Annotated in this window: 62 protein-coding genes (1 of these 62 cut by a window edge); 30 read left to right on the top strand and 32 right to left on the bottom strand. The window is 40.5% G+C overall.

The features are described 5' to 3' along the window. The 4 genes from KW060_RS07200 to KW060_RS07185 form a co-directional block, all read right to left on the bottom strand. Positions 1–205: the start of an NAD+ synthase gene (locus KW060_RS07200; RefSeq protein WP_249034135.1), read on the bottom strand. The gene continues 1,460 nt to the left of window position 1, outside the view; the window shows 205 of its 1,665 coding nt (coding positions 1–205); it begins with the start codon at positions 203–205; its stop codon lies off the left edge, out of view. 18 nt (positions 206–223) lie between these two features. Then, entirely contained in the window at positions 224–1,612 is a 1,389-nt protein-coding gene (locus KW060_RS07195; protein ID WP_249034134.1) for a class II 3-deoxy-7-phosphoheptulonate synthase, read from the bottom strand. A 71-nt stretch (positions 1,613–1,683) separates the two neighbouring features. After that, positions 1,684–3,033 (bottom strand): glutathione-disulfide reductase, encoded by a 1,350-nt coding sequence (gene gor, locus KW060_RS07190; protein ID WP_249034133.1) that lies wholly within the window; start codon positions 3,031–3,033, stop codon positions 1,684–1,686. 88 nt (positions 3,034–3,121) lie between these two features. Further along, entirely contained in the window at positions 3,122–3,511 is a 390-nt protein-coding gene (locus KW060_RS07185; RefSeq protein ID WP_249034132.1) for a DUF7793 family protein, read from the bottom strand. Between the two features lie 137 nt (positions 3,512–3,648). Between KW060_RS07185 and KW060_RS07180 the strand changes: the two genes are divergently transcribed. The 6 genes from KW060_RS07180 (at position 3,649) to KW060_RS07155 (ending at position 9,803) form a co-directional block, all read left to right on the top strand. Continuing rightward, the gene (locus tag KW060_RS07180) at positions 3,649–5,253 is read left to right on the top strand and encodes a flavin monoamine oxidase family protein (RefSeq protein WP_249034131.1); all 1,605 of its coding nucleotides are present in this window, start codon (positions 3,649–3,651) and stop codon (positions 5,251–5,253) included. Positions 5,254–5,457: 204 nt separating this feature from the next. Next, positions 5,458–7,050, top strand: coding sequence for a flavin monoamine oxidase family protein (locus KW060_RS07175; RefSeq protein ID WP_249034130.1), 1,593 nt, complete (start codon positions 5,458–5,460; stop codon positions 7,048–7,050). Positions 7,051–7,060: 10 nt separating this feature from the next. Further along, the gene (locus KW060_RS07170) at positions 7,061–7,327 is read left to right on the top strand and encodes a hypothetical protein (protein ID WP_249034129.1); all 267 of its coding nucleotides are present in this window, start codon (positions 7,061–7,063) and stop codon (positions 7,325–7,327) included. Further along, a complete protein-coding gene (locus KW060_RS07165) occupies positions 7,314–7,985 on the top strand; it encodes an adenine nucleotide alpha hydrolase (RefSeq protein WP_249034128.1) in 672 nt (223 codons plus the stop codon). The genes KW060_RS07170 and KW060_RS07165 overlap by 14 nt, the downstream gene beginning before the upstream one ends. A gap of 84 nt (positions 7,986–8,069) precedes the next feature. After that, positions 8,070–8,630 (top strand): DUF924 family protein, encoded by a 561-nt coding sequence (locus KW060_RS07160; RefSeq protein ID WP_249034127.1) that lies wholly within the window; start codon positions 8,070–8,072, stop codon positions 8,628–8,630. 12 nt (positions 8,631–8,642) lie between these two features. Next, positions 8,643–9,803: a diaminopropionate ammonia-lyase gene (locus tag KW060_RS07155; RefSeq protein WP_249034126.1), complete on the top strand. Its 1,161-nt coding sequence runs from the start codon at positions 8,643–8,645 to the stop codon at positions 9,801–9,803. Positions 9,804–10,079: 276 nt separating this feature from the next. On the opposite strand, the gene KW060_RS07150 is transcribed toward KW060_RS07155, so the two are convergent. The 4 genes from KW060_RS07150 to KW060_RS07135 all read right to left on the bottom strand — a co-directional run bounded on the left by KW060_RS07150 (position 10,080) and on the right by KW060_RS07135 (position 12,970). Continuing rightward, positions 10,080–10,901, bottom strand: coding sequence for a formylglycine-generating enzyme family protein (locus tag KW060_RS07150; protein WP_274757347.1), 822 nt, complete (start codon positions 10,899–10,901; stop codon positions 10,080–10,082). Between the two features lie 121 nt (positions 10,902–11,022). Then, positions 11,023–11,955: a tetratricopeptide repeat protein gene (locus KW060_RS07145; protein WP_249034123.1), complete on the bottom strand. Its 933-nt coding sequence runs from the start codon at positions 11,953–11,955 to the stop codon at positions 11,023–11,025. 26 nt (positions 11,956–11,981) lie between these two features. Continuing rightward, positions 11,982–12,278 carry a hypothetical protein gene (locus KW060_RS07140; protein ID WP_249034122.1) on the bottom strand — a complete coding sequence of 99 codons (297 nt, stop codon included), beginning with the start codon at positions 12,276–12,278 and terminating at the stop codon, positions 11,982–11,984. Further along, entirely contained in the window at positions 12,272–12,970 is a 699-nt protein-coding gene (locus KW060_RS07135) for a hypothetical protein (protein ID WP_249034121.1), read from the bottom strand. Before KW060_RS07135 ends, KW060_RS07140 begins: the two co-directional genes overlap by 7 nt. Positions 12,971–13,175: 205 nt before the next feature. Here KW060_RS07135 and KW060_RS07130 point away from each other — a divergent pair, with 205 nt between their 5' ends. Genes KW060_RS07130 through KW060_RS07115 form a run of 4 tightly spaced genes read left to right on the top strand, consistent with a single transcriptional unit; the run spans position 13,176 to position 16,201 of the window. Beyond that, positions 13,176–14,090, top strand: a complete 915-nt coding sequence (locus KW060_RS07130; RefSeq protein ID WP_249034120.1) for an MBL fold metallo-hydrolase — start codon at positions 13,176–13,178, stop codon at positions 14,088–14,090. Between the two features lies 1 nt (position 14,091). Continuing rightward, complete coding sequence (locus KW060_RS07125; protein ID WP_249034119.1) at positions 14,092–14,550, top strand: arsenate reductase/protein-tyrosine-phosphatase family protein; 459 nt, start codon at positions 14,092–14,094, stop codon at positions 14,548–14,550. Next, positions 14,547–15,497, top strand: a complete 951-nt coding sequence (locus KW060_RS07120; protein WP_249034118.1) for an MBL fold metallo-hydrolase — start codon at positions 14,547–14,549, stop codon at positions 15,495–15,497. The genes KW060_RS07125 and KW060_RS07120 overlap by 4 nt, the downstream gene beginning before the upstream one ends. Positions 15,498–15,505: 8 nt before the next feature. Continuing rightward, on the top strand, positions 15,506–16,201 hold the full coding sequence (locus KW060_RS07115; protein WP_249034117.1) for a DUF2461 domain-containing protein: 696 nt from the start codon (positions 15,506–15,508) through the stop codon (positions 16,199–16,201). A 2-nt stretch (positions 16,202–16,203) separates the two neighbouring features. Here KW060_RS07115 and KW060_RS07110 read toward each other — a convergent pair whose 3' ends face one another. The 4 genes from KW060_RS07110 to KW060_RS07095 all read right to left on the bottom strand — a co-directional run bounded on the left by KW060_RS07110 (position 16,204) and on the right by KW060_RS07095 (position 18,460). Further along, positions 16,204–16,557, bottom strand: coding sequence for a winged helix-turn-helix transcriptional regulator (locus tag KW060_RS07110; protein WP_249034116.1), 354 nt, complete (start codon positions 16,555–16,557; stop codon positions 16,204–16,206). A gap of 18 nt (positions 16,558–16,575) precedes the next feature. Then, positions 16,576–17,049, bottom strand: coding sequence for a hypothetical protein (locus KW060_RS07105; protein WP_249034115.1), 474 nt, complete (start codon positions 17,047–17,049; stop codon positions 16,576–16,578). Between the two features lie 79 nt (positions 17,050–17,128). After that, positions 17,129–17,908 carry an acyl-CoA thioesterase gene (locus tag KW060_RS07100; protein WP_249034114.1) on the bottom strand — a complete coding sequence of 260 codons (780 nt, stop codon included), beginning with the start codon at positions 17,906–17,908 and terminating at the stop codon, positions 17,129–17,131. Beyond that, positions 17,909–18,460, bottom strand: a complete 552-nt coding sequence (locus KW060_RS07095; RefSeq protein WP_249034113.1) for a GNAT family N-acetyltransferase — start codon at positions 18,458–18,460, stop codon at positions 17,909–17,911. Between the two features lie 83 nt (positions 18,461–18,543). Between KW060_RS07095 and KW060_RS07090 the strand changes: the two genes are divergently transcribed. The 3 genes from KW060_RS07090 to KW060_RS15930 all read left to right on the top strand — a co-directional run bounded on the left by KW060_RS07090 (position 18,544) and on the right by KW060_RS15930 (position 23,458). After that, positions 18,544–19,503, top strand: coding sequence for a proline iminopeptidase-family hydrolase (locus KW060_RS07090; RefSeq protein WP_249034112.1), 960 nt, complete (start codon positions 18,544–18,546; stop codon positions 19,501–19,503). Between the two features lie 145 nt (positions 19,504–19,648). Continuing rightward, entirely contained in the window at positions 19,649–22,390 is a 2,742-nt protein-coding gene (locus tag KW060_RS07085; RefSeq protein WP_420833165.1) for a transporter substrate-binding domain-containing protein, read from the top strand. 3 nt (positions 22,391–22,393) lie between these two features. Further along, on the top strand, positions 22,394–23,458 hold the full coding sequence (locus tag KW060_RS15930; RefSeq protein WP_420833164.1) for an ATP-binding protein: 1,065 nt from the start codon (positions 22,394–22,396) through the stop codon (positions 23,456–23,458). On the opposite strand, the gene KW060_RS07075 is transcribed toward KW060_RS15930, so the two are convergent. From KW060_RS07075 to KW060_RS07050, 6 genes are all read right to left on the bottom strand, one after another. Continuing rightward, positions 23,453–23,893, bottom strand: coding sequence for a GNAT family N-acetyltransferase (locus KW060_RS07075; RefSeq protein ID WP_249034111.1), 441 nt, complete (start codon positions 23,891–23,893; stop codon positions 23,453–23,455). The genes KW060_RS15930 and KW060_RS07075 overlap by 6 nt on opposite strands. 1 nt (position 23,894) lies before the next feature. Next, positions 23,895–24,335, bottom strand: a complete 441-nt coding sequence (locus KW060_RS07070; protein WP_249034110.1) for a hypothetical protein — start codon at positions 24,333–24,335, stop codon at positions 23,895–23,897. 56 nt (positions 24,336–24,391) lie between these two features. Next, positions 24,392–26,338: an alpha/beta hydrolase family protein gene (locus KW060_RS07065; RefSeq protein ID WP_249034109.1), complete on the bottom strand. Its 1,947-nt coding sequence runs from the start codon at positions 26,336–26,338 to the stop codon at positions 24,392–24,394. A gap of 56 nt (positions 26,339–26,394) precedes the next feature. Beyond that, on the bottom strand, positions 26,395–27,432 hold the full coding sequence (locus tag KW060_RS07060; protein ID WP_249034108.1) for a bifunctional transcriptional activator/DNA repair enzyme AdaA: 1,038 nt from the start codon (positions 27,430–27,432) through the stop codon (positions 26,395–26,397). A 90-nt stretch (positions 27,433–27,522) separates the two neighbouring features. Beyond that, positions 27,523–29,541 (bottom strand): S9 family peptidase, encoded by a 2,019-nt coding sequence (locus tag KW060_RS07055; protein WP_249034107.1) that lies wholly within the window; start codon positions 29,539–29,541, stop codon positions 27,523–27,525. Positions 29,542–29,802: 261 nt separating this feature from the next. Continuing rightward, positions 29,803–30,453 (bottom strand): glutathione S-transferase family protein, encoded by a 651-nt coding sequence (locus tag KW060_RS07050; protein ID WP_249034106.1) that lies wholly within the window; start codon positions 30,451–30,453, stop codon positions 29,803–29,805. Positions 30,454–30,565: 112 nt separating this feature from the next. Between KW060_RS07050 and KW060_RS07045 the strand changes: the two genes are divergently transcribed. Genes KW060_RS07045 through KW060_RS07035 form a run of 3 tightly spaced genes read left to right on the top strand, consistent with a single transcriptional unit; the run spans position 30,566 to position 32,187 of the window. Beyond that, the gene (locus KW060_RS07045) at positions 30,566–30,973 is read left to right on the top strand and encodes a winged helix-turn-helix transcriptional regulator (RefSeq protein ID WP_249034105.1); all 408 of its coding nucleotides are present in this window, start codon (positions 30,566–30,568) and stop codon (positions 30,971–30,973) included. Then, positions 30,970–31,650: an SDR family NAD(P)-dependent oxidoreductase gene (locus KW060_RS07040; protein WP_249034104.1), complete on the top strand. Its 681-nt coding sequence runs from the start codon at positions 30,970–30,972 to the stop codon at positions 31,648–31,650. Before KW060_RS07045 ends, KW060_RS07040 begins: the two co-directional genes overlap by 4 nt. Before the next feature lie 3 nt (positions 31,651–31,653). Next, the gene (locus tag KW060_RS07035) at positions 31,654–32,187 is read left to right on the top strand and encodes a GNAT family N-acetyltransferase (RefSeq protein WP_249034103.1); all 534 of its coding nucleotides are present in this window, start codon (positions 31,654–31,656) and stop codon (positions 32,185–32,187) included. Positions 32,188–32,191: 4 nt separating this feature from the next. Here KW060_RS07035 and KW060_RS07030 read toward each other — a convergent pair whose 3' ends face one another. Further along, on the bottom strand, positions 32,192–33,670 hold the full coding sequence (locus tag KW060_RS07030; RefSeq protein WP_249034102.1) for a sensor histidine kinase: 1,479 nt from the start codon (positions 33,668–33,670) through the stop codon (positions 32,192–32,194). Positions 33,671–33,954: 284 nt separating this feature from the next. Between KW060_RS07030 and KW060_RS07025 the strand changes: the two genes are divergently transcribed. Next, complete coding sequence (locus KW060_RS07025) at positions 33,955–34,452, top strand: hypothetical protein (RefSeq protein WP_249034101.1); 498 nt, start codon at positions 33,955–33,957, stop codon at positions 34,450–34,452. A gap of 27 nt (positions 34,453–34,479) precedes the next feature. Beyond that, on the top strand, positions 34,480–35,769 hold the full coding sequence (locus tag KW060_RS07020; protein ID WP_249034100.1) for a metallophosphoesterase family protein: 1,290 nt from the start codon (positions 34,480–34,482) through the stop codon (positions 35,767–35,769). A 7-nt stretch (positions 35,770–35,776) separates the two neighbouring features. Here KW060_RS07020 and KW060_RS07015 read toward each other — a convergent pair whose 3' ends face one another. Further along, positions 35,777–37,771: a S9 family peptidase gene (locus KW060_RS07015; protein ID WP_249034099.1), complete on the bottom strand. Its 1,995-nt coding sequence runs from the start codon at positions 37,769–37,771 to the stop codon at positions 35,777–35,779. Between the two features lie 114 nt (positions 37,772–37,885). On the opposite strand from KW060_RS07015, the gene KW060_RS07010 reads away from it, so the two are divergent. Continuing rightward, the gene (locus tag KW060_RS07010; protein ID WP_249034098.1) at positions 37,886–39,001 is read left to right on the top strand and encodes a serine hydrolase domain-containing protein; all 1,116 of its coding nucleotides are present in this window, start codon (positions 37,886–37,888) and stop codon (positions 38,999–39,001) included. Here KW060_RS07010 and KW060_RS07005 read toward each other — a convergent pair whose 3' ends face one another. Genes KW060_RS07005 through KW060_RS06995 form a run of 3 tightly spaced genes read right to left on the bottom strand, consistent with a single transcriptional unit; the run spans position 39,002 to position 41,375 of the window. Then, a complete protein-coding gene (locus KW060_RS07005; protein WP_249034097.1) occupies positions 39,002–40,108 on the bottom strand; it encodes a serine hydrolase domain-containing protein in 1,107 nt (368 codons plus the stop codon). An 18-nt stretch (positions 40,109–40,126) separates the two neighbouring features. After that, positions 40,127–40,606, bottom strand: a complete 480-nt coding sequence (locus tag KW060_RS07000; protein ID WP_249034096.1) for a hypothetical protein — start codon at positions 40,604–40,606, stop codon at positions 40,127–40,129. Positions 40,607–40,640: 34 nt separating this feature from the next. After that, positions 40,641–41,375: an SPOR domain-containing protein gene (locus tag KW060_RS06995; RefSeq protein ID WP_249034095.1), complete on the bottom strand. Its 735-nt coding sequence runs from the start codon at positions 41,373–41,375 to the stop codon at positions 40,641–40,643. A gap of 326 nt (positions 41,376–41,701) precedes the next feature. On the opposite strand from KW060_RS06995, the gene KW060_RS06990 reads away from it, so the two are divergent. Beyond that, entirely contained in the window at positions 41,702–43,705 is a 2,004-nt protein-coding gene (locus KW060_RS06990) for a sensor histidine kinase (RefSeq protein WP_249034094.1), read from the top strand. On the opposite strand, the gene KW060_RS06985 is transcribed toward KW060_RS06990, so the two are convergent. Beyond that, the gene (locus tag KW060_RS06985) at positions 43,702–44,385 is read right to left on the bottom strand and encodes a PhzF family phenazine biosynthesis protein (RefSeq protein WP_249034093.1); all 684 of its coding nucleotides are present in this window, start codon (positions 44,383–44,385) and stop codon (positions 43,702–43,704) included. The genes KW060_RS06990 and KW060_RS06985 overlap by 4 nt on opposite strands. Between KW060_RS06985 and KW060_RS06980 the strand changes: the two genes are divergently transcribed. Beyond that, the gene (locus KW060_RS06980; protein WP_338050562.1) at positions 44,372–44,800 is read left to right on the top strand and encodes a substrate-binding domain-containing protein; all 429 of its coding nucleotides are present in this window, start codon (positions 44,372–44,374) and stop codon (positions 44,798–44,800) included. The two genes, KW060_RS06985 and KW060_RS06980, sit on opposite strands and share 14 nt — an antisense overlap. Here the strand turns inward: KW060_RS06980 and KW060_RS06975 are convergent, their stop codons facing one another. After that, complete coding sequence (locus KW060_RS06975) at positions 44,801–45,034, bottom strand: hypothetical protein (RefSeq protein WP_249034092.1); 234 nt, start codon at positions 45,032–45,034, stop codon at positions 44,801–44,803. Positions 45,035–45,223: 189 nt separating this feature from the next. Between KW060_RS06975 and KW060_RS06970 the strand changes: the two genes are divergently transcribed. The 4 genes from KW060_RS06970 to KW060_RS06955 all read left to right on the top strand — a co-directional run bounded on the left by KW060_RS06970 (position 45,224) and on the right by KW060_RS06955 (position 48,535). Next, positions 45,224–45,544, top strand: coding sequence for a hypothetical protein (locus KW060_RS06970; RefSeq protein ID WP_249034091.1), 321 nt, complete (start codon positions 45,224–45,226; stop codon positions 45,542–45,544). 75 nt (positions 45,545–45,619) lie between these two features. Continuing rightward, positions 45,620–46,114 carry a hypothetical protein gene (locus KW060_RS06965; protein ID WP_249034090.1) on the top strand — a complete coding sequence of 165 codons (495 nt, stop codon included), beginning with the start codon at positions 45,620–45,622 and terminating at the stop codon, positions 46,112–46,114. A gap of 21 nt (positions 46,115–46,135) precedes the next feature. After that, positions 46,136–47,902 (top strand): DUF885 domain-containing protein, encoded by a 1,767-nt coding sequence (locus tag KW060_RS06960; RefSeq protein ID WP_249034089.1) that lies wholly within the window; start codon positions 46,136–46,138, stop codon positions 47,900–47,902. Positions 47,903–47,986: 84 nt separating this feature from the next. Beyond that, positions 47,987–48,535, top strand: a complete 549-nt coding sequence (locus tag KW060_RS06955) for an outer membrane beta-barrel protein (RefSeq protein ID WP_249034088.1) — start codon at positions 47,987–47,989, stop codon at positions 48,533–48,535. A gap of 26 nt (positions 48,536–48,561) precedes the next feature. On the opposite strand, the gene KW060_RS06950 is transcribed toward KW060_RS06955, so the two are convergent. Next, the gene (locus KW060_RS06950; RefSeq protein WP_249034087.1) at positions 48,562–49,431 is read right to left on the bottom strand and encodes an NAD(P)-dependent oxidoreductase; all 870 of its coding nucleotides are present in this window, start codon (positions 49,429–49,431) and stop codon (positions 48,562–48,564) included. A gap of 84 nt (positions 49,432–49,515) precedes the next feature. Between KW060_RS06950 and KW060_RS06945 the strand changes: the two genes are divergently transcribed. Then, the gene (locus tag KW060_RS06945) at positions 49,516–49,878 is read left to right on the top strand and encodes an ArsR/SmtB family transcription factor (protein ID WP_249034086.1); all 363 of its coding nucleotides are present in this window, start codon (positions 49,516–49,518) and stop codon (positions 49,876–49,878) included. Next, entirely contained in the window at positions 49,871–50,365 is a 495-nt protein-coding gene (locus tag KW060_RS06940; protein WP_249034085.1) for an SRPBCC family protein, read from the top strand. The genes KW060_RS06945 and KW060_RS06940 overlap by 8 nt, the downstream gene beginning before the upstream one ends. Here KW060_RS06940 and KW060_RS06935 read toward each other — a convergent pair. After that, positions 50,362–51,543: a pyridoxal phosphate-dependent aminotransferase gene (locus KW060_RS06935; RefSeq protein ID WP_249034084.1), complete on the bottom strand. Its 1,182-nt coding sequence runs from the start codon at positions 51,541–51,543 to the stop codon at positions 50,362–50,364. The two genes, KW060_RS06940 and KW060_RS06935, sit on opposite strands and share 4 nt — an antisense overlap. A 128-nt stretch (positions 51,544–51,671) precedes the next feature. On the opposite strand from KW060_RS06935, the gene KW060_RS06930 reads away from it, so the two are divergent. Together KW060_RS06930 and KW060_RS06925 are read left to right on the top strand one after the other, a co-directional pair. Then, positions 51,672–52,115, top strand: a complete 444-nt coding sequence (locus KW060_RS06930; RefSeq protein WP_249034083.1) for a hypothetical protein — start codon at positions 51,672–51,674, stop codon at positions 52,113–52,115. Beyond that, complete coding sequence (locus KW060_RS06925) at positions 52,108–52,398, top strand: transcriptional regulator (RefSeq protein WP_249034082.1); 291 nt, start codon at positions 52,108–52,110, stop codon at positions 52,396–52,398. Before KW060_RS06930 ends, KW060_RS06925 begins: the two co-directional genes overlap by 8 nt. Here the strand turns inward: KW060_RS06925 and KW060_RS06920 are convergent. The 4 genes from KW060_RS06920 to KW060_RS06905 all read right to left on the bottom strand — a co-directional run bounded on the left by KW060_RS06920 (position 52,395) and on the right by KW060_RS06905 (position 55,374). Continuing rightward, positions 52,395–53,585, bottom strand: coding sequence for a CCA tRNA nucleotidyltransferase (locus KW060_RS06920; protein WP_249034081.1), 1,191 nt, complete (start codon positions 53,583–53,585; stop codon positions 52,395–52,397). The genes KW060_RS06925 and KW060_RS06920 overlap by 4 nt on opposite strands. Further along, a complete protein-coding gene (locus tag KW060_RS06915) occupies positions 53,560–54,174 on the bottom strand; it encodes a CoA pyrophosphatase (protein WP_274757332.1) in 615 nt (204 codons plus the stop codon). The genes KW060_RS06920 and KW060_RS06915 overlap by 26 nt, the downstream gene beginning before the upstream one ends. A 64-nt stretch (positions 54,175–54,238) precedes the next feature. After that, positions 54,239–54,748, bottom strand: coding sequence for a DUF1285 domain-containing protein (locus tag KW060_RS06910; protein ID WP_420833181.1), 510 nt, complete (start codon positions 54,746–54,748; stop codon positions 54,239–54,241). Between the two features lie 140 nt (positions 54,749–54,888). Next, entirely contained in the window at positions 54,889–55,374 is a 486-nt protein-coding gene (locus KW060_RS06905) for a GNAT family N-acetyltransferase (protein ID WP_249034078.1), read from the bottom strand. A gap of 585 nt (positions 55,375–55,959) precedes the next feature. Here KW060_RS06905 and KW060_RS06900 point away from each other — a divergent pair. Continuing rightward, positions 55,960–56,844: a transporter gene (locus KW060_RS06900; protein ID WP_249034077.1), complete on the top strand. Its 885-nt coding sequence runs from the start codon at positions 55,960–55,962 to the stop codon at positions 56,842–56,844. A 5-nt stretch (positions 56,845–56,849) separates the two neighbouring features. Here the strand turns inward: KW060_RS06900 and KW060_RS06895 are convergent, their stop codons facing one another. Continuing rightward, positions 56,850–57,278 carry an RrF2 family transcriptional regulator gene (locus KW060_RS06895; RefSeq protein WP_249034076.1) on the bottom strand — a complete coding sequence of 143 codons (429 nt, stop codon included), beginning with the start codon at positions 57,276–57,278 and terminating at the stop codon, positions 56,850–56,852. Positions 57,279–57,501 lie beyond the last annotated feature (223 nt).

Genomic DNA, 57,501 nt, shown 5'->3' with positions numbered 1-57,501 from the left:
CCGTTTTATCCATCGCGTCGCGCTGGAATGCGGGTTTTAAAACCAAATCTTCCGGAGGATAGCCAATCAGGCAAAGTTCGCTATAAACAATTAAATCAACATCTGGGGTTTCCTCGCGCACCTTTAAGATGCGCGTGGCGTTACCGTCGATATCACCGACTGTTGGATTTATTGTCGCAATTGCGATCTTTAATGCACTGGTCATCTGGCATGGTCGCTCTTCTTAGCTTGCAGCTGCTGCTTTTTTAGCTTCTTTTGCACGCTCGTCACGTTCTTCCTTAAGCCCTTCCGCAATTAGGAAAGCAAGCTCAAGGCTTTGGCTCGCGTTAAGACGCGGGTCACAATGTGTGCGGTAACGATCGGCAAGTTTCTCATCTGTAATTGCCTCTGCACCACCGGTACATTCTGTTACGTCCTGACCTGTCATTTCAAAATGAACACCACCGGCATATGTACCCATGCTGCGGTGAATGCGGAAGAAACGACGAATTTCAGCAAGAACATTTTCAAACGGACGAGTTTTAAAGCCGTTTGACGCAGAAATCGTGTTACCGTGCATTGGATCAGATGACCAAACAACTGTTTTGCCTTCTTCTTCGATGCGTTTAATTACGGCTGGAAGCTTGTCTTCGATGATGTCTGCACCCATGCGGCAGATCAGCGTGATGCGCCCTGCTTCGTCTTCTGGATTGATTTCATCAATGATTTTAACAAGTTCATCAAGGTCGGTTGTTGGACCGACTTTAAGGCCGATTGGGTTCTGAATACCACGTAGGAATTCAACATGTGCTTCGCCAAGGATACGTGTACGGTCACCGATCCATAGCATGTGTCCTGATGTGTCGTACCAATCGCCTGTTGTACTATCAACACGGGTTAGTGCCTCTTCATAACGAAGAAGAAGTGCTTCATGTGATACGTAGAAATCAGTTGAGTTCAATGCTTTGCTGTTCGGGTTAATACCGCAAGCCTGCATAAATGCCATCGCTTCATCGATACGGTCAGCCATATCTTGGTATTTTTCTACGGCTTCACCGCCACCGACGAAATCAAGGTTCCATTGGTGTACTTTTTTCAAGTTCGCGTAACCACCTTGCGCAAAAGCACGAAGAAGGTTCAATGTTGATGATGCTTGCGCATATCCTTTGATCATACGTTCTGGATCAGGAACACGGGCCGCTTCATTAAAATCGATACCGTTAATAATATCACCACGGTAACTTGGAAGACTTTCATCACCCTTTGTTTCTGTGTCAGAACTACGTGGTTTCGCATATTGACCAGCCATGCGGCCCACTTTTACAATCGGGCAAGATGCCGCGAATGTAAGCGCAACAGACATTTGAAGAAGAACACGGAAAGTGTCACGAATCTTATCAGCGTGAAACTCCGCAAAACTTTCGGCACAGTCCCCACCCTGAAGAAGAAACGCATTACCGTTTGCCACTTCACCTAATTGTTTTTTAAGACGACGTGCTTCACCAGCAAATACAAGTGGTGGCAGATCGCGTAGTTCAGCTTCGACAGAAGCAAGCTTAGCTTCGTCTGGATAAGTTGGGACCTGGCGGATTGGCATTGATCTCCAGCTATCAGGTGTCCAGTTTTTAGTCATTTTTCAAATTCCGTTATAAATTTTGTGTAAATTATGCTTTCTATAAGGCTTTTTGCCCTGAAAATAAAGCATTACTTCATTAAAACAAATTCTTCTGCACTTGATGGGTGTACAGCGACGGTATCATCGAACTGTGCCTTGGTCGCGCCACACTTGATAGCAACGGCAATTCCCTGAATAATTTCCGCGCTATCCGGGCCAATCATATGGGCGCCGACGACCTTATCGGTCTTGCCATCCACCAGCATTTTAATCAGTGATCTTTCATCACGACCGGCAAGCGTAAATTTCATGGATTTATATTCGCTGCGGAATACTTTTAAGTCATCACCATATTTTTCTCGTGCGTCTTCCTCTGATAGTCCCACGGTGCCAATTGGCGGTTGAGAGAATATCGCCGTTGGAATATGGTCATAATTAACCGTGGTTGGTGTATCATTAAACTGCGTTGCTGCAAGGGCTGCGCCCTCTTTAATCGCAATTGGTGTTAACTGCATTCCGCCGATCACATCACCTACCGCAAAAATATTATCAACATTTGAACGGTAATATTCATCAACGATAATTTCGCCGTTTGGCTTCATTTTAACGCCTAGCTCTTCAAGGCCAATGTTTTTCGTGTTTGCCTGACGGCCGGTTGCATACATCACGAGATCAGTGGCCATTTCGTTACCATCAGTAAGCTTAAGGATATATTGATCACCATCTTTTTTGATTTCAGTGACATTGGTATTGATACGGACATCAACACCTTTTTTCACCATTTCATCACGCAGTTTGCTACGGACTTCAAGATCAAAACCGCGAAGGATTTCTTCACCACGGTATAAAAGCGACGTTTCAACACCCAAACCATTGAAAATACCGGCAAATTCCACGGCGATATAGCCACCGCCAACAACAGTAATTCGTTTCGGCAGTTCCGGTAGATCAAATGCCTCATTGGATGAAATGGCATGTTCAATTCCCGGAATATCCGGGAATGATGGCCATGCCCCCGTTGCGATTAGAATTTTATCAGCTGTCACTGTGCGTGAACCATTTTCATCGGTTAATTCGACCGTATGCGCATCTAGTAACTTACCACGGGCCTTAATGATTTCAACATCATGGTTATCAAGGTTCTTACCGTATAATCCCTCAAGCCTTGTAATTTCGTCTTCTTTATTGGAAACAAGCTTTTGCCAATCAAGCTTTGGGCGTTCTGCGGACCAGCCGAAACCTTCTGCGTCTTTAAACGCGCTCGAATATTCTGATGCATAAACATATAATTTCTTTGGTACGCAACCACGTATTACGCATGTTCCGCCAACACGGTAATCTTCACAAAGACCAACTTTTGCGCCATATGTGGCCGCCATTCTGCTTGAACGAACACCACCGGAACCGGCCCCAATCACAAAGAAATCATAATCATACATTTCATTAATCCTATTTATAAATTCAATAGAATTTAATTGGGGGCTTAAGGTGATAAAGTCAAGGTGAGAAAATAATTAAATAATACTATTATTCTGTCGTAAATTTTTTAAGCCATTCGTATGCCTCTTCCCGACTATCAAATAATTTGGTGGGATATGGGTTTTTCTGAATTTTCATGAAAAAATTAGCCAGAATTCGTGTGATCTTTTTCTCTGTAATAATCGCAAGGGCAGATGTTGCATCCGCGACCCATGGTGTGCTGCCGATCCTTGATACATCACCATCAATATTATGGGCGACTTCCCCCGTTAACATCACAGGCCACCTGCCCAGATCGCTTATTTCTTTTTGTTTTTGCACGCAATAGACAATATGCGCCGCAGTAATGGGGATGGTTCCGAAATCTGCATGAACAATACCTTGTTCATCCACATTGATTGATGGCATTTCGTCCGGCTGTTCGTATCCTTCAAGCATCCCCAAGCTCCCTCAAGCAGTTACGAATAACGTTATAGTTATTTTAGAGTAAAATCTATCATTTTTTACTGTTCATTTGTACAAAGAAATTATAGTGTGTCAGCCATATTTTATGAATTTTAGTTAAAGGAATAATAATGACCGACAACAGCAGTAACATTTACGGTGATTTAAGCAAAAGAGATTTTCTTCAAACAATTGGTATGCTGGGTGGTTCTGCGGCCATGTTCGCGGCAATGGGCGCGTTTGATAAATCAATTGCATCGGATAAAACCGAACCACCGAAAATGGCAACTGATGGAAATGGCAAAAAGATTGTTGTTCTTGGTGCTGGTCTTGCTGGTATGGTTCTTGGGCTTGAATTAAGCAAAAAAGGATATGATGTAGAAATCCTTGAGGCACGATCATTTGCCGGTGGTCGCTGTCAATCAGCCCGTAAAGGATCGGTTATTCAAGAAATCGGCGGTGAAAAGCAAGTCTGTGATTTCGATAACAATCAATATATCAACCACGGCCCATGGCGTATTGCCCAAGAACATCATTCAACCCTTTATTACTGTAATACGTTGAATGTTGAACTGCAGCCAATGATCAATGAAAGCGCGCAAACATTCATTTATTCCGAAAAGGCTGAAGGGCCACTTAAAGGAAAACGCATCAGACATCGCCATGCTGAGGTCGACCGTCACGGTAATATTTATGAATTGCTGGCGAAATGTGCGTCTGATGGATCACTTGATGATAAAATGACAGCGGAAGACCGCGATAATTTAATTGAACATTTAAAAACAACCGGACTTTTAGACCGCAGAGATTTAAATTACATCACAGGTCGCGCACGCGGGTTTGAAGATTATCCCGGCGCAGGTATGCATTTCGGCACATTTTCTGAACCATATAATTTTTCTGATCTTTTAAAAGTGCGCGTTGGCGCCCGTTGGGACACGGCCGACCATCCAGCCGTTATGTTCCAAGCTGTCGGCGGCATGGATCGTATTGCCCATGCAATGTTCGACGCCCTTCCGAAAGGTATGGTGAAATTTAATAAAGAAGTCACCAAAATCGAACAAACCGATGACGGCGCACAAGTTTCATATTTTGATACCAACACAGGCAAAGAAGAAACAGCAAGCGGCGATTACTGTATCACGACAATTCCATTTGGCGTACTTAACCAGATTGAAAATGATTTTGCAGCAGAAACAATTGACGCGATTAAAAGCCCGCGCAGCGCCCCTGCTTATAAAATTGGCTTACAATTTGATCGTCGTTTCTGGGAAAAAGATGAAATGATTTATGGTGGCGTGACACAGACCGATATTCCGGGTAACCGTGTCATTTCTTACCCATCCAGTGATTTGCATAGCTCACTTGGTGGCGTGCTTCTTGGTGATTATGAATTTGGTGCACCTGCCGTGGCAAATAGTAACCTTTCGATTGCAGAACGCATTGAACTTGCTGTGGCAAGTGGTGAAAAGGTTCATCCGGGTTTATACCGCAAACATTTCAATGGCAAAGCAATGTCCATTGCATGGCATAGAGAGAAATACTCGCTTGGTGGTTGGGTTGGTTGGTCCGCCCGTGCACGCCGTAATAAGCTTCCGATCCTGTTAAAAGGTGAGCGTCGCGTGCTATTTTCCGGTAACGGCATCACACCAATTCTTGATGGTTGGATGGCTGGTGCAATCGAAGGCGCATGGCTGACGATGGAAGATATCGACAAGCGTATTGCCCAAAGTTAATTCCATAAAAAAATCATGCGCCTGAGATACAGCCTTGAGCATGGTTCATGGGATGCGAAGCATACCGGAACCAATTTATAAAAAGCAGGCGCGTGGCTGACCATGGAAGACATCGATAAAAGAATGGCGCAAAGCTAAACACTAGGCTTGCATATTTTTTTATAGCCCCTAATATACGTTTTCTTTAAAATATAGGGGCACAAAATGACTGAAAATAATAACAGTTTTACAAAACGGGACTTTCTTACACGAATTGGTATGATGGCGGGAACATCAGCCATGATGTCAACTATGGCCGCATGGGACCGCGCCATGGCATCAACCATGACAGAGCCACCAAAAATGACAACCGACGGGAACGGTAAAAAAGTACTCGTTCTTGGTGCTGGTATTTCCGGTCTGGTCTGCGCGCTTGAGCTAACTAAAAAAGGATATGACGTTCAAATCCTAGAGGCAAAAGACCACGTTGGCGGCAGATGTATGTCAGCACGCAAAGGTACAGTGATCGAAGATGTTGGCGGTGAAAGACAGGTTTGTGATTTTGACAACAATCAATATTTGAACGTTGGCCCATGGCGTATTGCGCCAGAACATCATTCAACAATTTACTATTGTAAAAAACTTGGTATCGAGCTTGAGCCATTCGTGAACAAGGCATTTTCAGCATATTACTACCAAAGTAAAGGCGAAGGCCCACTTGTAGGCAAATCACTACGCCAAAATGATGTTGATACTGACCGTACTGGATATGTGGCCGAACTGCTTGCGAAATGTGTGAATGACGGTTTCCTTGATGAACGCGTTACTAAAGAAGATCAAGAACGCATACTTGAATATCTTAAGGCGACAGGATTAATTGACCGCCGTGAACTTAATTACCGTGCTAACTTGGCGCGTGGTTATGAAAATTCACCGTCCGTTGGTACCGATTTGGGTAAGCTTGCTGATCCTTATGAATTATCAGATCTGCTTAAATTTAAAATGGGCACACGTCATATCGACCGTGACCATCCGGCGATGATGTTCCAACCGAAAGGTGGCATGGATCAAATTCCATTTGCCATGGCCGATGCATTGCCAAAAGGCATTATCAGACTTAATTCAGAAATTACAGAAATCAAGCAATCTGATAGCAGCGTTTCTGTGACATATAAAGATACGAAATCAGGACGAGAAGAAACGGTAACAGCAGATTACGCAATTTCATGTTTAATGTTCCCGACGCTCAACAAAATCAAAACCGATTTCCGTGAAGATGTTGTTGCGGGCTTACGTGCGCCAACATCCGCACCAATTGTTAAAAACGGTCTTCAGTTCTCTCAACGATTTTGGGAAAATGAAGAACAAATTTACGGTGGTATCACCGCCAACGATTTTGAAGAAAGTGGCGAAATTAGTTACCCGTCCGATGAACTGTTCAGTAATTCAACAGGTGTGCTTCTGACATCATACGCGCGGCGTGGCGGCGCGATTAAATTGGGCAATAAATCCATTAAAGACCGCTTTGAAACCAGTCTTGAAATTGGTGAAAAAATTCACCCAGGTTATTTCCGTAAATATTATAACGGCAAAGGCGTTTCAATGGCATGGCATAAACAGAAATATGCCCTCGCCGCTTGGGTCGTGTGGTCAAAACGTAATATCACAAGAAGATTCCCTGCACTAATAGAAGGCGAAAAACGTGTTCTATTCAGTGGTAATGGCATGGTGCCTATGCACCGCGGTTGGATCTTCGCGGCGATTGAATCAGCATGGCATTCAATTGATGATCTTGATAAACGAGTAAGCAAAGGATAAAATCCAAAACATGTCATTAAGAAATATTGATAATAAAGTATTCAGTTACAAATTTTTACGTACCATCATGATGGGCTTTGGCGCGTTTATGATTGCGGCGGGCCCGGCTTATTCCTATTTCGTGTATACACAGGTTGGTGTTGATGGATTACCTGATGCTTTATTTGAATTTATTACTGGCATTCTTGCATTTCCGGCTGGATTTTTCATTTGCGTTACGGGTAAAAAATTAAGAAATCCAATTATGAATACTGATCAGGATAATGACAGCAAATAAACCAAAGGCCGTCGTATCCTGGAGCAGCGGTAAAGACAGCGCATACGCATATCACATTGCAAAAAGTTCCGGCGATTTTGACATTGTCGGAACATTGACCACTATTACCGAAACCTTTAAACGCGTTTCTATGCATGGCGTACGTGAAGAACTTCTTGATATTCAAATACAGAATACGGGGCTTAAGGGGTATAAATCATATATCCCTTCTCCCTGCACCAATGAAATTTATGAAGAAAAGATGCGTGCGTTATCTGAAACGCTTAAAGCCGATGGCATAACCCACGTTATTTTTGGTGATTTATTCTTAGAAGATGTGCGTGATTACCGCCTGCGCCAAATGGAAAAAGCAGAACTTGAATGTGTATTCCCACTGTGGAAAAAAGACACGACCGAACTGGCCCATGAAATGATCGATAGCGGGTTAAGATCAATTTTAACCTGCATTGATCCGAAAAAACTTGATAAATCATTTGCCGGGCGCGAATTTGGGCCGGCATTACTCGCGGACCTGCCTGACCACATCGACCCTTGCGGTGAAAACGGCGAATTCCATTCTGTTGTAATAAAAGGACCAATGCTTAAAAACGATATCCCCGTAACTGTTGGTGAAATCGTTGAAAGAGACGGCTTTATTTTTGCTGATGTGATTCCATAACCCGCATCAACCCTCAATATTTTTTGCAGGCTATTTCATTAAAATTAGTGTATAGTTTCCAAAGAAATTTTTAGGGTAATTATTATGGCAAAGAAAAAAGCACCAGTCACAGCAAAAGACGTTATTGATTTTTGGTTTAATGAATTAACACCCCAAGATTGGTGGAAAAAAAGCACCGCACTTGATAAAAAAATAAAAACGAGATTTCACGATATCTATAAACGTGCCGCCGCAGGGGAACTGGTTAGCTGGCGATATGATCCGCTTGATAGCCTTGCTGAAATTATCATTCTTGATCAATTCCCACGCAACATGTTTCGCGATAAAAAACAATCTTTTGCGACCGACCCGCTTGCGCTTGTGTTGGCGCAATCGGCTGTTGATAAAGGATACGACCAAAAATTAAACAATGATCAAAAATCCTTTCTTTATATGCCCTTTATGCATAGTGAATCAGCGGAAATTCACCGCGCGGCAGAGCTATTATTCAGCGCACCGGGATTAGAGCATAATTATGATTTTGAATTAAAACATAAAGCAATCATTGACCGTTTTGGCAGATATCCACACAGAAATAAAATTTTAGGTAGACGTTCCCGTAAAGAAGAAATAGAGTTCCTGAAAGAACCCGGTTCATCATTTTAATGGGTAGTATCGATGCAACATTTTAAAAATAATCCTGAGTATTCAAATACCGATCACGTCTTAAATCCAAAACTTTTCGAAGAAGCATACGAGAGCATAAAAAACTGGTCCGGGTATCAGCCTTCCCCACTGCAGGATTTAAACGGCATGGCAAATGAGCTGGGTGTTAATAAGATTTATTTCAAGGACGAAAGCGAACGTTTCGGGCTTAAAAGTTTTAAATCACTTGGTGGTGCATACGCAGTTGTTCGCGTTCTTAAAGAACATCTTCAAACCAAGCACCAAGGCCAGGAAATCACAGACGAAGATTTAAAGTCAGGCAAATATGCAGAAGAACTTAAAAATTTCACTGTTGTCACCGCAACCGATGGCAATCACGGCAGATCCGTTGCATGGGGTGCCCATGAATGCGGCATTAATTGTAAAATTTACATGCATAAAGGCGTCAGCAAAAGCCGCGGTATAGCCGTAGAATTACTGGGTGCAGAGGTCGTTTGGGTTGATGGTAATTATGATGACAGCCTCGTTCGGGTTAAGCACGACGCGATTGAAAATGAATGGTACATCATTTCCGATACATCATATGACGGTTATACCTATGTACCGAAATTTGTTATGGCGGGATATACGGTCATGACATATGAAATCGCCAAACAAATGGAAGAAGAACAAATCCCGACCCACATCATCGTTCAAGGTGGTGTTGGTGGGCTTGCCGGTGCTGTTTGCGCCCATATGGCCGCTATTTGGAAAGAACATCGTCCGCGTTTTGTTATTGTCGAGCCGGAAACCGCAGATTGCCTTTACCAAAGTGCAAAAGCAGGTAAACCAACCATGGTGGATATCAAGGTAGAAACGCTTATGGGCGGGTTATCGTGCGGCGAACCATCCACAATCGGTTGGAATATTTTGAAAGATAACACGGACGATTTCATCACCATTTCAGATGATAACATTAAATCGGCAATGCGTCTTATAGCCATGGGTGTCGGCGGTGATCATGGTGTCGAAGCCGGAGAAAGTGGTGTTGCAGGTATTGCGGCACTCATGGAAATCAAAGATAATGATGAAATGCGAGCTGCCCTTGGCATTAACACAGATAGCCGTATTCTTTTATTCGGCACCGAAGGGGCAACCGACCCGGAACTTTATAAGGATATCGTTGGAAGCTAATGGATCCTACTTATATTCAGGTAATTTACTTTATAGGTTTTGTTATATTACCAATAATTATACTTAATATGAGAGGTTCAAACCCAGAAATCACTAGCTTCATTGTAGCAACTCTTAACTTTGTATTGATTTACATCTTTGATATCAAATTTTTGAAAGAAATCATTGAAAACGAAGGTATGATTTTAACCTTTATAGTAACTGTGGTAGGAGTGTTATGCCTTCAATTAATTATGGCAATTTGCACATATGACGGTAAAGATGAGATGTAGAAATTTAAAGAATATCGGCAGCCGTCCTAAAACCAATGTGATTTGTACCTAACCCGGTGTCCTGTGCATGGCGCGCTGCAGGTCTATATCTTGCGCAAAAGTTTGCCGCACATAAATATGATCCCCCTTTAATCACCCCTACTGGAATGTCCGGTTGGCGTGGGTCATACCCTTCACCGTCTGCGTTACGGCGGTCTGGGTAATACGGATCTTGGGTCCATTCCCATACATTGCCGATGATATCATATAATCCATATTCGTTCGCCGGAAAGCACCCAACGGGTGCGCGCCCCATATAACCATCATCTGCCGTGTTATTGCTTGGGAAGTGCCCTTGCCAGGTATTTGCCATATGTTCGCCATCGGGGTTAAATTCATCACCCCATGCGTATGCTTTACCGTCCATTCCGCTACGCGCTGCAAATTCCCACTCTTTTTCTGTTGGTAATCGTCTGCCGACCCATTTCGCATAGGCCAGTGCATCTTCGAGTGAGATTTGAACAACAGGGTCAAAATCACGTCCTTCTATCGAACTTCCCGGCCCTTCTGGGTGTTTCCAATTTGCACCAGCAACAAATTTCCAACTTGCTGCGTCAAAAACCGCAGAACCATTTTCCGGAAAGCCCAACTCTTTTGAACGTTCGGCGCTTGTTACATAATTTGTGGCTTCAATGAACTTACGAAATTCTCTATTGGTAACTTCATGTTCATCAATTTCAAATGCTTTGACGGTGACCTCTTCTGTCGGTGCCTCATCAGGATAGAAATCATTCGACCCCATCATGAATGTTCCACCATTTAACGATACTTGCTGGTTAGTGACCAAACAAGACTGGGGTGTTATTGTTTTTACAGGTAAAATCAAATAATTAAGAGCAACAATTAAACATAATCCCAGAAAAATTATTCCTAAAATATTCTTGTTCAATTGATTGCTCCTAACGAACTTATTTACCTTCTAGCATTAGAAGTTCTGCTTCTGATGGCCAAAAGCCGCGTGGACCGCTGTCTGTTGTTTCATTAAACAGCTTTTTCGCATTTTCGACATCGCCGTCAAATAAATCCTTCATGGCGACTGTGTATTTCCCAATTACATCTGCAATCGCTAAAAACTCATCACGGGTGTAATTGCCCTTTAAATAATTAACCGCACGGTGATACTGATCATTTTCAATCAAATCATATTCATCCGGTACTTTTTTAAGTTCTGCTTCTGCCTCAGCATGTTTACCCATTTTTCTAAGCGCCATATATTTCCATAATGTCACCGGAACCAGTTGTTCCATATGGGCAAATTTAACAGGTACATTGATCGCTTCATCCATTCCGGCAAAAACGGTTTCATAATCACCGATCGCCATACTGGTTTGCGCCATATAATATGGGATGTTCTGTTTGAATGTCGAAATAGTAAGCCCCAATGCATTGGCAATACCATTTGGTTCATAGCTATCATCATGCTCTTTTAAAAGCTCCGCAGCTTTTCTGTAATCGCTAATTGCCTGATCCCATTGATAATTTCTCGCCAGATGCCTTCCACGGTAACGGTATAGCTTATAATTTTCAGGGAATTTTTTAAGTCCTTCTGAAAAAACTTCGATCGCTTCTGGTAATCGGCCAAGATAACCATACCTACGGCCAAGCCATTCATAACTTGATGCACGGTCTGGCGCTACTTCCATTACTGCCTTTGCGATTTCAAGATCTTTTTCCAGCATTGCTTGAAAATCACCACCATAATTTGTTTCGCGGAATTCGCGTCCTGTCGGTGTATGTGTTTTGGCGTATGCCTCTTTCACGATGTCATCATGACTTTGCGCGTGACTGTAAACAGGCATACTCATGCCCATCACCGCAATCATTAGCAGTAATTTATTCATAGATACTCCCCTAGGGTTATTTTTTATTAAAGCGCCGCTAGCTCTACTTCCGCGAGCCAATATCCTTTCGGATTATTGTTTGTCACTTCGGTAAACAATGATTTTGCACTTTCTGCTTTTGCTGTACGGTCTGCGCGTTCACGGTCATTTTCTGCTGGCTCTTGTGATTCAAACATATCAACCATTGCCATTGCATAACGACCAAGGCTATCTGCGCGCCCTTCAAATCTTTCGCGGCTATAACGCCCTTTTAGGAACATCACAGCATCATAATATGAATGGTTATCAATGATATCGAGGCCGTTTGGAACAGCTTTTACCATTTCGATCGCTTCTTCATGGCGACCCATTTTGCGCATGGCCATATATTAAAGAACACAGTCGACACAAGGAAATCATCCTTATCTCTAAGCATGTTCGCTTCATATGATTTGTCCATATAATCGATAACGGTCGCATAATCACCCGTCGCCATGCTGCTTTGTGCGATATAGAAATAGATATTTCGCTTGAATGTGCTTGGGCTATAATTTGATTTTCCTGGAATGCCTTCTTGTTCAGGTGTCACATCAACACCATCGATTAGTTCTTCTGCACGGCGAAGGTCGATTAAGCCTTCTTCAAACTGATAGTTTCTAACAAGGTGATAACCGCGGTAACGGTATAGTGCATAGCTTTCCGGGTATAGTTCCAGCCCTTGCGTAAAGATATCAACCGCTTTGGCATAATTGCCCATAAATCCTTCACGGCGTCCACGCCAGCTATATGAACTTTCTTCAAGTGGAGAAGATGCAAAAACAATATTTGCAGTTTCCAGATCACCTTCAAACCAATCCTGACTGTTTGGCCCCATATCCTTTTCACGGTAAGGAACACCAGATGGTGTAGCCGTCTTGGCATATGCCGCCGTAACAAGCGGATCGTCAGATTGACGATCAAGAATATCCTGAGATACTGCTGGTGAAGTTAACGCGAAAATACTGCTACAAATAAACGGAACAAGTAACGTGCGCATAATAGGCCCCTTTTAAATTATTCTCTCCAAAATTTTATATGATATTTATGACACAATTTTTTCGTTAAACCAATGAAAAACATCATTAAATTATTAAGTAAGCATTTATTCAAGCAATATACTTGAGTGATCAATTAAAAAATTGTTATATGAAACACACAAAATGCTTGGGAGAGCACCAAAAAATATAATGAAAGCCATATTCATGATGAAAAAAATTATAATGCTGTTTCTAAGCACAGTCATTTTTCAAACAGCCATCGCCGATGACTATAACAAAAGCAATTTTAAAATTCTTGAACTTAATGATCTTGCAACCAATCAGGGTTGGTACGTCACATATCAAATTAATGATAACACCTATGCAATCCTTGCGCCGCATCATTGGCAGGAAACCGTATCATTCCTTATGGTTGGTTCAGAAAAAGCGTTATTGATCGACACAGGAATGGGTTTTGGCAACATAAAGCATACAGTGGATGCGATAACCGATCTGCCTGTTATTGTTGTTAACACACATAGCCATTATGACCATGTTTCAAACAATCATCATTTTGATACAGTTTATGGCCGCCAATTAGATTACACCCGAAAAAATTCAAGCGGGCATCCGAAAACCACGTGGACAAATGCCCTTCAACCGTCAGCAGTAAATGGCCCCCTGCCCGCCGGATTTTCATTTGGTGCATATGAGAGCAAGCCATTTAAAATTTCAAAATACCTTATGGATGGTGAAATCATCGAACTTGGTAACAGAAATATTGAGGTTATCTTTACCCCCGGTCATACACCGGACAGTATGCTTTTCTTTGACCGTGAAGCAGGCCTTCTTGCAACTGGTGATACATTTTATCCATCCACATTATGGGCACATAGGGCAGACGCAAACTTTAAGGATTATCTTGCGTCAGCCAAAAAAATGGCCGAAATGGAAAGCCAGGTAAAATACATCCTGCCTGGGCATGGTGAAATCGTTGCAAACCCAAATTTTTTAGGAAAACTATACCAAGCCTTTCTCGATATGAGAAAACCTGAAACAGATTTTGAAGCACGAGAAAATCATCGCAGATATGAATTTGACGGCTTCGCTGCCCTTGTTGCAGAACCGCCGGAAGATTAAAATGAAAATATTATATTTAAGCACCAACAATATGGTTCGCAGCATATTGGCGGAATCGATTACACGCAAATATATGTATATGGATATTAAAGCAGCCAGCGGCGGAAGCGATCCTGGCGATGACATCCATCCTGTCGCGTATCGTGTCTTAAAAGATAAGCGATACAGCTGCAATAATCTGGTCAGTAAATCATGGGACGTTCATTATGGATGGGAACCGAATATTGTTATTACGCTTTGTAATCAAGTCTTGAAAAGAAAATGCCCCACTTATGTCGGGCAAGCTGTTCATGTTCATTGGGGGCTCGATGATCCAACCAAAAAATTTGGAAACATGGAAGAAAATATAAAAGCCACATTTAACATTCTTGATGAAAGAATAAAAAAAGTTATGGATGCTGATATCACTAACATGGATAAAGAAACACTAAGAGCACACCTTAAGAAAGCCGCATTATGATCAAAAAAATAATAATAGCCTTATCAACGATACTATTACTGACGGCCTGTGAACAAACACAGGAAGCTGAGACCGGCAACAATTGGTATGATGCTCTTCCCCGCGAAAGCTGGTCGAGGTTTGAAAAAATCGATGTTGGTGATAACTGGTTTGAAGTTTATAAATTAACCGACAATACATATGCAATTTATGAACCTTATCAATGGCAGGAAGCGATAAGCTATCTATTAATCGGTGGTGAAAAAGCATTGCTTGTTGATACTCTTCAAGGTATCAGCGACTTAAAAGCCGTGGTTGATCAATTAACAAGTCTGCCTGTTATTGTTATAAACACCCATACACATTACGACCATACAAGTGGTAATCATCAATTTGAAACCATTTACGGACTTGATAACCCATATACTGCCGAAAATGCAAAAGGCCATAAAAATTCCGAAATCGGCAGCAGCATGACTATGAATACCATCTGGAAAAATTTGCCCGATGGTTTCAATATTTCAAATTATGAAAGTAAACCATTTGAAATTGACCATTTTGTTGCTGATGGTGAAATCATCGATCTTGGTGGACGTGAGATTGAAATCGCATATATTCCCGGCCATTCACCGGACAGTATTATTCTTGTCGATAAACAAAATCGTATGATGTTAACCGGCGACAGTTTTTATCCTGCGCCAATTTATGTTTATTCTGAAACATCAAGTTTTGAAGATTATTTCATGGCTTCACAAATTATGTTTGGTTATCAAAATGATGTTGATTATTTGCTTCCCGGTCATAATGAAACCATGCAGCCAGCCAGTTATTTAAATAGACTGCGTCAGGCAACAATGGATATTTTGAACCCGACAACCCCATTCGCGCAGGGACAAGATGTAAGAAGCTATGATTTTGGTGATTTTAGTATTATCGTAAAAGACCCACTTGATTTCGGCATTGATTAAGGAAACACATGGCATATTTTAAAGGCTTTAAAGAAGAGTTCTGGCAATTTTTTGATGAATTAAGTGAAAACAATAATCGCGAATGGTTCACGGAAAACAAACCCCGCTACGAAGCCGATGTCGTCACGCCATGTATGGATTTTATTGTCGACATGGGGGAACGGTTAAAGGAAATAACCCCACATTATACCGCGATCCCAAAGAAGTCAGGCGGATCAATGTTTCGCATTTACCGTGATGCACGCTTTTCCAAAGATAAACGCCCATATAAAGAAAATGCTGGCATTCAATTCCGTCATAAGCTTGGCAAAAATGCGCACGCACCAGGTTTTTACATCAATCTTAAAAAAGACAGTATTTTTTATGGTGGTGGTATTTGGCTGCCAGAAAGTAAGACACTGGGTGAAATACGCGACCGCATTTGTTATTACCCGAAAAAATGGTCGTCGGTTATCGAACACGAAGATATCGTTGAAACATTCGGTGAAATTCGCGGCGAAGGTTTAAAACGCCCCCCACGTGGTTATGATGCCGATCATCAACATATCGAAGACATCAAACGTAAAAGTTTCTTTGCCATGAAAAACGAACCTGATTACAAAAACACCATGACGGCAGATTTTCTTGAAGAAGTCACAAAAACATTTGAAGCAGCATCCCCGTTGCTTGCCTTTATTTGCGATGCCAAGGGCATTGAATTTTAATGTTAAATTTCAGAAGGGTTTGTGACCGGATCGAATACATCGGCACCCCAATCCATTGACCATTTTGAAATGGACTTAAGGATCGGCATTAAATCATATCCTTTTCCAAGCAATAAATATTGATATCTAACAGGTTTTTCCTGATAGATTTGTTTATCAATAATTCCATTTTCCTGAAGCATTTTTAATCTACTGGAAAGAATATTACTCGGAATTTTTTCAGGGCTACCTTCAAATTCATTAAATTTGGATTTTCCATTCATCATATCCCTGATGATTAGTAAGGTCCATTTATCCCCGAATATATCAAGGCCGCTAGAAACGGCACAATTTGATCTTTTTTTATTATTACTCATACTTATTACTCTTTACTCTTAAACTGCCATATTCTTTTGATGGTTATAGGCATATAATACATTTAACATTTTTTGTTTAAAATCAATGGTTTTTTGATCCGCACCGAAATATTCTGCTGCCTCCAATTGTTGTTCATATTCCGTAAGAAAATCGCGCGGCGCGTTTCGGTCGATCGGTTCCGCGCCAGTGACACTTGATAAATCAGGCACAAATTTCATATGAAGCCAAATTTGATCATCAATTTGACCCGCATCACGAAGATCATCCGCAAGTTTTCCCATATCATTATAAGACATATTGCGAAGATCATAATTGCCAACTTGCCCCGGCCCATCACCAATTTTTGTTACATTAACAACATCGAAATTTTCCCCTGACCGCTCAACGGCCAATTCCGCAGGCAATTTTTGATGGGCATATTTGTCCCCATCCGCTTCTAATTTTGATGATGTGATTTGCAACAAATAATTGTTTATGGCAGAAATGCTCATGTCTTACCCTATGATCAAAAAAATCCATTCTTTTCAATAGGTAAATATGCAACAACTGTGCCATTAGTGGCTTTAATTTTTAAAGGTTTATTGGTTTTGATTTTCCATTTTCATCAACTGCAACCATTATGAAATCACTATCCGCGCAAAAGCTTCTTTTGCCGGTCAATAGTCCCTCGCCCCACATTTTGACATTGACCGTCATGGATTTATTGCCAATCCGAACGACCTTGGCACTTAAATCAACGATTTCACCAATTTGTATGGGGGCTTTAAAATTTGTTTTATCAAGGGATGCCAGTACCATCACTTCGCGACACTTTCTTGTTGCTGCAATAAATCCCGCTTTCGCCATTAAAGATAAACCATGCCCGCCAAAAAGACTGCCGTGATGGTTTGTATCATCCGCAAAGACAAGCTCGACAATCCGTTCGTCGGCATCAGGATCAGCATTTGAATGTGGTGACATTGTTAATCCGGAAAGCGGCAAGTTTGCAATTTCCCCGCCGTCTTTCGCGACCGCAACCATGTTAAAAATACCGCGTGTGCAGGTAACCCGTTCACCGGTAACCATATCTTCGGCATTCATCACGACTTCAACCTTAAGCGATCTTCTGCCTGCTTCAATCACTGTGGCGGCAAAATCAACGATATTTCCTTTTAAGGCCGGCTTATCAAAATCAATATTATCACAGGACGCGGTCACAAAGTGGCATCGCCCGTAACGGGTCGCGGCGATAAAGGCCACCTTGTCCATGTAACTTAATGCCGCACCACCAAACAAGGTTTCATGATGGTTGATGTTTTTTGGGAAAACAATATCCGTTAAATGTATGGTACGGTCAGTATGATGGATCAATTAAAAATCCTTTTCCATGGTTAAAATTGGAACCTCTGCACCGTTTTCACAGACATCGACATCTTCTTTGACGACTTTATAACCGAAATATTCGTATAACGGGCGTCCAGCAAGCGTTGACCCCATCGTCATCTTTGTAAAGCCTGCTTCTTTGGCAGCATTTTCAGCCGTTTCCATAATCAGACTGCCGATACCGTTTCGCGCCCATTCAGGGTGGCAATACATCGCGCGAATGCGTGCTCTGTCAGTTTTTGGATCCAACAATTCAGCACTTCTTCCCGTTGAATGGCTACCGCCATAAAGGGTGGCGCGCTTACCCCAACCGCCACAGCCAACAATGGTTTCTTCCGGTGTTCCTTCAGCATGTAAAATGACAAAATAAGTTCCATCCTCGATCAAAGTATAATCAATACCCATATGTTCGTGAGCAGCAGCAAGCTGCTTTTCATCAAGGAAATCTTTCTGAAGTTCATAAATCGCAAGATCCATGAGTTCACGAATTGCTGGAACGTCATCCATTGTTGCGACACGTGGGGTAAATTTTTTTGTCATTCTTAACACCTGCTATTGCAATAAAATAAAATATAGTCTTAATTGGATATAAGGTTACTTAAACAAATATAAAGGCTTTTGTCATGACATTTTTTCGCCTACTGACCATTGTTGCAATTTCACTATGCAGCATCACTGCATTCGCCCATGAAGACCCTGATCAAGCAGGATATATTCAGGTTGATGGAGGCAAACTTTGGTACCGAATGAATGGCATGGAACACCTTGGTAAAAAACCTGCCATCATTGTCATGCACGGTGGTCCGGGCGGAACACACCGTGGTTTAATGGGGTATGTCGAACTTGCGGATGAATATCCGGTGATCCTTTATGATCAACTTGGCAATGGTATGTCCACAAAATTTATCGATAACATTAATGATCAATCAACATGGACCGTTGAACATTTCGTCAAGGAAATCAGCCAGATACGAGAAGCTCTTAATCTAGAGGAAGTCATTATCGCGGGCCACAGTTGGGGTGGTACATTATCCGCTGAATATGCGGTCAAAAATGAAAAGGGATTAAAAGCCGCGATTTTCGGAAGCCCGCTTATTTCAACGCCACAATGGGTTGCTGATAATCGCGAATGGATTTCCATGATGCCACAACATTTCCAAGATGCGATTAACAAACACGAGGCCGCCGGAACATTTGATGATCCGGAATACCGTACCGCAGAAGATGCATTTTATGACCAGCATATGTGCCACGGCGAATGCGTTGATTATGGTTTTCGTGATAACGCAAAACGTGGCAACAGAACGATGTACCGCACCATGTGGGGGCCAAGCGAATTTACAGCCAACGGTACCCTTCAAGATTATGACATCAGCCCTCAACTCCACACAGTGAAAGTACCGGTGTTAATGATTTGCGGCGAATTTGATGAAGCAGCACCAAAATCATGTAAAAAATTCGCAGATATGGTGCCAAATGCAACCAACGTTGTCGTTCCAAACGCCGGTCACGCGATTTTAAGTGAAGCCAAGGACATGGTCATTTCAACCATTAGAGAGTTTTTGAAAAACAACCTTCAATAAAACATTCATTTAATAAGCTTTTGCTAATCGAAAATTAACATTTTTCAATTATAAACGCTCATACAGGGAATACAATTATTGGTGGTTAATTCAAGTGCACGTTAAGAAGCATACTTTTACACAAAATATATTCACATATATCATCATGTCATTCATCACGTTTTCAAGCGTGATGATGGGCAATGCATTAGCGCAGGACACAAACGTCCCCTTAACCGAAGAAGAAAAGCGTTGGATAGAAGAAAATCCGGTTATCCGTATTGCAAATCCATCTACAATTGCCCCTTTTATATTCACCAATGAAAATGGTGTTGAGGGGCTCGCCATCGATTATATCCGTTTACTTTCATCAAAAGTTGGTTTGCAAATTGAAATACCAGAAGCAAAACCATGGAATGTGATGATGGAAATGCTGCGTAATGGTGAAATTGACCTTATGCATACAGTGATTAAGAGCGCGGACAGGCTTGAGTATATGTCTTTTTCGGCTCCATACATTGATATCCCAATGGTTGATTATGGCAGAATTGGCGGTCCGGAATTAAATTCACCTGAACAGATGAATGAATTAACGATTGGTGTTATTGCTGGTTTTGCGACATCAGATGATTATATGAATAAATTTCCAAATGGAAAATTCATTCAATATGATACGGTTAGAGAGGCATTATTTGCACTTTCTTACGGGGATATTGATATTTTCACAGGTAATCTGGTTACCATAAACCATACTGTCATTCAAAACTTGATCCCAAATGTTGAATTTAAAAATGTAAACAAGTTATTGGATGACCCATCCGTCATCCAGCATTTTGCGGCATTAAAGGAAAATCAAATCATCATCGATATATTTGATAAAGCCATGCAGGCGACTTCAAATCAAGATTTCCTGGAAATATCAAGAAAATGGCAAGTTGATATGTCACTTGCTACCAATGACAGTTTAGGTTTAACAACCCAGGAACAAAACTGGATTAAAGAAAACCCTACAATCCGTGTTGCTAACCCCTTTTCAATTGCCCCGTTTAATTTTGTTGAAAATGGTGAGGTGCGTGGGTTCGCAGCTGATTATTTAAGATTAATTACCGCGCGGGCTGGTCTTAAGGTTGAATTTGTCGAGCAAGAACACTGGAATCCAATGATGGAAGGGTTCAGAAACGGTGAACTGGACTTAATACACAGTGCAGCACTTAGTGAAGAACGTCAAGAATATGCGTCCTTCACAGAACCTTACCTTGAAATTCCATTGGTCAATGTCGGACGAATTGGCGAAAAGCCAATAAATAGCATCGCAGACCTAAAAGGCAAAAGAATTGCCCTAGTTTCCGGTTATTCAACGACATCAGATTATAAAAACTTATATCCTGAACTTGACTTAATTGAATACGGAACAATTCAAGAAGCCTTACGTGCTGTATCAAGCAATCAAGCCGATATTTACACTGGCAATATGATCACCATTAACTTTACGATTTTACAATCCTTTATCCCTAATCTTCAAATTATTGGTGAGAATAAATTTTTAAACATTAAAATCGTTGATCACAGGTTCGCGGCTCTTCATGAAAACAGTATCTTGATTGATATTTTGCAAAAATCAATGGATACAGTGCCGACTTCAGAATTTCTTGAAATATCGCAACGTTGGCAAGAAATGGGGTTAAATACCAACTTATCCATCATTGATCTGACTTTTGAAGAAATTGAATGGATTAAAAATAATCCGATTGTGACTGTGACTAACCCTTCTGGTTCCGCCCCGTTCAGTTATACGGAAAACGGTAATATGATGGGCATTGCCATTGATTATCTTGATCTGATCTCACAAAGCACTGGACTTGAATTCCAATACGCAGAAGAAATTCCATGGAACGAGATGTTTCAACGTTTTCGTTCAGGCGAAATTGATTTAATCCATAGTGCGAATAAAAATGACGAACGCCAAAAATATATTGAATTCACGGATTCATATCTGCAAATGCAGAATGTCATTATGGGTAGAACAAATAGTTTAGATATTGATACGCCAGAAGAACTAGAAGGCAAGACGATAGGTCTTGTAAAAGGCTATATTCTATCTGAAGCATACGTCGAAAAATTGCCGGACAACGAATTCATTGAATTTGATAATATTCTTGATGCATTACGCGCCCTATCTGCATCCGAAGTCGACGTTGTCCCTGGTAACTTGGTATTCTTAAATTACATTATTGAGAAAAACTTTATCCCTGGATTACGTGTTATCGGTAAGGATATGATTATGGGCAACCCAACCATCAATCATCACTTTGGCACGCTTAAAGAAAAGAAAATCCTATCGAGCATCATAAATAAAGCGCTAAATCATTTAACTGATAATGAAATTCGCCAAATTTCTTCTAAATGGCGCACAACGATTGAAAATGAAAGCCGCGTAGATATCGGATTAACGAATGCAGAAAAAGAGTGGCTTGCCGACAACCCTGTCGTCCGTCTTGCTTTTGAACCCAATCTTCCACCATTAATTTTCATCAATGACAACGGTGAAATTGACGGTATGGGCGCTGATTACCTCGAAATCATGGAACAAAGACTTGGCATTGATTTTCAATGGGTCGGCAATCAAACACTGGAAGAAGGCTTAAATATGATCAGGTCTGGTTCCGCCGATGCCGTACCTATCTTGGCAGAAACTGCAGCCAGAAATGAATATCTAACTTTTACCAGTAGCATCAACAGTGTTTCTCATATGATTTTCAGCCGTCAAGGCGGCGAAATTTATAGCAACATGGCCGCCCTTAGCGGAAAAACCATTGCTCAAGTAAAAGATTTTGATATTACAGACATGATTAAGCGTGATTACCCGAATATCAATGTAATCGAGGTAGATTCTATCGTTGACGCCTAAACCATGGTTTCAAGTGGCGAAGTAGACGCCACAGTTGGCAGCTTACCGCTCGCAACATATCATTCTGCAGAAAGATCGCTTTCAAATATCTCAACAGTCGGTGAAACAGAATACGGCAGTGAAAACGCCATTGGTGTCAGAAAAGATTTACCCCTGCTTGCAAGCGCAATGCAAAAAGCACTTTCATCAATTACGACAGAACAAAAAGGCATCATTTCAAGAAATTGGGTTGGCTTACAAGCAGAACCACAAATTGATTATGACCTTCTGTGGCAGGTTATTATTTTCGCTAGTGTTATCATTATTTTCTTTGCCATTTGGAACACAAAACTGAAAGAAGCACAAGCAAGAGCAGAAGCAGCCAATGAGGCAAAATCGGCTTTCCTTGCCAACATGTCCCATGAAATCAGAACGCCGTTAAATGCGATTATGGGTTTTTCTGACGCTATGCTGAACGGCCTTGGTGGTGAGATTAAAAGCCCGCAACATAAAGAATATCTTCGCGATATTAAAAATAGTGGCGATCACTTGGCAACCGTTATTAATGACATACTGGATCTTTCCAAAATTGAATCCGGCAAATGGCAGTTACGCGAAGATTATTTCCGTCTGAATGATTGTTTAAGCGAAGCCCTTAAAATGATCCAATCCAAGGCCGATGATAAGAACATCACCATTGGTTATAACACTGACCGTGAATATGAAGTTTACGGCGACCTGCACAGCATAAAACGGATTTTTATCAATCTGATATCCAATGCGGTAAAATATACACCTGAAGGCGGCACCGTTATTTGCACAATCACACTGGCACCTGGCGAAGGGGTAAAAGTCGAAATTACTGATAATGGTATCGGCATCCCTGAAGAACGTATCGAGGAAGTGTTAAAGCCATTTGAACAAACAAATGACAGCCACGAGCTGGATGAAGAAGGCACCGGCCTTGGTCTTGCGATCGTTGATCACTTGATCAAGGCACATAATGGTACATTTACACTTACCAGTGAATACGGAATAGGTACCACCGCAACTGTCATTCTTCCTGAAAAACGATTGATGAAATTATAAATCTTTTTCGTAAACCATGAACCCGTGATCATCGGCAATACGGTCATAAAGACGTCTTGCAGTTTTATTGTGATTTTGGGTCATCCAGTAAACTTGTGCACACCCTTCTTCTTTTGCTTTTTCATAAACGGCCTCAATAAGAGCGCGTCCGATCCCTTCCCCACGAACGTTTGGATCAGCAAATAAATCCTGTAAATAACAGGTATTCACTAGAGACCAATTTGTACGGTGAAATATATAATGTACAAAGCCAATAAGCTTGCCATCTTTATAAGCACCAAATGCGCCAATTGGTTCATTATCATCAAAGAAACGCTTAAAGTTATTCTCCGCAATTTCATCAGGAAGGCTTGTTTCATAAAATGTAAGATACCCCTGCCATAGTGGATACCAATCATCATATTGATCTTGTGAAAGTGGTTTAATTTCAACCATATTATTTTCTCCCTGAAATTGTGGAAAGTAAACTGCCTAGAGTTAGGATAAGTAAACCGCCTAAGAATACATATCCACCCCAACTAAAACTGTCGATATTTGAAAAAAGCTCACTGGCGAAACGCTGCAATGGGTCTGATGCCTGCTCAACGATATTATCAAGGAAGTTATTATCATTGCCGCCACCCATATTTTTAATAACCGGCCAAAACAATGTCAGCCATGCGCCAATGGCACCCAAAATAGATAATTTATCAAGTTTCATCATAAGCATTAATGGAACTGACGCCGCAAAGGCAACAGCAATGATCGCCAACGTATTATCCGCCCTATAATAACTGATATCACCAATGACCGGCAGGCTCGCAAGCGGCATAAATGCCCCTGCAATGAATAACACTGAGCCAATATAAGCTAACTGATGAGCAAACTTCCCACGCATGGATTAACACCCTTATGATTTATTATTAATGGATCATAAGGGCATTATATTCTTTATTACAAGTGCTCTTTTAGAAATCTTCCCATTTCCTCGAGAAATTCCACTCTATGCTTTTGTTGGGAAAGAAAATGATCTCCATCTTCCCATTCAATATATTTAATGTCTTTATCGCGACTTTTCATGTTTTCATAGAAAAACTGGCTTTGAGAGACACGAACACTACGATCATCAACACCATGAACAAGCAATACTGGCACATTAATTTTGTCAACATTCTTAGATGGTGATGCTTCATCTAGTGTATAATCATTACTTCTCATATAATCGATGTAATCATTAGTATCACCAAAATCATTGTAATATCTAACGCGGTTTTCAAGGTTGGTAACTGGCGCAAATGCAACTGAACATTTATATATTGATTGATCATCAACGATAGCCTGTAGTGCAGCATATCCACCGTAACTTCCACCCACAATACACATTCTGTCTGGGTTAGCATACCCTTGCTCTACCATCCATTTTGCGCCATCGTTAATATCATGAATCATTTTACCAGCCCACTGATGACGTCCCATCTCTCTATAATCATCACCGTAACCAGTCGATCCTCGGAAATTCATTTGAAGAACTGCATAACCTTGTGCAGTCAAGAATTGGACCCAATAATCAAAGCCCCAGTTGTCTCGCGCAAGTGGACCACCATGTGGCATAATTACTGTAGGAAGATTCTTGCTCTCCCCTCCTTTTGGAAGAGAAAGATAACCCGGTATAGTTAGTCCATCCCTTGCTTGATATGTAATCGGCTGCATTTCCGAAAGTTGTTCAACATTTACTTCTGTATAATTATAGCCAAGCATTTCCATTTTTCTTTCAGATTTATTAAATAAATAGAAAGTTCCTGGCTCGGTTGGTGATGTAGTTTCAAAAACAACTATATTTTCGTCTTTAGACTCTCCATGAAAATTAATTGATGTTCCTGGAAAAGTTTTTTTCAACAACTCTAGCAGTTTCTGTTTTTCTTCGTCAAAATAATGAATTCGTGGCTGGATATCGTAATAAGTAAAAAACTCTAATTCATCCTTTTCGTTCACGTAAACACTCGAAATATCATAGCCTTCTACGCTGGCTATTTTTTCAACGAATTCTTTCGTATCTACATTATAGGTGTAAGCTGCTGAACGATTATTCTCATCATTTGCCGTAACGTAAATAATACTTGGGTCTTGTGAAAAACCCTCAAATTGGAAAGGAGCACGTTCTTCAATCATATTAAGATCAAAAACTGTTTCCCAACCGCTATCTTCTGATTTACGGTACCACGCAACATGCCTCATAGCACTTGAGCCCTGTCTATCAGAAGTACCCTCACCATATCGCACGACATTGTTACTATCAGTTTCCCAGAAATCAATAATATCACGACCTCTAACTACTCGGGTTGGCTTACTAGTATCCATGATGTTCACTTTATAAACATACGGCACATATTGTTCATCATAATCAAGTTGCATTAATACGTGTTCTGGGTCATCTTCCAAAATATCAATAATATTGTCTTGAATTTGAGATTGTCTGCTTCGATCAGGATTTATCCGAACGGGATTAACAGGGTTTTCTCCTGTCCAATCCATTGAAATCAAACGGGTTTCATAGGTCCCATAACTACCTATAAATACATTTCTGTTTGTATAGGGAAATCTAATACCTGCTAGGATACGATCATCAGATGCCCAACGAGTCCACGTAAATTCCTGATTTTCAAAAGGAGGAATTCCATTTGGTTGTGCATTAGGTTCTGTCAATGACCTTGTCACAAGAATTGTACGCCCCTGATAATTTTGCAACATTAACAATTTGGTACCATCAGGCGAGATATCAATATCTTTTATTTCCGGAAGTTTCCCAAAAGCTTGTGCTAATTGAGCTATTTCATCCTGAGCTTGTGATGAATTGATTAACGTTAATGATAAAAATACAAAAGATAGAAATACTTTTTTCAAGGTAAAATCCCCCAACAACAATTTAAAAGAGAACCCTACCACATTCTATTTAAACGTCAATTCCCTTTTCTTCTTTCTTGATCAATAAGCGCACGTTTACGGTCAAGCCCCCATCTGAAGCCGCCGAGTGATCCATCACCACGCAGTACTCTATGGCATGGAATTAGCACACCAATATTGTTTCTGGCATTGGCGGATGCAACGGCCCTTACCGCTTTTGGCATTCCCATTCTTTCGGCTTGTTCTTTATAACTAATGACCTCACCGGGTTTGACGCTCATTAAAAAGCGCCAGACTTTTATTTGAAAAGCCGTTCCATTTAAATGTAATGGAATATCAGGGCGTTTTGCACCGTGGCTTATGTGTCTTTCGAATGCTTCAATCCAATCATTTAAAGCAATATCACTGGAATTTGGCGTCCCGATCAGTTCTGCATTTGGATATTCAGTGCGTAATTGTGAAATAAGTTCATTTTCGTTGTCGCCAAAATGGATCATACAGACACCGCGGTCTGTCGCGGCCATTATGATTAACCCTAGCGAACATGGACGAATGGCATATGAAATTTCTTCACCCTTCCCGCCATCGCGGTATGCTTTTGGTGTCATCCCAATTCGGCCATCAATTTGTTCATAAATCCGGCTGCTGGAACCATAGCCCGCATCGTAAAGCGCGCCCGAAATATCATCACCATCTTTTAAAGCTGATTTAAATTGTTTAAGCCTTAATCCGTTTTGATATTCTTTGGGACTTACGCCATATGCATTTTTAAACTTTCGTTGCAGGTGATGTCGGCTAAGACCGCTTAAATCGGCTAATTCCTCAAGTTTTATGGTTTCAGCTGAATTATCCTCGATATATTTGATAACAACATCCAGCGCATTATCGTCGCGTGGATTACATTTTTTACAAGGGCGCAAATCTTGTTTTTCTGCATCCTCACATGTATCGAATAACCGCATATTTTCACGTAACGCCGCACGTGACGGGCATGATGGTTTGCAATACACACCCGTCGTAATGACGCCGTAATAAAATTTCCCATCATAGGATGGATCACGTTTTTCTATGGCTTTGAAATATTCTTCTGACATTTTTATGCTCCGTAATTAATCATAAGGGCATTTTAAAAAGATCAAAATATATTTCCGTCCGAATGTTGTGATTATATATTTTTTTATCTTTTACGGATGTTCGTCGAACCATTTCACAACATGTTGTATTTTGGTAATCAAGTTTGACGGACGTGCTGTAATACCATGAAATGCACCAGGTATGCGTACCAGTGAAGCTTCCACTTCACGCATTTTAAGGGCCTGATAATATTGTTCACTTTCCGGCATTGGCGTTCTTAAATCCGCCTCACCCGTAAGCAACATTGTCGGTGTTGAAACATTACCCACAAGTGATAATGGTGAACGGCGCCAATATTGTTCCTGATCATCCCACGGCATTGCACCGAACCAATATTTTGCAGACGATAACGACATATCGGAATAAAGTGTAAAGCTGGTCCAGTTAATAACAGGCTTTGCAACAACCGCCGCTTTAAAGCGGTCGGTTTTACCAATGATCCATGAACTAAGCACACCACCGCCGGAGCCGCCGGTGACATATAATTTGTCAGGATCAACATTACCCATTGATATAACATGATCAACACCACTGATCAGATCGTCATAATCATTACTTGGATAGTTATGGTGAATTTCATTGGCAAAATCATATCCATAACTGGTTGATCCACGGGGGTTTGTGTAAAGAACCATGTAGCCCTTATTGGCCATTAACTGTAATTCCGCCGCAAAATGTGGGCCATAAGCCGCAAAAGGGCCACCATGAATTTCAAGGATCAATGGATATTTCTTGCTCGCGTCAAAATCGGTTGGGTATACAAGCCATCCTTGAATATCAAGGCCATCATGGCTTGATTTATACCAAACTTCTTCAACGCGCCCTAATTTACGATGATTTAACAGATCAGCATTAATATCGGTTATTTGGGTAACATCCCCACCACGACGATCAACATGCCCAATATTGGCCTGATCCAGTGCGGTCGCATATGTCATGGCGATTTCACCGTTTTTACTGACATTAAATGTGCCGCCTGCATAAGGACGACCAAATGATGTACCGCTTACGCCTTCTGTAACATCATAAATATCACCGGACATATTCACACGACTGATTTTATTGATCCCTTTATCGGTATACTGGAAATAAATAGCATTATTCACCCAATGGAACGTACCAACACTACGATCAAATTCCGGCGTCAGGTCACGAATATTTGTGCCATCAACATCCATCACATAAACATGCGAATTATGATACCCCATACGGTTATCATCATAGCCAACATATGCAATACGTCTGCCATCCGGTGAAATTTTCGGATTTGAATCTGGGCCAAATCGTCCGGTCATTTGTGCGATTTCACCGCTTGCGATATTCACGGAATAAATTTCACTATCCCGCGTTTCTGATTTATGATTATCGTGACGGTTTGCTGAAAAATAAAGTGTTTCACCGTCCTGCGCCCAGGCAATATCAGATGAATGATTAAATTCACCGCTTGTTACCTGATGCGGAGTACCACCAAGTGCCGGAACAACGAAAATATGGCTGTTGCCCGGTTTTACATATCCGCTGCCATCACGGCGGAATTGTAATTCATCAATATAAATTGCTGGTTTCGCCCATTCTGCGCCCTTTGGCGCCTTGGGCAATGATGCATATGATTTCGGTTTACCATCCACATGGGCGCTAAAGGCGATCATGCTGCTGTCTGGTGACCAACTTAGTCGTGATGCACCGTTTTGAAGCTGCGCCACCTGATGAGTTTTCCCCGTATCCATGAAACGAACCATAATTTGTGACTTACCGCTTTCATTGGATGTATAGGCAAGCATGGTACCATCCGGTGAAATACGCGGGTTTGAATTGTTATTTAATCCCATGGTAAGCGGACGGTGATTATCCCCATCCGTATCAACGATCCACAGATTGCTGCGCTTGCGATCTTTCATCACATCCATAAATGTGCGTACATATATGATGCTTTCACCGTCAGCGGTGAACTGTGGATCATTTGCATACTCAATTTCAAACACATCCATCCAGTCAAAATTTTTCTTTTGCGCATTTGCCGCAAAAGGCATCATCATGATCATAGAGATAAGAATAAATAACCGTTTCATTTTTCGCCCTCTTTTATAATTGATGAAAAGAGATTAAACGTAATGTCACGGATTTGGCAAGGGTTCGAATATATTTAAATATAAATTCCGTGCATCCAAATATTCATTTACAGACATCTACTATAATAACAATCATTAAAAAGGGTTCTCACTTTTCTCTATATAAGATTGTTATTTAAAGCTTAATATCTTCCTTGTGATGGCGCATTGATTAACGGATATGTTTTATCAATGCGCTTTTTTTAAAGTGCTGAAGAATGATTAACTTGGAATTCTACCAATCTCTTCTGGACTATTTGGCGCCGTTTTATGCCAATGTACATTCTGTCTCATTCTATCAAAATATTGATTTACATGTGGGTATGGATCCCAATCAAACGGTATCATGTCTTTGAAAAATTCAACATGGATCATGGCATAATCGGCGAGCGTGACATTGTGCCCTACGATATATTCACGGCCATTCATATGGTCATTTAAAATCGCTGCAAATCTATTTAATTTATCTTGAGCCCAGCTTATGACGGCTTCATTACTATCTAGCCCCATAAATTTCTTTTTTGCGATACTCTCAAAAGAAATATTTCCAAGGGCATTGTTAAAATGGCTCACTTCCCAGAATAACCAACGATTTATATCTGCCCTTACCGTTAAATCATATGGATATAATTCATCATTTTCAGATTTATCAGCCAGATATTGATTTATTGCATTTGATTCCCATAACGTAAAATCACCATCTACCAATGTTGGCACCATTGCATTTGGGTTTATATTCTTAAATTCTGGTTTTTGCGTATCGCCAGCAAAAAAATCCAAATATTCTATTTCAATATCCAAATCATCTAAGTGGTTAATGACGGCCATTGTTTTCCGCGCATTTGGGGATCCTACGACAGCGTATAATTTCATTTTCTTCTCCTGGGTTTTGTAAATTAATTTCACTTGTTTTTTGCAAGTGAATCACACGATATAATTTTTACTTTCTTTTTACAAGTGGAATTCTTTCCTCTATACTGAAGGCATGGTAGATAAAAATAAACAAACATGGGCAGGATGCCCTATTCGCTTCGCCATGAAAAATTTTGGCGATAAATGGAGCTTTCTGATTGTTCGTGATTTAATGTTCAAGAACAAAAAATATTATCAGGATTTTCTTGATGCTGGCGAAGGTATATCGACGAATATCCTTGCAAGCCGATTAGTTGAACTGGAAAATAATGGCGTCATCAGAAAAGTCACCGACCCAGAAAAGAAATCGAGGTATATATATTCTTTAACCCAAAAAGGAAAAGATCTCTTACCTGTAATGTTTGCGATGATAAACTGGGCAGAGATATATGATCCTGTGACAGAAGTCCCCAAGGATTTTATTGAAAAATTACGAAATGACCCTGAAGTTTTAAGTAATGAAATAATGGAAAACTTATGACCAAAACAGTATTGATAACAGGCGGCAATCGTGGGCTTGGGCTTGAAACCGTTAAAGCAATGGCAAAAGACGGGTATAAAGTTCTTTTGGGCTGTCGCGACCTTGAAACAGGAAAAGAAATCGCGAGCCAGCAGCAAGGTGATATATTTGCGGTCAAGATTGATTTATCTGATAGTGGGGAATTAAGAAAACAGGCCCAAGATATATTAACCGTTCATGGCGGTATCGATGTGCTGATCAATAATGGTGCAATTTTAACGAACGGAACCATTTCAACGGCATCACCAGAAGATTTCTATCAATCAATGCAGGTTAACTTGCTCGCCCCGTTTGATTTAATTCAGGTTATTCTTCCCCATATGATTAAAAGAGGATACGGCCGCATCGTCAATGTTACATCGGATTGGGGATCATTTGCCGATGGTTTGGATGGCCCCCTATCCTATAGCGTCAGCAAAGCAGCGCTGAATGCCTTAACACTGAATATGTCATCTGACCTTCCAAATAATGTAAAGGTGAACTCGGTGAACCCAGGATGGCTTAGAACAGATATGGGTGGCCCTTCCGCACCACTTGCCGTAGAAGAAGGCGTAGAAACCATTAAATGGTTGGCGACACTACCGGATGATGGCCCCAATGGTGGTTTCTTTAATCAATTAAAACCTATTGCGTGGTAACTTATGTCATTGAGAATAACACAATCCAATTCAAATGATACAAGTCCAGAGACGATCCGTTCACTGGTAAATTTAATAAATGAAGTATATGCATCGGTTGAAGGTGATATGTGGAAACCTGATAATTCTGGCCGCACATATGATGCAGAGGTTGAAAAGTTTGTTAAGAACGGTGAAATATTCATTGCCCGCATTGACGATGAAATCGTTGGATCCGTCAGAATTGAACATATTGATGACCAGACGCTAGCCTTTGGCATGCTAGTGGCGGACCCGGATAGGCGCAGCGAAGGAATTGGTCGCGAGCTTGTTGCTACATGTGAAAATCATGCCCGTGAAAATGGTTATACCAATATGCAACTTGAATTATTAACGCCACGACACTGGGAAAACCCATCCAAAGAATTTTTAAAAGAATGGTATGGCCGCATTGGTTATATCCCAACAAAGTCCAGACCATTTGAAGAAATTTCGCCACACCGCATGGATGAATTTGCAACCGAATGTGATTTTACTGTTTGGATAAAAGAACTATAGGGCATTAAGCCAATGGAATTTTGAAGGTCATTTTAGTCCCCTGACCCTTTTCGCTTTCGATTTCAATGCTTCCATTCATTAATTTTGCAAATTCAACCGATACCGAAAGTCCAAGGCCACTACTGTCCCCTTCTTCATCCGGGTTGGATGGTGTTCCAAATGGTCTTAAGATTTTGCTTATTTCCTGCTCATCTAAACCGGGACCATGATCCTTAATACTGATGTAAGCGTTTTTGCCGCCATTAATAACATCAATGGATACCTCACTACCTGTGGGTGTTTCTTTTATGGCATTGACTAAAATGGTGGTTAAAATTTGCCTGAAGCGCCCCTGATCAGCCAGAATATATATTTCCCTCTCTGGTACTTTTTGATTAATGCAAATGGATTTCTTTTCAACGCGAGGGCTTGCCTTGTCAATAACCTCTTTTAATTCCTTGAGAATACCAACCTGTTCCATTTTAAGGGTATATTCACCGGCCTCTATCCTTGCCAGATCAAGAATATTATCAATGATGGCTGTTAAATGCCTGCCGCTATTGCCGATATGGCTGACATATTCTTTATATTTATTGTTATTTAAATCCCCATGAACCCCTTGCTGCATAACATCCGTAAAACCAACGATATTATTAAGTGGCGTTCTAAGTTCATGGCTGACGCTGGCGAGGAACGTATTTTTAGCACGGCTTGAATATTCCGCTTGATGATATGCGGTGGTTAAACGTTTTGTTGTTTCCTCGGTATATTTGAAATATTTAAATATCAATACCCCCAGAACCATAGTCGTAATCGCTGCAAGTATCGCACTAATCATAACAAGGGCGCGGTTCGGCGCAAACCTCGGCCATCCACCATTGGGCTGTGCGGCAATGCGCCATAAACCATTTGAAAGATTAACATCAACAATGACACTGTCACCGGAAAATAGTGACGCATCACCATAAAAAACTTCTGTGCCGCCACTGGTACCTGAACTTGTTTCAATGGCCATATTGATGCGGCTTGTGTATTCCCTAAGCCCTACTTCTTCTAATAATTCATCTAACTTGATTACTGCTGTGATAAAACCCCAGAAGTTATTATCCTTATCAAAAATAGGCACGCGGCCAAGTACACCTTTCCAGCCCTGCACCAAATTATGTGGCCCGGAAATGACAATTTCCTGTAATTCTTGAACGCGTTCTGCCTCGATTTTCTGGGTTGGCATTTCACGGTAATCTACACCGATGACATTTTCATTGCCCGCTAACGGGTATGTTTGACGCACGATGTAATCCTGCGCCAGAGCAAGGTTTTTGATGCTTGGCTCCAGCTTAATAAGTTCACTGCCATAAAAGCTATATGTTTCTTGGTCAATATCCGGGTTTGATTTAACCACAGCCGCAAGGCCGTTAATCAAATGCGTATTAGATAGAATTTCTGATTCAAGTTCGCTTTTTAAAGCAACCAATTCCTGAAACACAGCGTTTCTAGATTGCATCAACATACGGTCGTGATTTGAATCATTAATATAATACCCCCCCACCAAAAACAGCAGGGAAAGCACAAACGCGGGGAGTATTGTATTAAATATCGATGCTTTCATTATTATTTATTCTTACAACCAGAAAGATGTATATAATATATTTGTTAATAAAATAAAAGAATTATTCTTAATATATGATTAAAATTTCTGAAAAGCATTGATATTCAAACTTGAAAAATTATTACCTTGATTGTTATTTTTGAAAAATTCATTATCGAAAAAACAATTGGACGGGGATCATGATAATCCAATTTACAAAAGAAAAAGATTTTGATCGCATCAACGCAAAACGCGATGACGGTAGCACTGTGGATTTCAATTTCCCTAAAAAAGGACCATTCCCACATGACGCCGTTCACATCATTGTCGAAAAGAAAATGGGGTTTAAAAATGCTTTCTGGGGTATGATTAACAATTCATACTCACCTGAAGAAGTTGGAAAATTAGCAAAAGAAGGCGGGCATGCTAGCTCAAGCCGCGCAAGTACACCCTCTGCTGAAATTATCGAATTATTACAAGCAGAAAGGCTGGTTGAATGTTTTGAAGCAAATATGTGGAACACATCAACAAAAGCGGCCGATTTCATTGCCGTCTATAATTCAGCTTGCGAAGCATCTAACATTGCTATGCCAGCAATTTCAACAAACGACATAGACGAAATAAATCATATTCTGAAAAATTTATATTCCAAATGGCAAGAGCTTGCTATTGGTAAAAGCATAACATTTGAGTTTTAAAATATATAACGATTACAGGCAGCGATTATGAAATTGAAACCATTAATATTTGTATTAGTATATTTAACATCTACAGTTCCTCTACTCGCGAATGATAAATTCACAATTGCTGTAATTCCCGATACGCAAAATATGGTCAATTTTAGAAAAACACCTGATTTTGATTTTCCGGTTGATACCAAGTCCATGTTCCTTGAACACATGCAATATATCGCTGATAACGCAGTAAGTAATGGTGGTGATATTGTATTTGCCACTTCAGTCGGTGATGTCTGGCAACATGTACATAATGGTATTGACCTCGCACATTTGAGACGTGGTTTAAAACGGTTAAGCCCAACTCTTGCAAGAAACCCTATAGAAGATAAGGGTATTTTACAATATGAACTGCCCCTCGCCCGTGAAGGATATGATATTCTTGCAAAAAGCGGCCTTCCATTTTCCGTTGCACCCGGCAATCACGATTATGATTATCAATGGCGCGATAGCAGATACCCGCGCCAACGGGACAGATATGACGAATTAAGGGACGAGCGCGGTGCAATCGTCAGATTTGACCCGGAAATACTTGGTATTATCCATATTGGTGGTTTTGATAATTTCGAAAGTGTTTTTAGCCCCGAAAGCCATTATTTTAATGATAAAGACTGGTATCTTGGCAGTATCAGGCAAGGCGCTAATAGCGCACAGAAATTTAAGGCGGGCGAATTTGAATTCCTGCATATTGCACTAGAAATGCAGGCAGGCCCCGAAGTAATTAAGTGGGCGCAGAAAATGATTAATGAAAATCAGGGGCTACCCACTATCATATCTACCCACGAATATTTAACCGCAAGCGGTGAACGCGCCATTCGCAGTGTTGTTGATTTCCCATTGGTTGATCCGACGGATCATATTTATCCAGAAGAATTGTGGGATGATTTCATTGCAACAAATGATCAGATCATCATGGTATTATCTGGCCATAATCGTGGTCAATCATACCGCGTCGATAAAAATGATTACGGAAATGAAGTCCATCAAATGCTTTCCGATTATCAGGACCGTGGACAATCTGCGGTTAAAAATGACGGCGACCTTCCGGAAATGATTAGTGACGGTTGGTTAAGGCTTTTAGAATTTGATACGAGCGAAAACGACGTTAAGGTTCACGTACGTACCTATTCCACATATTTCAAGAAATACTCTACCGAAATTGACGAATACGCCAGTTGGTACAAAAAATATGAACAGCCCGACATGACTGATGAAGAATTCAATAAGGCTGATGAATTCATCATCACCCTAAAATCATTCAAATCACGGTTTAAAAAATAAACATTCGTTATTTGTGGTCATCAAACCATTTAATCGTATGCTGTGTTTTGGTAATCAGCTGACTTGGACGATTGGCAATACCGTGTCCAGCCCCGGGAATTCTGACTAATATGGTTTCTACGCCTTTCATTTTTAGGGCTTGATAATATTGTTCACTTTCCCCAATTGGTGTCGTGACGTCTTCTTCACCGGTCATTAGCATTGTTGGCGTTGTTACATTACCAACAAGCGATAATGGTGAACGTTTCCAATATTCTTCCGGATTATCCCAAAGCGCATCGGCAAATTCATATCTGAAACTAAATCTGGCAAGTGCAGAGTTTAACACCCCCGTCACCCAATTGGTAAGCGGCTTGATTACGGCTGCTGCCTTAAACCTGTCTGTTTTACCGATGGCCCATGACGATAGAATACCACCGTTACTACCACCTGCGATATAAAGGCGGTCTTCATCAACATTGCCCATGCCAATTACGTGGTCAACACCGCTCATCACATCATCATAATCATAGTTTGGATAATTATGATGCAGAAGGTTTGCGAAGTCCTCACCATAACTGGTACTGCCGCGTTGATTGACATAAAGCACCATATAACCTGCACTTGCCATTAATTGCATTTCTGCGGCGAAATACGGGCCATAATGGCTTATGGGGCCACCGTGAATTTCAAGGATTAAAGGATATTTTTTACTCGCATCAAAATCTGCTGGTTTCATAAGCCAGCCTTGGATATCGATATTATCATGACTGGATTTATAATTAATTTCTTCTACTGATGCCAATTTGCGGTGCGGCAACAAATCTGCGTTTAAATCTGTGATTTGCCCCTCGCCAGCAACAGCAATATTAGATTGATCGTGAACGGAACCGATTGTAAAGGCTACATTGCCACGTTCATCCACATCAAAATCACCGCCGCCATATGGGCGACCTACTGACGTACCGCCAACTTTATCAGTTACATCGGAAATTCTACCGTTAAATGATAATTTGGCGACCTTCCCAAGTGACTGTTCCGAATAAGCAATATAGATTTCATTATTTCTGGATGTCCATTTTATGCTTTCAACATTGATATCCATGCCATCCGTGATCATGCGTTTATTACTGCCGTCAATATTCATGACGTAAAGATGGCTATTATGATATTCACTACGCACATCATCAAATCCAAGGTATGCGATCATTTCACCATCTGGCGATACCGCTGGGCTTCTATCTGCGCCAAACCTATCCGTTAATGCGACGATTTCCCCACTATTCACATCAACACTATAAATTTCACTATTTTGTGGTTCGTCAATATGGTCGTCATGACGGTTTGCTGAAAAATATATTTTTGAGCCATCCTTGGCCCAGCTTAATGATGAACTATGATTAAATTCCCCGCTTGTTATCTGGCGTGCCGTACCACCAAGCGCAGGTACAACAAAAATATGATCATTACCGAGACTGCCATAACCACTGCCATTTCGTGTGAATAAGGTTTTATCATAAACAACGGGCTTTTTCGCCCATTCCGCCCCCTTTGGTGCGCTTGGAAGCGGTGCATATGTTTCCGGTTCTTTTGGCGCAAATGCAGTGAAGGCAATATAACTACCATCTGGCGACCAGCTTATATTGCTGGCGCCATTTTGAAGTTGCGCCAGTTCAAATGTTTCACCACTATCCATAAAGCGCATCATAATCTGCGTCTTGCCACTTTCATTAGAAAGATACGCGAGCAATGACCCATCCGGTGACAAACGCGGGCTGCGCATATTATTTAATCCCGTTGTCATGGGACGATGATTATTGCCATCACTGTCGATTTGCCAGATATTGCTTCTGCGGCGGTCCTTCATAATATCCATAAAATTTCGGACATAAATCACATTATCACCGCGAATTTGGGGGTCGGTTGCCCATTCAAGTTCAAATACATCCATGTAATCAAACGGCTTTTGTTCCGCAAAAGAAACAGTTGGCAAAATGAATAATAAAAAAACAAGCTTTTTCATATTTTCCCCTGACGATTAACAATAAACTTTTTATGCAGCATTTTATCTAATCTTATATTATATTTAAAAAATTACCATCAATATTGGTCTCTGGTGCATAACAAGGATCAAAGTATGATTAATAGAATTTTTGTCTTCATTTTTTGCTTTATATCGTTTGCAAGTGCGCAAACACCAATTGAGCGCGCAGACAGATTATTTACCGACATGGCTGCACTTCCTTCCGTTCCTGGCATTAATGTTGCTGTTGCTGATGAAAACGGACTTTTATGGGCCAAGGGATTTGGATATGCCGATATCGAACACCGTGTGCCCATGACACCCGCTACAAAAATGCGGATCGGCAGCGTGGCAAAGGTAATAACCACAGCCGCAATGATGAAAATGGTTGAACGCGGTGAATTAAGCCTTGATGCCGATATTCGTGTTTATGTACCGGAATGGCCGGAAAAACATCCGATGATAACCTTAAGACAGCTTGCCAATCACACATCCGGCATACGCCATTACGAAGGCAATGAATTCTTATCCAATGTACAATATGATAATTCCTTAAGCGCCCTTGAAATATTCAGTGATAGCGACCTTAAATTTCCCCCAGGTCGCAGTTACAGCTATACCACATACGGATGGACCCTTGTTTCCGCGGCGATGGAAGCAGTCAGCCGCAAATCTTTTAAGGATATCATTCGCGACGAAGTTATCATTCCATTGGGGCTTAATGACACCACATTTGATGATGCCAATATCATGATTGAAAACCGCCAAAGTGCCTATGATTTTCTGGATGGAGAACTTAAAAACTCGCCCGAGGTAAATGTAAGTTACAAATATGCTGGTGGTGGCTTCCTCGCGACACCCGCGGATGTTGTCACATTTACCATGGCCCATGTGAATTCGGGTTTTCTGACACAAGAAACACTTGATCAGATGTTTCAAAGATCAAATATATCCCCCCATGGTATTGGCTGGGTCGTTGGCTTTCAGCGTTATATTAATAATTTTAGCGGCAATCCGGCAACGCGTGATGAAATGATGCGGATTATGTCAGAACACCCAAGCGCCGTCATGCATTCCGGCGGCAGCACCGGAGCCCTGACAATGATGATTTTATGCCTTGATCATAAGCATTCTGTGGCCCTTACCAAAAACGTCGGTAATGGACCGGATGCCAACCATTTTGAATTGGCGTTAAGGACGCTCGATATTTTTCATAATGATGATGAATAATTATTGATAAAGACGATCTGTATGACCGAGCAATATTGACATTCCAATATGATGCGGACTGTCCATTGAATTTGTAAGTATCACAATACCGCGATTATTATTCTTATCCCAGCCGATAAATGACCTAAAACCACCGGTTCTACCGAAGCTCCATGTGATATCATTGTTATCATCCGTCTGTACGAACCAGCCCAGTCCGATTTGAACCTCTTTATCAGGTCCCATGTTCATGTTTTCATCAATAAAATCACGACGTGGCTTATGGCTTTCTATTAATGCTGGTGAATTTCCAGTATCAACCAAGCCCATATTCGCTTTTAGATATTTAAGCATATCAACCCCAGTTGATCTAACCCCACCTGCACCTGCAAGTACATTGAAATCCCACCTATCAGTTATTTTGCCGTCTTCATTATGGCCATTAACAAATCTATTTTCCAATTCGCTTGAAACTGTGATTGTTGTATCGGTCATACCAATTGGCTTAATGACCTTATCGATTAACAAATCTTCGAATGGCATTTCTGCATGAACAGATAAAATATACCCCAATAAGCCAAAACCAAGATTTGAATATTCAGTACCATCATTAAGAACACTTAAGTTTTCTAAATATGCTTTTAAATCTTGATCATAATAATCCACATATGGGTTCAATGGATTGTTGGGAAAGAAATTATCCGGCATTCTTGCAAGCCCTGATGAGTGAGTTGCAAGCTCAAGTAATGTAATGTCACCGACCTGCCCTTTAAAATCAATCGGCAGATAATCAGAAACTTTATCATTATAGGAAATCGCACCACTTTCCACCATATTAGCGAGCAATATCCCTGTCATTGTCTTGGTTATTGATCCAATTTCGAAAATATGTTTTTTAGTAATAGCCTCAATATTTTCGTTTGATGTTCTGCCTAGGAAAAGTTCATATTCTTGAGCCCCATCAATAACACCAACATAATAGCCTACGGCTTTTTGTTGATTTATTCTATACTCTAATGCTTTCGATATTTCGTCGGGATCAATATCTTTTGAAGTGTTTGAAAAAAGATAAACGCTTAACGTTACAATGCCTAATACCAAGCCATATAATCGATAACGTTTATTCATAGCCCCACTTCTATTTCATTATTTACTGGCTTCGGTAAGGATAACATCCAACACAAGTTTCATATTCTCATAAACATCGTCTTTAATGATGCCGCCAATAGCAGGCGCAAGCAGTTTTCCATCACAAACATGGTAGTATGATTTTTCATCCGTTAGTACCACACTGTCTGCTTCAGCATAAAAATTACTGTTTTGGACAATATGATATTCCATTAGATAATCTGTTTTGTTTTTTATATAAAAATTCATATCCGCCACCGCAGCATCGCTTTCAAAACGTGCGGTAACAGCCTTGATGTCATCACCTTGATAATATGCGTGAACATCTGCGCCGCCCATTGCACGGGCGAATGCGGCTTCCTGTTTCACTTTATTCAGTGATGAAAGATCAGTTTCCAATAACGCATGCAGATCCGGCCCCGTACATGATTGTTGTGCGTTCGCAGCCATTGTCATCGCGCCAATCATTGAAACGGCGGATATAAATATATTTTTCAAAACAAATTCCTTATTACCAAGTCTTTAAAGACTTTTAAAAATCTTCGCCTTCAAATGCAACTACATCGCAAAAATCGATAAGCAGTTTTGCCTGATTACATTCTGCAAGTGCTTCACTCTGAAGGTTAAATTGGCCGATAATAAGGCGGTAATAGGTCCTGCCGCGCACTGTTGCGGTAGCAATTTTCAAGGGACGACCTTCGGTAAGAACTGGAACTTGTCTGTTAATTGCCGCCAGTCCTGATGAAATACTGTCCCTGCGGCTATATGACGCCACATGCAATCCGAAACCACCATTGGGTGCAGTAATGTTCTGCATTCTTGAGCTTTGCGTGGCCGCAGAAGTATTCACTTGTCTTTCCGCTTGCTGATCAAGCATACGTTGTTTCTGCGCTGCATCATCAAGAGCACGGTTCAATTCCTGCTGTAATGAACTATTCTGTTCCTTAAGGTTTGCGAGTTCACGTTCCGCCGCCGCGATGCGCATTCCCTGCTCGATTAAGGCATTATCTTTTTCCTGAAGCATTTCTTCAACGGATTGTTCATTTTCGGCCGTTGCTGGCATTGTTTCGTCCGCAATCAACATAGTATTTGATTGCCCTTCGCCCATATCTGACGCCGTTTCCCCCTCAAGATTCGATGGATCATTTAAACCACCACCAAGAAAATTATCGATCGTGCTGCATGCGCTTAAAGAAAAAACCAACAAAATACTTAAAAATGCGTTTTTTAAAAATGTATATTTTATGCAATATTGTAACATATTCATCTATATACCCTTTTTCTTAATTGCTGTTGCGTTAACCATAACCTTGTTCACGAACCTAAATCAAGAAAATAAATTAAGAAAATAAAATAAACCATTATAAATAAAAGAATTTAGCCATCAAAAGATATATATTTTTTACTTATAATCACTCGCAATATCATACCCCATAGACCTATCTGTTAATGTTTCGTTAACCTTTGATTTCTATATATTTAACGAGTTTAGAATGCGATTATATCTTTGATTTTACTAAACTAATTGTTGCAACAAATAATTACCCTGCCTCAATCGACAGGATAATTAAATAGAAAGTAATCACGGTTTTGATGAATAGCATCAACATTGACCACAATATTCTGTCAAATGCCATAAATAGCCATGCCATCGTTGCGCAAACGGATATCAATGGTGTGATTACGTTCGTTAATGAAAAATTCTGTGAAGTTTCCGGTTATACTTACCCTGAATTAATTGGCAAAACCCATTCTGTTGTTAATTCAGGACACCATGAAAGCAGCTTTTTCGCCGATATGTGGCGAACGATCAAAGCTGGCGAAACATGGCAAGGAGAAGTATGTAACCGCGCCAAGGACGGCTCTTTATACTGGGTCAGTACAACAATTTATCCGGAACGCGATAGAAAAGGCGATATTATCGGTTACATTTCAATTCGCACAGAAATCACAAAAACCAAAATGGATTCAGTTTTACTTGATGCCGAACAGGAAGCCATGCATTCAATCATGGTCGGTGATAGCCTTTCTGTTGCAATGAATAAAGTATTAGAAAAGCTCCATAACTTTGATTATAAAAACAAGCTTTCAATATTAGAGGCCCTGCCCCCGAACCATTTAAACCACTTATCGAGCATAGGATTACCCGAATTCTATACCAATGCGATTAATAAAATCGAAATAATGGCGGAAACGGGATCATGCAGCGCAGCTGCCTGCTCAAAAAAGCCGGTATATGTTGATGATGTTGATACACATCCCTATTGGGCGAATTTTAGGGTTGTGACGCATTCCGCTAATTTAGTGGCATGCTGGTCCCATCCTGTTTTGGATGAAGACAATAACCTTTATGGCACATTTGCAATTTATCCTGCGGATAAACGCATGCCATCTGAACTAGAAGCCTATATGATGAAAAAAACATCGACCGTATTGGCTGTTTTATTCCTGTTTTATAAAGACCGTAACCGTTTTAAAGTACAAAACACCAAGATGAATAATATTATTCAATCTTCGCCACATTGTATTTTTGAAATGAATTTAAATGGAAATGTCAGATCCATCAACAAATCTGGATTGGCAATGCTGGGGCTTGAAAAAGATGACACTGTTATCGGTCGCTTTTTCCCTGATATCCCCAATAACCAACCGGAACGTGACGAGGTAAATCGTTTATTCCAAAATGCGCTTGTCGGTATTCCATGCGAATATGAATTTAGGTCAGACATCAATGGCATTGAACATCATTATTGGATGTGCTTTGCCCCACTTAAAGACAGCAACGATAACGTTTACCGTATTCTTGGTATTTCAGAAGACATCACCATCCGCAAACAAAATGAAAAGCTTTTGCGTGAAAAGGCAATGATCGCGGAAGAAGCCAATACCGCAAAAAGCAACTTCCTTGCTGCCATGAGCCATGAATTAAGAACCCCACTGAATGCTATTATCGGCTTTAGTGAATTTCTGAAAATGAAATATTTCGGTGACAGGATTGGTGGTAAGAACGAAGAATATATCGATTATATTATCGAAAGTGGCCAGGATATGTTAAAACTGGTTGATGAAATTCTTGATCTTACCCGCGTTGAAACCGGACGCATCCACCTGGATGAGGAAGAATTTAACGTTAATTTGTTTTTCTCACATCTCACCAATGGTTTAATGCAGCTTGCTTCACAAAAAAATATTAGATTGATGTATCATCCAACCAATGATGTTTTTTATCTTAAGGCCGATAAAAAGGTAATCGGATCAATTTTTAAAAACATCGTGGGTAATGCCATAAACCACACCCCTATTGGCAGTATCATTGATATATCCTTCAATTCATCAGAAGAAGGCGACCTGGCTATTAAAATATCAGATCAGGGACCAGGCTTTACTGCCCAATCCCTGAAAAACTTACATCAGCCATTCCGTTCCGATGATGCTTATAAAACCACAAAGCATAAAGGTGCAGGTCTTGGTCTATATCTTACCAAAAGGTACGCGGACCTGCATTCTGCCAATGTGAATATATCAAATCGTGAGGATATTGGCGCCGATGTGGAAATTAATTTCCCCGCGTACCGTGTTAAAGCAAACCGCGCTTAATCAAGCACAACTTCCATTTCTTTCATAACCTTGGCACGACCGCCCGCCATAATATTGGTTAGTTCTTTGCCGTTATGGTTTAGTTTAACAATGATCTCGCTTTTTGATTTTGGGCTCATAAAATAACCTTGTTCAATCACGATTTCATCCGCCTTAACATCCATTTTATCAAACAGATAATAACTTAGATTACCAGCTGCCATTCCTGTTGCTGGCTCTTCCGGAATGGCGTATCGCGGGGCAAACATACGGGTTGTGTAATCATGCCCTTGGTCAAATGCATCATCGCTAAAGGCATAAAATCCGATCAAATCATATTTTTCACTGATCGCGTTAATAGCATCAAGGTCTGTTTTGATACTCGCTAGTTTAGATTTATCTTTTAATGGAATGATCATAAAACTAACGCCTGTGTTAGTAATAACCGGTTTAAATTCATCTTTTAAATCAGATACTTCAAGTCCAATTGACGTCATGACGTCGGTAATTACTTGATCATCAATTTCTTTAAAAAACTGTGGCTTTTGTTCCATATACGCCATTCCATTTTCAAGGATAATATCCCTATTTCCATCAATGGTTTCTTTTGATGAATGTCGGTTCGTGATTTCACCAATTTGATTTAAATAAGAAAAACTTGCCACAGTTGCATGACCGCAATGTGCGATTTGTTTAATCACCAACCACCGCGCAGAAGATATTGTATTTATCTGTGAAAATAATCACCCACTCGCTGAAAAAACAGTAACATTTGATGATTTGAAATTAGAAAATTTCATCACGACCGAGCCAGATTGCGGATACCGCGCCATTTTATCAAGACAACTCCTTAATCACGGACACAAATTAAACCCAGTGATGTGGTTTGATAACGCCGAAGCGATCAAAGAATGCGTCAAAAGCGGCATGGGAATATCATACCTTCCCAAAATGGCAGTCATTGAAGACATAAGGGCCAGCAAATTAAAACCCATTTATGTGACGGAAAAATTTGATACTGAAATCAGGTTACAGTCAATCATCCATCATTTGAAATGGTCTGGCCCTGCATTAAAGGCTTTTCAGGAAACAATTAAAGAAAGTTTCTCTGATTAATTAGCCAGCGACACTGTAGATTGGCTCATTATCGTTGCTCGCAAGCGACACCATCGCGTATCCTTTATCCTGCAATAAATCGATAAAGTCATAATCCATCGTTGCCTCTTCGAAGAACTCAATCACTTCATTGACGCTTTGTTCAAACTCTTCAATGATATCTAATTCTTGTTCGATAATTTCCGGTACATGACCTTTGTCTTTTAATAAATCCATAAAGTCATAAGTGCTCATTTTTTTGGTCCTTTTTAATTTTCATATGACCGCATTATTGCTGTCATAACTTTCACGTAAGCATGATACGTGCATCTTCAAGAACACCTTGTGACCACTCATCGCAGATTAAATTCACTTCGTCGCATTTGGAAAAGTTTTCATGATTTCTTTAATGATGATATAGTGTTTTCGTTATAGGAGAACATAATGATACAACTTGGTTTAAGATTACTGTTTGTGATGATTGGATCATTCATTGTCAGCATTAGCGTCTTATTTGCACAGCAACCAAGTGCAGAAGACATCATTAAAGCCAGAGAAGCCAGAGAAGCAGAACGAGAAAGATTAAGAAACATCGATCAGGATCGATACATGTTTGACCGCGACCGAGATATTGACGAAATTGATCAAAATCTGCGTGAGAGAAACTTTGAAGAAGAAAAAGAACTTCTAAAAGAAATCGAAGAAGAAGAACACGAATTCCTAAAAGAGCAAGTAAAGGAAAATAACCAACCCCCTCAGCTATAATCTATGGTTGTTTTTACCTATGGCTAGACAGGCCCATTTCTTATTTGTAAACTCACCAAAAAAAATGAGAGAGAAATGAAAAAAGATTTTGTTCCTGCGGATTTTGAAATTCCGCTTACCCATAGCCACGAACATTTCCGTATCGAGGTATTAGAACCCAGTGTTGTCGAAATTGATTATGACGCCGTAATGTCTAGTAAAGAAAATTTAAGGACTATTTTTGCGGAAAATGACGACTGGCCAGCCGATGACATGTCCTTAGAAAAAAATATGAGTGATCTAATCACTCATGAAAAAGAATTCAAAGCACGCGAGGCTTTTGCCTTCACCGTTCTCACCACCGATAAAACAAAATGTATTGGCTGTCTTTATATTGAACCATCGAACCGAGATGGAGTGGACGCCGAAGTTTATTATTGGTTACGTGATGATAGCCTTGAATTGATGAGCGAGTTTGAAATCACGATTAAAAGCTGGCTCGCTAAAGAGTGGCCGTTTAACAGCATTGCTTATCCGGGTCGGGAAATTTCATGGGAAGAATGGGGAAAAAGATCCCACGATCATATATAAAAATATCAAGGGGAAGATCATATGAAGTTTAAGTCAATTATTGGGATTGTTTTATTGTGCCTGATTTCCGCATGCGTACAAGAACAAACAGAACCACAAAAGCCAAATGCGACTGAATTACTTCATGATTTATTTGACCGCGAACGTCAGTGGTATTACGCGGAATACCCGGGCACCGGCCCAAGTACAGAACCACGCCCGGTTCCCGACCGCATGCGAGCAGTCAGCCCCACCGACCAAAAAAGAAGAATGGATGCAAATCTTGCCTTTCTCGCTGAACTGGATGCTATAAGTAAATCAGAACTTTCTGATGATGATCAGTTAAACCATGACATGTTTCGCTTTATGTTAAATTCACGGTTAACGATGGCAAAGCACCGCACATGGCGCATGCCGATTTTATCCGACAGCGGATTTCACACACGCCCGGCAATTTCAAATCGTTCAATTGCCTTTTTTAATACAGGTGATTATCAGACATACTTTTTGGCACTGAATGACATTCCACGATATATCGACGAAAACATCGAAAATATGCGCACTGGAATTGCCGAAGGCTTCACGATGCCCAAAGTGGTTCTTGATGGCCTTATGCCTTCGTTCAAGGCTCTTTCTGAAAAGCGTGGTGAAACAAGCGATTTTTATTATCCATATAAAAATATGATTGCGGATATTCAAGACGATGAACGCGAAGACCTTCAAAAACGTGCTATTGCCATTATTGATGATATTGTCGTTCCTGCATACGCACGACTTTATGATTTTATGCTGAATGAATATTACCCGGCTGCTCGCGATACACTTGGTGCGTCAGAAACAAGTCTTGGTATGCCATATTACGAAGACATGGTCCGTTATTACACCACAATTGATATTTCCGCGGATGAGGTACATGAACTTGGTAAACGTGAGGTCGCACGCATCCGCGCCGAGATGGAAGATATTCTAAATGAGGTCGAATTTGATGGTACGTTACAGGAATTCTTTGAATTCATGCGTACCGATGAACAGTTTTACGCAAAAACGCCGGAAGAACTGATTATGATCGCCCGTGATATTGCCAAACGAATTGATGGCAAGCTTCCGATGTTGTTTAAAAAACTGCCACGCCAACCTTATACAGTGGTGCCAGTACCAGCCACCCTCGCCCCTAATTATACTACCGGGCGCTATTCCGGTGCACCGCTTACTGCATTACGTGGTGGGGAATATTGGGTCAATACATATGCACTTGATCAAAGACCGCTCTATAATCTGCCGTCATTAACCTTGCATGAGGCCGTACCAGGCCATCACTTACAATCGGCACTATCCAAAGAGTTAGAAAACGTTCCGGAATTTAGACTTGGCCTTTACCCACATGCTTACGGCGAAGGATGGGGACTATATTCAGAAAAATTAGGATTAGATATCGACATATATCAAACACCCTATGAACAGTTCGGTAGACTAACATACGAAATGTGGCGCGCAGGCCGACTCGTGATTGATACGGGCATTCACGCAAAAGGGTGGACCCGCGAACAAGCCATTGCTCTCTTCGAAGAAAACAGCGCCCTTTCGTCACTTAATATCCGTACAGAAGTCGATAGATATATTTCATGGCCCGGTCAGGCCCTTGCTTATAAAATGGGCGAGCTTAAATTCATCGAATTAAGGGAACGTGCGAAAGCTGAACTTGGTAATAAGTTTGATCTTCGTACATTACATGATCAATATATGTCACAAGGGGGGCTTCCCATGTATTTGCTGGAAGAAAGGATCGATAACTGGATTAAGGAACAATAAACATCCGGTTAACTTTCAATTCATCTTGATTTTTATATATTCCTTCTTATTTTCACCGACGAAAACATATTAAAGGAATTTTAGATGAAATTACGTACTTATATAATTGGTTTATTTTTAGCACTTGGGGTGACATTACCTGCTCTTGCACAAAATAGCGATTACGAAGGCCTATACGGCGGTATCCGAGCTGGTATTGGTAAAATCAACGATTCAGGCACGCTGAATAACAGACTGTTTGATAATTCAGACGAATATGGTGTTGCTGGTGTACTTGTTGGCTCAAGAATGCGTTTTTCAAACACAGTGATTGTTGGCGCGGAACTTGATGCAAACTACTATAGTTCAGTAAACGATTTCCGTTTGGGGGCATCAGTAATTGCCGGTTTTGAATTTAGAGACACTGACCTTCTATTTGGCCGCATCGGATATACCTCACTTCAAAGATCAGGTGGCGCAGACAACCTTAGCGGTCTTTTATTCGGTGTCGGTTATGAACACATCTTAAGCGAAAATGTTAATATCCGTTTGGAATATCAAAACTTCTCATATGATGACGCAAGAATTTCTGCTGATGATATTACTGCATATAGCGGTAATGAAATTTCGGCTGCAGCGATTTTTAAATTCTAATAGTATCTAATCGTGATCAGGAATAATTATTTATTCCTGATCACATTAATCAACGCCGCCAAGTCATGATCGGCAAAACCGTCACGTTCTGATTTTTCCAACATATTTCTCATTAATCTTGCCATATCGGCATTAAGACCGTTTTCCGATAAAGTTTCAATAATTGGATTTAATGTCTCGTTCCAGACGCTAAGCGTTGCTTCTCGTTCATCAAGCCTGTCATCCGCGCACTTCTCTGCCATTTCCATCACCAGCTCTTTATCCGTATCATAAACGGGGCTTACGATTTTTAAATATTGCTTGATATCGATGCCGGTTGCTTCGCATATGGCAACGGCTTGCATCATCCCGAATATCATGCCAAATGAACCACTTAACATCGCTGAATACATCGCCGATGCCCGTGCCGGATCATCCCCAAGATTATGAAGAACAGGCGCAAGTGTTTTTAAAATGGGTTCTGCCTCCCTTACGCCGTCCTGATTACCAGAAATAAAAAACATACTTTCATCAGTGCCAATATCGCTCGGGTAACCCTCGATCCCCCCATCCACATATTTTGCACCAGCAGTTGATATCCATTCATTCATTTTAATCGCATCACCAGATGAGCCGCTCGTTAGCTGGACAAGCGTTTTCCCCTTAAGCACAGCGGTAACATCGTCATTATTTAAAATGGTGTCTGCAATATCATAATCACCAACGCAAATAATTGTGACGGGGCTTTCCGATACTGCGTCAGCAACATTTTCAGTATATTCGGCCCCCAATTTAACCAAGGCATCAGCCTTTGACGGCGTGCGGTTCCATACAACCGTTTCAAATCCTGCTTTAATAGAAACTTCGGCTAGTGCCGCCCCCATCAACCCCAATCCAATAAATGTTACGTCCGCCATTTTTCCCTCTCATCCGATTATTTATCCCAAGTTTATTTAATTTCCATATTGACTCAATTAAAATTTTTATATAACCATTTAGTTATGAAACAAATTGGTTATATAAATGACGATAATGATCTTGATGCAATTTTCGCAGCATTAGCAGATCCAACACGTCGCGCAATTTTAAAACGACTTTCTGATGGTGAAGCTTCAGTCGGGGAGCTCGCGTCCCCTTTTGCGATGAGCCAACCCGCAATTTCGAAACATTTAAAGGTGTTAGAGAACGCAGGTCTGGTTGAACGCAACATTGATAAGCAAAAACGCCCTGCCCGTTTAAAAGCTGACAACATGGCAATTGCGGTTGGATGGCTTGAAGAATTCAAACACTTCTGGGGCACACGCTTTAATGAACTTGATACTTTATTGACAAAACTAAAACTCGAGGAAAATAAAAATGAGTGATTTACCAACATATAAATTAAAACGTATTTTTGATGCCCCTCGTGAACTTGTGTGGCGAACTTGGACCGATCCTGAATTATTAAATCAATGGTATGGACCAGGCGCAGATACAATTATCCATGAATTTGACCTATCACCCGAAGGGCAATGGTTAAATGAAATGAAGTACGGCGAAAATTCATTTTTTCAAAAGGTAATCTTCAAAGAGGTTAATGAGCCAGAAAAAATTATTTGGCACCACCATTCTTCAACCGATGAAAATTGGAATGATATCCCAAGCCCAATGATGCCAAATTGGCCTGCGTTATTACTAACAACGGTGACATTCATTGATCAAGGGGATCAAACAAATGTCATTCTAACCCAAACACCAATGAATGCATCCAATGACGAAATCGCAGGGTTTTCTGCAATGATGTCTAAAATGGACGGTGGATGGGGATCCGGATATAAAATCATTGATGAAATACTAAAAAATATCGCCTAGCGAATAAATTTTTCTGTAAACCGCACGATACGTTTTGCTGCTTCGCGAAGATTTTCTTCATCACAAAGATATCCAATGCGTACGGTATGGGCCATATTTTCACCAAACCCAAAACCCGGTACAACGGCAACATTTTCATCATCAAGAAGCTTTTCTGCGAATTCCTTACCAGAAAGGCCCGTCGCGGAAATATCAAGCAGTACAAACATACCGCCCCGTGCCTTGGAAAATTTAAGGTGATTGCTCGCCCTTAAACCGTCACAGAAAGCATCACGCCTTGATTTAAAAAGCGCCCTAAAAGTTTCAGTGGTGCTTTTATCCTTAAGAGCAGTAATTGCAGCGTTTTGAACAAATTGATTAATGCCGAACTGTGCTGCTTGTGAATAATTCGTCATGGCGTCAATGAAATGATCAGGACCAATTGCCCAACCCATACGCCACCCCGTCATCGCATGGGATTTAGAAAGACTATTAATCACGATAATACGGTCACGATATTCCTCATGGGCATACGCGGAAATATGATCATCTTCATAACAATGGGACCAATAAACCTCATCACTGATCAACCAAATATTATTTTCATGGCAATATTTTGCGATATCAAGTACGGCGTCCCTGTCGATCACGGCCCCTGCCGGATTGCTTGGTGAATTAACGATAATGGCTTTGGTGTTTTTTGTGACCGCCGCTTTAATCTTTTCAATATCAAGCTTGTAATCTTCTTCCAGATCAAGCTGAACACTTACCATTGTTGCGCCACCAGCGGTCACAACAGCTGGATATGTTGCATAATAAGGTTCTAGGACTATGACCTCATCGCCTTTTTCCACGATGCATTGGAAAGTGGCAAATAGTGCCCCCTGCGCGCCATTTGCTACAATAACGCTTTCCGCATTTACTTTATTCCCATAGAGCCATGTTGCGTGTTCTGCGATCGCTTCACGAAGGGCATATTCACCGGGAATGGGTGCATAATGTGTTTTTCCTGCCTCAACCGCTTGTTCAAGAGCAACTCTAACATCTTTCGGTGTATCAAGGTCAGGATCACCAACCCCAAGGTGGATGATATCTTCCCCTTTTAATATTCGCCTTGCGGCCTCGTCCCCCACATCCCAGGCACGAGATGCCGGTCCGGATATCCGATTTGTTAATGTTGATAAATCATTTCTGGACATAAAGTATCCTTTAAAAACTTTTATTGAAGAATTGATATCTTATAAATTTTTGTATGGCTATATAATTTATTACTTTCCATATTGGAAAGTTAATGATAATGTTTGTTTCCAATATGGAAAGAGATATTATGAATACTGAAGCAAAAGAAATATTAAAAGCAGCAAAAACTGCTGAAACAGAAGCACTTAAAGCAGCAATGCCACCCAAATGGTTTGGGTTCGCCATTTCAGTTGCAGTAGGAATAATTGTCTGCGCCAATGGCGCGGGAAATGCTGAATTAAGCTCGCTTGGGATAATTGCAATCGCATTAATCATTGCCGTTCAATATAATAAATCAAAAGCAATGCCCAAAATGGCTCCCGCAAATAAATATGGATATTTTCCGTTAATTGGATTTATTGCGTTTATTTTAGTGATCACCGCCCTAACCCGTTACACCACATCCGTCATGGAACTTTCATGGACACCTTACGCAAGTGGTTTGTTTGTCGCATGCATCACATTTTATCTTTCGGTATCAGAACGCAAAGAATATCAAGACAGAATTAACGAGGCAGATCATAATGAATAACATCGATCTTGATCCCGTTATACATGCACCTAACAGATTGCAAATCTGTGCCTTTTTATCCCCACTTGAAATGGCCGAGTTTCAATTATTGCGTGATCATTTAGGGGTAAGCGATTCCGTTCTTTCAAAACATATCAGCAAGCTAGAGCAAGCAGGATATTTAAAACAAAAAAAACATAAAGTCGGCGCCAGACAACGAACAAGTCTATACCTAACCAAGGAAGGACAAACTGCTTATAAAAATCATATCGCAGCATTAGAAGCGATTATTAATGGCAATTAATGCGTCACCACAAAATCGGCATCAATCCATAACTGCTCACGGCGTTTAAGCTCCATACCCAGTTCGGGACCAGCATTCCATCCTTCTGCAATCAAATCCTTACCGGAATATGGTAATTCAGGAATATGATATTCATTGATGTAATAAAGCGTTTTTTCATCCATAGACCCACGTTTCAGCAAGTTTTGAATAACAACATCTTTTCCGAATGAATACATCATTCTGCGTAGCGTCACGGCATTCAAATCATGCTTTGGGTAATCCGCAATGAATGAAAGCAATCTATCACGGTCCTTATTAGATAACCTTAAATGCGAAACTGCATCTTTGATATCATCATGACTATCCGCCAATAACAGGCTTAAACGACCAATCGCATCATGAATATCGAGCTTTTTAGCTCGTTTTACATACTTCAAAAATTTATCATATCCAACATGGCCCGGTAATATTTCATCAAGAAGGCCGACCACTGCCAAAACAGGAATGGATTGCATCACCCTTTTGGATAGCAGTATTTTCGATAATTCTTGCCAAATCCGTTCACCGGATAATTCACGGATCATTGATTTTAATTCAACACTGGCAAGTAACCCTTCTTCATCAACACCGCCAACATCAAATTCTGATGAAAAACGAAAAAGCCTTAATATACGAAGCGCATCTTCCTCAATACGTTTTTTAGCATCACCAATAAATCTAATCTTTGCTCGTTTAAGATCATCAAATCCACCGAGCGGGTCATAAACCGTCCCGTCTAGGTCTAGATAGAATGCATTGATGGTGAAATCCCGCCTTTTGGCGTCTTCTATCCAGTCATCGGTAAATTCAACCTCTGCATGGCGGCCATCGGTACTAACATCCGATCTTAAGGTCGTAATTTCAAAATGCTTTTTGTTGATAACGGCCGTCACCGTTCCATGATCAATGCCCGTAGGGATGACTTTAATTCCTGCTTTTTCAAGCCTCTCCATATTAACATCGGGCGTTAATCTGCTGGCGATATCAATATCACCTATTGCCCGTTTCTTTTTCCAGAAAATATTAAACAAGGCGTCCCTAACGGCACCACCAACAATTTTCGCATGGCCATCATCAGAACCAAGTGCGTTCATCACTTGGCGTAGCTCTTTCATTTTAAGCCATTTTTCCGTTCCGATATTAAGCGGCGCATTTTGCATGATCATTCACCAAGTTCGCAAATCTTACGAGCATTGCCGCCGTGGCGCCCCAAATTTTATATTTATCATGGGGGAAAACATAATAATGACGTTCTGCCCCCTTCCAATGAAGACTTTCAATTTTGTGATTTGCCGGATCAAGAATAAAATCAAGCGGCACTTCAAAAACGTCATCGACTTCGTTTTTCTCGGGGATAACCTTAAAATCCGGATCAACAAAGCCAACCACTGGCGACACATTATAGCCGGTTACGGTTTCATAATCTTCCATCGCGCCGATCACGTCGACATTTTCATAAGGCAAGTTTATTTCTTCTTTTGCTTCACGCAGTGCTGTTGCCATGGCGTGTTCATCTTCTTCGTCACTTTTGCCGCCAGGGAAGCTTACTTGCCCGCTATGGCTACTTAAATGTTCTGCACGTTTTGTAAGAATAACGGAATACTGATTATTTCTTTCCACAATTGGCATCAATACCGCGGATACTTTAAGCGGCAATTGATTTGGTTCAAATTCGTCACGCACCTTTGGATCAGGGCGGTATAACGATGCATCCCCTTGATCAGGTCGTAACCACGCCCTTGCCTCCGCTGGCATTAAGGCCCTTTTCATTATGGGGTCATGTTTTTCAAAAATTCTGGTAATAAAGCGTCTCATATTCTTATTCTTCTATTTTACCGATCTTAAAATATTTATTTCCGGACTTTACGGCGTAACTACCATTTTGTTCTATGGCGTGATCCGCCAGTTCATAAAATGCACTGCGACTTAGCAATGCATCCAAATCATCACGCACACGGATATAAGGTGATGGCTCACCAGTTTCCGGGTTTTCTATTATCTTAATTGGATGTTCTTCATCCAAGCGAACATAATCATCAAGATTAGTTCTAAAATATATATAGTCATCACCATTTTCCTTTTCAAAGGATAGCTCAACGGCAACAAACGGGGCATCATCCACACGAATGCCGACCTTTTCAACTGGTGTAACTAAAAAATACTCATCATCATCCCGGCGCAAAATGGTTGAAAATAATTTCACCATTCGTTCACGGGTGATCGGTGTTCCCATATAATCCCAACTGCCGTCACGACGGATACGCATATCGATATCGCCACAGAATTCTGGGTTCCATTTATGAACTGGCGGAAGACTACTGTTTTCCATCGCCTCTTTTGCCTTTAATGCAAAAAGTTCAGGACGAAATCCTGCGTTTGGTACGCTATGGTCACTTTCTCTTGTCATATCATAAACCTATAAAAGGACTATGAAATGCATATTACACTTTAAAGACGTTTTTTTGAAGGTCAAATGGACGTAATATTTCCACTAATGCCTTGAAAAGCACCGGGAATTAATTCAGAAGCGAGTAATCTGCTTTCATCATCCTGTCCTGGCATATGTAACGACCTTGCAAGATCACGTGAAAAACCAACCTTTTTATAGTAAGGTTCATCGCCCACTAAAACCACTCGTGTGTGTCCAAGCACTTTGGCTTTATTAAGGCCATATTTCATAAGATTGATACCGTATCCCTGTCCTTGTAATTCCGGCAACACAGCAATCGGACCAAGAAGTAATGCATCATGCCCACTGATTTTCACAGGCCAAAATCTTAAGGTAGCAACAATTCCATCATTTTTACGCACAACAAATGATAATGCAGCAATAGGATCAATGCCATCACGTAATGCATATGCAGCCTTTTTAAATCGGTCACGTCCAAATGCCTTATCAAGCAATTTTTCCACGACCATATCATCAGACCTATTTTGTATTTCAATATTGCACATTTATCATTTCCAGAATTAAAAGTGCACAGCAGATAACACAGTAAAAATTGCATTTCCAGCAAAATATTTCAAATAATAAAAATAAATCGAATATAATTTTGTTATATTGTATACAAAGAGAATTTTATTGGAAGTTTGTCATCCTAAAAAGATACGCCGTAGATAGCGATTCGTTAAAAAATTAACATTTAATGACTTGTTTCTTCGAAACCATAAGGAAACGAAGAATTTAATATATTAAATTTTCTACTTTAGGAAGCAAATGTACCCCCTTGAATCCATTAAATATTTCACATTTTCGTTTATTAACAAACTTTATTACACAACCTTTAGTAATTCAAAATTTACCCTTATTAACCTTTTATAAATTAATAAGGCCTAATTTAGTAAGTGATTATTTCCTCCCCCAAACTTGGGCGACCTAAAATTGAAGGGTCGCCTTTTTTTTGTCAAAATTAGATGCGACAGATGTAACCCGTTAAACGAGTTTATGACTTGAAATTGACTAGGTAAATATATTACCAATATCAATTAGAAAGTTTTGTAAAATACAACAAATAAACTTGGGGGAAAAATAGGGTAAAAATGGCATTAAATAAAATGCATATAACAACAACACTTGGCATAGCATTTTCTCTGCTTACAAGCACTGCTGCTTTTTCACAAGAAATGGAAACGGATACAAATGATGGCTTTGATGCACAATCAATTGAAGATGATTATGTCTCTATTCCTTTAATAGAGGAAAGTTCGCTTACGTTTACCACCGGTTATGATTATTCCAGTGGACGGTTTAATTTACCCAGCAGCACGAACATCAGTTATGTCCCCTATTCCATAAAAATGGAAAAGGAGAACTGGACATTCCGCGCAAGCAGCGGTTACATCAGTTTTGCTGCCCCCGATAACATTATTACCGATGAAAACGGCGCACCTCTTGTCACTGATATTGATTTGGGCACTATCGACCCAAACATCAGCCGCAGAAAAAGCGGTTTTGGCGATGTATATTTAAGTGCCTCTTATTCATTCGAAAACCCCTATATGGACGATTTCTTTATTGATCTTACGGGACAGATCAAGCTGCCAACAGCCGATGAACGAAAAGGTCTTGGTACCGGTAAGATTGATTATACGATCAAACTTGATGCCGCATATTTATTTGGTAACTTTATGCCGTTTGGTACGATCGGGTACCGATTTGTTGGTGAAACAGACAGGTTTGATCTTCAGAACAGTTTCTTTGCCTCTATTGGTGCTGCTTATTATCTAACATATGATACCAGTATCGGCGTTAGTTATGATTACCGTGAAAGTGCCACACCAGGCTTTAACAGCCCGAAAGAGATTTTTTCATATGTGGATGTGCAATTGGATGACCACTGGGGGTTCAATGTATATGGTGTTGTTGGATTGAATAATGTTACGACCGATTACGGTTTAGGTACCCAAATCAGGTATAAGTTTTAATTTCTTTACATACTCTGGCGCAAATCGAAAAGATTGGTTTTTTCAATATCGGCAAACGTGTATTTTTCAATCACGCCGAAGAAATTTTGCAATGCTTCGTCAACAACACCACTGAATTTACAGCTATCAATTTCCTGACATTTACCGCGTTTATCGCCGAAACATTCAACAATATTAAAATCAGGTTCCGAAAGCTTTAGTACATCAATCAGTTTGATATCTTGCAATTCAAGATTAAGCCGTAATCCACCACCACGCCCTTTAACAGTTTCAAGGTACCCATTGGCGCTTAATAAATGAACGACTTTCATTAAATGGTTGGCCGATATTCCATAAATTTCGGAAATATCACTGATCGTTGTCAATTCCCCCCTTTTTAATGCTGCATGGAGCAATACTATTACTGTATAACGCGTAAAAGAAGTTATTCTCATACTAACTTATACCCCTTCTTAATTCTTTTTATTTATAAAAATTCTGAATGATTCAAAATGCTTTTTATATGATCCTCGTTTATCAATGACAAAAATATGCGCAACATAGCGAAGGATTTCAATAAAATATTATATGTATTAAATATACTACTTCTACACCCTATAGTTTAAGAATTATTTTCCAACAATAAACTTCAATAATTACTCTTTTAAAACAAATATT

This window comes from Pseudemcibacter aquimaris (assembly GCF_028869115.1).
GTDB classification, from domain to species: domain Bacteria; phylum Pseudomonadota; class Alphaproteobacteria; order Sphingomonadales; family Emcibacteraceae; genus Pseudemcibacter; species Pseudemcibacter aquimaris.
Note: the sequence above shows the minus strand (reverse complement) of the source record. Positions and strands in the feature narration are given on the sequence as shown.

What these genes read in the sequence shown, in the direction of transcription:
- KW060_RS07195 (WP_249034134.1), bottom strand. Translation starts at nt 1,612, where the DNA reads ATGACTAAAAACTGGACACCTGATAGCTGGAGATCAATGCCAATCCGC.
- gor (WP_249034133.1), bottom strand. Translation starts at nt 3,033, where the DNA reads ATGTATGATTATGATTTCTTTGTGATTGGGGCCGGTTCCGGTGGTGTT.
- KW060_RS07185 (WP_249034132.1), bottom strand. Translation starts at nt 3,511, where the DNA reads ATGCTTGAAGGATACGAACAGCCGGACGAAATGCCATCAATCAATGTG.
- KW060_RS07180 (WP_249034131.1), top strand. Translation starts at nt 3,649, where the DNA reads ATGACCGACAACAGCAGTAACATTTACGGTGATTTAAGCAAAAGAGAT.
- KW060_RS07175 (WP_249034130.1), top strand. Translation starts at nt 5,458, where the DNA reads ATGACTGAAAATAATAACAGTTTTACAAAACGGGACTTTCTTACACGA.
- KW060_RS07170 (WP_249034129.1), top strand. Translation starts at nt 7,061, where the DNA reads ATGTCATTAAGAAATATTGATAATAAAGTATTCAGTTACAAATTTTTA.
- KW060_RS07165 (WP_249034128.1), top strand. Translation starts at nt 7,314, where the DNA reads ATGACAGCAAATAAACCAAAGGCCGTCGTATCCTGGAGCAGCGGTAAA.
- KW060_RS07160 (WP_249034127.1), top strand. Translation starts at nt 8,070, where the DNA reads ATGGCAAAGAAAAAAGCACCAGTCACAGCAAAAGACGTTATTGATTTT.
- KW060_RS07155 (WP_249034126.1), top strand. Translation starts at nt 8,643, where the DNA reads ATGCAACATTTTAAAAATAATCCTGAGTATTCAAATACCGATCACGTC.
- KW060_RS07145 (WP_249034123.1), bottom strand. Translation starts at nt 11,955, where the DNA reads ATGAATAAATTACTGCTAATGATTGCGGTGATGGGCATGAGTATGCCT.
- KW060_RS07140 (WP_249034122.1), bottom strand. Translation starts at nt 12,278, where the DNA reads ATGGTAAAAGCTGTTCCAAACGGCCTCGATATCATTGATAACCATTCA.
- KW060_RS07135 (WP_249034121.1), bottom strand. Translation starts at nt 12,970, where the DNA reads ATGCGCACGTTACTTGTTCCGTTTATTTGTAGCAGTATTTTCGCGTTA.
- KW060_RS07130 (WP_249034120.1), top strand. Translation starts at nt 13,176, where the DNA reads ATGATGAAAAAAATTATAATGCTGTTTCTAAGCACAGTCATTTTTCAA.
- KW060_RS07125 (WP_249034119.1), top strand. Translation starts at nt 14,092, where the DNA reads ATGAAAATATTATATTTAAGCACCAACAATATGGTTCGCAGCATATTG.
- KW060_RS07120 (WP_249034118.1), top strand. Translation starts at nt 14,547, where the DNA reads ATGATCAAAAAAATAATAATAGCCTTATCAACGATACTATTACTGACG.
- KW060_RS07115 (WP_249034117.1), top strand. Translation starts at nt 15,506, where the DNA reads ATGGCATATTTTAAAGGCTTTAAAGAAGAGTTCTGGCAATTTTTTGAT.
- KW060_RS07110 (WP_249034116.1), bottom strand. Translation starts at nt 16,557, where the DNA reads ATGAGTAATAATAAAAAAAGATCAAATTGTGCCGTTTCTAGCGGCCTT.
- KW060_RS07105 (WP_249034115.1), bottom strand. Translation starts at nt 17,049, where the DNA reads ATGAGCATTTCTGCCATAAACAATTATTTGTTGCAAATCACATCATCA.
- KW060_RS07095 (WP_249034113.1), bottom strand. Translation starts at nt 18,460, where the DNA reads ATGACAAAAAAATTTACCCCACGTGTCGCAACAATGGATGACGTTCCA.
- KW060_RS07090 (WP_249034112.1), top strand. Translation starts at nt 18,544, where the DNA reads ATGACATTTTTTCGCCTACTGACCATTGTTGCAATTTCACTATGCAGC.
- KW060_RS07085 (WP_420833165.1), top strand. Translation starts at nt 19,649, where the DNA reads ATGTCATTCATCACGTTTTCAAGCGTGATGATGGGCAATGCATTAGCG.
- KW060_RS15930 (WP_420833164.1), top strand. Translation starts at nt 22,394, where the DNA reads ATGGTTTCAAGTGGCGAAGTAGACGCCACAGTTGGCAGCTTACCGCTC.
- KW060_RS07075 (WP_249034111.1), bottom strand. Translation starts at nt 23,893, where the DNA reads ATGGTTGAAATTAAACCACTTTCACAAGATCAATATGATGATTGGTAT.
- KW060_RS07070 (WP_249034110.1), bottom strand. Translation starts at nt 24,335, where the DNA reads ATGCGTGGGAAGTTTGCTCATCAGTTAGCTTATATTGGCTCAGTGTTA.
- KW060_RS07060 (WP_249034108.1), bottom strand. Translation starts at nt 27,432, where the DNA reads ATGTCAGAAGAATATTTCAAAGCCATAGAAAAACGTGATCCATCCTAT.
- KW060_RS07055 (WP_249034107.1), bottom strand. Translation starts at nt 29,541, where the DNA reads ATGAAACGGTTATTTATTCTTATCTCTATGATCATGATGATGCCTTTT.
- KW060_RS07050 (WP_249034106.1), bottom strand. Translation starts at nt 30,453, where the DNA reads ATGAAATTATACGCTGTCGTAGGATCCCCAAATGCGCGGAAAACAATG.
- KW060_RS07045 (WP_249034105.1), top strand. Translation starts at nt 30,566, where the DNA reads ATGGTAGATAAAAATAAACAAACATGGGCAGGATGCCCTATTCGCTTC.
- KW060_RS07040 (WP_249034104.1), top strand. Translation starts at nt 30,970, where the DNA reads ATGACCAAAACAGTATTGATAACAGGCGGCAATCGTGGGCTTGGGCTT.
- KW060_RS07035 (WP_249034103.1), top strand. Translation starts at nt 31,654, where the DNA reads ATGTCATTGAGAATAACACAATCCAATTCAAATGATACAAGTCCAGAG.
- KW060_RS07030 (WP_249034102.1), bottom strand. Translation starts at nt 33,670, where the DNA reads ATGCAATCTAGAAACGCTGTGTTTCAGGAATTGGTTGCTTTAAAAAGC.
- KW060_RS07025 (WP_249034101.1), top strand. Translation starts at nt 33,955, where the DNA reads ATGATAATCCAATTTACAAAAGAAAAAGATTTTGATCGCATCAACGCA.
- KW060_RS07020 (WP_249034100.1), top strand. Translation starts at nt 34,480, where the DNA reads ATGAAATTGAAACCATTAATATTTGTATTAGTATATTTAACATCTACA.
- KW060_RS07015 (WP_249034099.1), bottom strand. Translation starts at nt 37,771, where the DNA reads ATGAAAAAGCTTGTTTTTTTATTATTCATTTTGCCAACTGTTTCTTTT.
- KW060_RS07010 (WP_249034098.1), top strand. Translation starts at nt 37,886, where the DNA reads ATGATTAATAGAATTTTTGTCTTCATTTTTTGCTTTATATCGTTTGCA.
- KW060_RS07005 (WP_249034097.1), bottom strand. Translation starts at nt 40,108, where the DNA reads ATGAATAAACGTTATCGATTATATGGCTTGGTATTAGGCATTGTAACG.
- KW060_RS06995 (WP_249034095.1), bottom strand. Translation starts at nt 41,375, where the DNA reads ATGAATATGTTACAATATTGCATAAAATATACATTTTTAAAAAACGCA.
- KW060_RS06990 (WP_249034094.1), top strand. Translation starts at nt 41,702, where the DNA reads ATGAATAGCATCAACATTGACCACAATATTCTGTCAAATGCCATAAAT.
- KW060_RS06975 (WP_249034092.1), bottom strand. Translation starts at nt 45,034, where the DNA reads ATGAGCACTTATGACTTTATGGATTTATTAAAAGACAAAGGTCATGTA.
- KW060_RS06970 (WP_249034091.1), top strand. Translation starts at nt 45,224, where the DNA reads ATGATACAACTTGGTTTAAGATTACTGTTTGTGATGATTGGATCATTC.
- KW060_RS06965 (WP_249034090.1), top strand. Translation starts at nt 45,620, where the DNA reads ATGAAAAAAGATTTTGTTCCTGCGGATTTTGAAATTCCGCTTACCCAT.
- KW060_RS06960 (WP_249034089.1), top strand. Translation starts at nt 46,136, where the DNA reads ATGAAGTTTAAGTCAATTATTGGGATTGTTTTATTGTGCCTGATTTCC.
- KW060_RS06955 (WP_249034088.1), top strand. Translation starts at nt 47,987, where the DNA reads ATGAAATTACGTACTTATATAATTGGTTTATTTTTAGCACTTGGGGTG.
- KW060_RS06950 (WP_249034087.1), bottom strand. Translation starts at nt 49,431, where the DNA reads ATGGCGGACGTAACATTTATTGGATTGGGGTTGATGGGGGCGGCACTA.
- KW060_RS06945 (WP_249034086.1), top strand. Translation starts at nt 49,516, where the DNA reads ATGAAACAAATTGGTTATATAAATGACGATAATGATCTTGATGCAATT.
- KW060_RS06940 (WP_249034085.1), top strand. Translation starts at nt 49,871, where the DNA reads ATGAGTGATTTACCAACATATAAATTAAAACGTATTTTTGATGCCCCT.
- KW060_RS06935 (WP_249034084.1), bottom strand. Translation starts at nt 51,543, where the DNA reads ATGTCCAGAAATGATTTATCAACATTAACAAATCGGATATCCGGACCG.
- KW060_RS06930 (WP_249034083.1), top strand. Translation starts at nt 51,672, where the DNA reads ATGAATACTGAAGCAAAAGAAATATTAAAAGCAGCAAAAACTGCTGAA.
- KW060_RS06925 (WP_249034082.1), top strand. Translation starts at nt 52,108, where the DNA reads ATGAATAACATCGATCTTGATCCCGTTATACATGCACCTAACAGATTG.
- KW060_RS06920 (WP_249034081.1), bottom strand. Translation starts at nt 53,585, where the DNA reads ATGATCATGCAAAATGCGCCGCTTAATATCGGAACGGAAAAATGGCTT.
- KW060_RS06915 (WP_274757332.1), bottom strand. Translation starts at nt 54,174, where the DNA reads ATGCCAGCGGAGGCAAGGGCGTGGTTACGACCTGATCAAGGGGATGCA.
- KW060_RS06910 (WP_420833181.1), bottom strand. Translation starts at nt 54,748, where the DNA reads ATGGAAAACAGTAGTCTTCCGCCAGTTCATAAATGGAACCCAGAATTC.
- KW060_RS06905 (WP_249034078.1), bottom strand. Translation starts at nt 55,374, where the DNA reads ATGTGCAATATTGAAATACAAAATAGGTCTGATGATATGGTCGTGGAA.
- KW060_RS06900 (WP_249034077.1), top strand. Translation starts at nt 55,960, where the DNA reads ATGGCATTAAATAAAATGCATATAACAACAACACTTGGCATAGCATTT.
- KW060_RS06895 (WP_249034076.1), bottom strand. Translation starts at nt 57,278, where the DNA reads ATGAGAATAACTTCTTTTACGCGTTATACAGTAATAGTATTGCTCCAT.